A 43648-nucleotide genomic window follows, 5' to 3' on the forward strand; every position below is an offset into this window, starting at 1 on the left:
ATAACAGCAAACCGAGTGAAGTGATAAATCAAGTTTTAGAAAAATAAAAATGCTTTTATGTTCGTCTTAACTTTGAATAAGCCTCCTTTTTGATCAAGAGAGGACTTTTTTATTTTAAACAAATTGTCTCATCCAAGCATTTTAAATGATATGCACTTGAATCCGCTTCCCTCTCGGCTTCTATAATACCTGCTTTTGTATGCAACCATGTAAATGTGAATAGCATCCACCTTACTCATCCGGGTGAAACCATACAACAGGGAGAAGAGTTAGCTTATTTCTCATTTGGGTCTACCGTTATTTTGTTGATAGAAAATGGAAACTTCCAAATCTCCTCCGCATTACGCGAAGGCAAAGAAATAAAATATGGAGAAAAAATCGGATGTATTTCTCAATAGGTGTCATTTTATGAGTGGATTGACCAAAAAAAATTGTCTGAACGGGATTTTAACGCCTATATCAATCTATTTATTGTATGTAGATAATAAAGTCGATTAATTTTACTGTAAAAAACTAAGGGAGATTCTACTTGTGAGTGTAGAATCTCCCTTTAAAGTTGTTTAAATATCCATACTTACTATAAATTGCATTCCTAAAATGGATAATAAAGTTATTTAATTCGTTTGTCGAATATTCAACAAATGCTCCCCTGTGTTTCAAATGAAAAAAATAGATTTTTCATCTGTTTTTCCAATGTGATAAAAGCATGATGTGATATCATTATCACTTCTGCTTAAGTAGCTTTTAAAATGACAAATCTATAAAATTAAAACTCATTATTTTTCGATATACTCATACAAAAATGATTCACCGTTTCGGTAAAACCGAGGATCATAGATGCCTAATCGCTGTTCATCATTGACCACCACCACAAAAGGAGACCATTGCACGAGCGTTTTGGCTTCTGGATTTTGGGCAAACAAAGGAGCCAGGTCCGCTTGGTCATCGGAAGAAAGCGTTGTAACATCGCTCTTTTTTTGCCAGATATCAAACTGAATGATGTCCACGTTCCCGTTGTTTTTCCCGATAGCTTGAAACTGAAACGGAACAAAGCCAGCCGAAAGGGCCACCTGCTCATATTCTTGTTTCACCGTTTGATAAAGATGATAACCGACGACTGACTGCAACAATACATGGAACGCCATCAGCCCCCATACCCACTTGAAAACACAGTGCGAGGGTTTTTTTAACGTTTTCACTGCTAGGAATCCTGCCAACATGATGAGCCAAAAAACCAAATTGACAATCGGGATGACGCCGAACGTCACCCTAGCTTGCGACAGCGGCTCCAAGACCCCCGTTCCCCATGCATTGAAGATGTCACTGGTGTCATGGATGAACACGGAAAGAAGGCCGATGAAAAACAGCTTTTTGTCTTTTGTTTTCCAGATCCATATACAGGCCAAGTAAAGGATCGATGCCCAAATCGGCGCCATGAAGTAGGAATGCGTGATGCCCCGATGCCACATTTGATATAGTCCTTCCGTATCCCACAGCTTGGAGATCACATCGATGTCTGGAATTTGGCTTCCCACGACAGTGGTAAACAGCAGAGCCCGTTTGTATTCTTTTGTTTTTTCCTCTTTTTTGGTTGCACCATATAAGCTCAACCCAAAGAGTGTATGTGTGATGCTATCCATGCAATCCCTCCCCCCACAACCGCATAGCGTTATGTATCTATTTCGATTTCAAACTAAAAAAACCTGTTTATGTTCGGGCATACATAGGGTGGAAAATTCGGAGTTTTATTAAAAACCCTTTCCATCAAAAACAAGCCGTTTAAGCGGCTTGTTATGCCAATCGATATAATTTACTTTTACTGCCTTGTCTTTTAATTCGATAAAAATTCTTACTATTATTGTACCTCAATCAGAAAAACTCAACACCATTTTATTTGGGAGCGTCAAGAATTTTGTGTAAATGACAAGCCCCTCATCTTATAGTCTGTAACTCACCACGCATTTTGAACAGGCGGCGAGTTCTGCGTGCGCCTATTCGAAACCGATATTGCACCATACGGTGAAGTGCTTTTGTATTCTTCAGACTGTGATACGGGAAATCGAATCGATACCATCCCTGAATGCCAGACACTCACAGACATGGAATCAAATCACTTCACCCTCCACTTTTGTGTGCCGACATTTATGCTCGAAACACTAACCCTGCCATCGGAAAAACGATATGCGGTTACATATGTTTCCCGGGTCTTTAATGTGAAAGCAGGCTGAATCAGTGGATGCAGCGCCCACAAACTCGATTAAACTGAATTTACAACCTAAAAACTCCGGTTTGAGCAAACCACAATGAATTGCACCCCAATTGTTAGACACCAACTAACAATTGGAGGTGCTTTTCTTATGACTAGATTTACAGCCGAAGAAAAAATAAATGCGGTAAAACGCTAGTTAAATCGTCCGGACTCAAATCACCTATTGGATTATAAGCAGAATTATCATTAGGCGGCTGCGCTAGTTAAAATCTTTCCTGTAATCATTTTTGTAAAATCATATGCAAAAGTTACAATTATTGGTCCTCTTCTTCTTTTGGCGGTAAAACAGGCTTTTTATTCGGATCGAGGAAAAGAAGTTGAATGCGGCTTTTATAAACCCGGTGCTCATTTGCTAGTCGAGCCCTTTCATCCCACAATTCTTTTTCCGTTTCCAAATGCTTAATGGCTAAAATGACGGTTTTATCTTCAAACGTTATCTCCAGTTCTTTTTCTGAAAGCCCAGGATCTAAAATCTCTCCATCAAGATTTCGAGCCAAAGTACCATCTTCTTTAAAATCCGCGATATACACTGGCCAGACAACATTCAGCAAAAAGGCAACTCGAATCATGTAGCAAACTTCCTCCTTTACTTCTTCAATCGATTTAATGGACTCAATCTAACCATCGGCAAAGAAATAAGAAATTTTTCCCAACAATTCATAGTAAAGTTTCTCACCTAATTTCTCTATGCTCATTCCGAGTTCAAGGTTAATGGAGTGATACTTCATCGGGCCGCTTTGTTCGATTTCACCGCACAATAACTTTTTTAATGCTTTGGCTTTTGAATCCGCTTCTAATTTGTAATTGCGGACATAGGTTTCAAACTGCTCAATTTCAAATGTAGGCATTGTTTTATCCTCCTTTACCGGGCTTGACCCGGCATTGATATAGTACGAACTAATGTATTAAAGTTGGTGTAATGATGATAGAGTCTCCGGTCTGCCAAGATCTGATTCAAATAACTCATCGTAATTAAAGCCACAAGCTGATTGTGTTGCATTACTCTTGTTATTCCTATCCATAGGCTTAGAAGCCTTCACATTACCTTTTCCAGCCTTTGCAGACTTATTCATACCTGTGGTAGCATTTTGGTCTGCTTTAATAGGGACAACGAACGGGTGCCGGTTCCTCTTTTACAGCAGGGATTTCAAAAGGTAAAAAATGCAAAAAAGTAAAAATAAAAACAGCACCGGAGAGTGGTGCTGTTATATCAGATATTCGTTTACTGCTTGCAAGGTTGCTGTAATTTTATCATGCAGTCGGATACTTGCGATCATGTCATATGGTGTTTCGCTTTCAGTTACAATGACAACTCGGGCGGCATTTCCTCCTTGATATGCTTCATCAATTAAGGAGTTGAACGGCCACACTTGAAGAGATGTGCCAAGAACGATAACTAAATCCGCTTTTCTAGCTTCCTGAATCGCTTCAGACCAAGCAAGGTGTGGAAGTTCCTCCCCAAAGAGAGTAACATTCGGGCGAACAGTTCCTTCGCAATCTACACAAGCATCACTGTGTTCAACCGTAAATTTACTTGCATCATAATCGCGTTCACACTCATCACAAGTGAGGTAGCGAAGATGTCCGTGAAGCTCAAGAACTTTTTTACTTCCAGCCGCTTTGTGGTATCCGTCAATATTCTGGGTAAGGAGGGATTTAACCAATCCCTTTTCCTCCCACTCTGCCAAAAGGTGGTGAGCGGCATTAGGTTCATGCTCGGCTACATCATTCAATCGTTTTGTGAAGAATTCGCGGAACTCACCTGTTCCTACTTTAGAAGCGTGGGAAATTTCTTCTGGGCGCTTGCCATCCCAAAGACCGCCTTGCGAACGAAAGTCGGGAAGGCCGCTTTCAGTCGAGATGCCAGCGCCAGTTACGATAACTGCATAGCTTGACTGTTTCAAAAGCTCGGCAATGTTTTTGGTTGTCTCCTTTGTCACACTAAGTCCCTCCTAGCATTTGACGGATATCATTCATAATAAAATACTTTAGTCAAAATAAAAAGCAGCCCTCATGGACCACTCTTTATTAGCTTGCTGCTTGTACAGAATTTTTGCTTTTTAGTTTTTTAGATTGTGTCTTGTCGCAACAATTGAGGGTGCTTGATTATAAAATGTTCCAAAGAAAGCCCATCGGCTTCAGCCGTGGGAGCATCAGCAGGCAGCAATGAGTTATAGCCCTTTTAAATGACAAAAAAAGAGAAATGAAAAATAGCATTATACTTTTTTATTTTCACCTGCATTCTCATATACTTCCTTTGGCTACTGAATGCCATAAATGTAGATATAAACTCTTTTTATGGAACCTACACAGCTATCATTGTTGTGAGAGCTGTGTAGGTTGTAAACATGTGTGCAATTCTTTTTTGGTAGGAATATTAAAGCGGATTTATTAATAGGGAACTTTTGTGATATGATGAGTTTGGGATAATACCCATGTTTTTCAAATCATAAAACGACATAAAAAAAGCCTCTGAGTGGGATCAGAAGCTTGGGAAGTCGCCACCGCTTAATTAGCAGTACAACGACTGTTATCAATGTAAGTGTGTGATAATTATACGGTGAGCCCTCCCCTTTTGTCAAAAGGAGAATGCGCGGCAATGAGTGAAAATGGCAGGAAAAATCAAACCGGATGGCAAATGGAGTTGTTTTACCCTGGTGATGATACTACGCCAAGTTCAAGAGTGGTTATTAATGATCCAGAGAATCATACCTGGGTTAACAAAAAGCAGGCAGAAGTTTATGCTGAAAAGATGAGAAATGAAAGTGAAAGGGTTCAGGATACCAGAGGACGATATGTGATGGGAAAGCATAATTCCATTAAAACATTAGAAATATCGGACTTTTCTATTTCTGATCGCCGTCACTTTATGCAGCTAGTTCTTTACGCCCAGTTTAATGGTGAACCTTTAGCAAAAGATGGTGAAGCGTTAAACAATGAAATGATTGCTCAAATTTGGGGAGTAGCAAGAGAAAACGCCAGTCGGAGATTACGAAAATTTGTGCAGTTTAAGTTGCTTGAAAAGATCCGTGTCGGTAAGCAAAACCATTACGTGTTGAATGAAACGTACTTTCAAATGGGGAAATACTCTGGCTCTGAAAAATTTGTGAAGATCTTTCAAAACAAATTAGCAGATGTTATCGCTAAAGTTGAAAAGATCCAAAACGATTATAATAACCATCCAAAAACGACGAAAAAGGTAGATATTATTGATGTTGTGGGTTTATTACATGCTGTCATTCCCTACTTCCATTATCAAACGTATTATTTAGTAAGTAATTCTGATGAGGATATTAAAAAGGATGGGGAATCAATTCTTGATGTTTTTAAGCGGGAGCGGAAAGAAGCTAAAACTTCTGTTTTAAAGCATTTAAAGAAAGCCCAGATTGGCAGAATTCTTGGTCATAAAAACGTTAATAATGCCACAATTGACAAGTATATGGATTACTTGCAGCAAGCTGGGGCTGTCATGATCTTGAAAACTAATAACAAGACCCGATATTTAATTCACCCGGACCTTATGTTTCGTTTAAACACGAATGGATTAGATGATTATACGGAGTTCGTTAGAGGATTGTTTGGAGAACATGATTAATTAGCTGTTGGGGAAAAAAATTTAAGGTTGTGGATTTGAATCAAAGGGCGGTTTTCCCTTTGATTCAAATCCACAACCTAAAGGACGCCACGGCGGACTTAGACCACTATCTAAGATGATGAGCGGTAAGCAAATCCGCTTATCTTAATAAAGATTAAAATCTAACCCAATTTCAATGATCGACAAATGGGGACAAGATTAAAGAAGGAAATACAAGTTATCTACAATGTTGATAAGTGCCTTTAACCCTTGTTTTTATTGGGCTTGAGGCGCTTATTTATTTATTTATACACATGACGGTGATAGCAGGGTTTTTGTCGAATAGGTGATGCTAATAGCAGGGTTTTACGTGTTATATGTGATGATGATAGCAGGGTTTTACGTGTTATATGTGACGATGATAGCAGGGTTTTGATTTATCCCCATGTGACGATGATAGCAGGGTTTTTTCATTATATGTGACGGTAAGAGCAGGGTTTGTAATAACGTGTGTCGCCTAAAGCACGCTTTTTCCCATATGCTCAATATTATGTTTTTTCTTCTTTTTTTATGGCTCCTAACTACAAAAATCATGAACATGTGACGGTGATAGCATGGTTTTAAATGATGGCACTATAAGAATTCTCTAATATTTGCTAAACTTAAAACCCAATACATGTCGGCTATAGCACGTTTTTTTAAAACACTTGCTGGTGATAGCACGGTTTTCGTTTCATTTGACGGATTATAAAAGCTAAAAAAACCAAAGAAGGAGGTATAAGCTTCCGGCTGCAGACTCCCAACCGTCCTGCTATTGCGACGGTATCATTGTGTATCGTTAGAAAACTGGATGGCAATGGTGCGGCTTAATCAATCACCAGGTTCTAAAGAGCTCACTCTATATGTATTTCCAAGCATCCTTTGCTGGTGGCAGTTTAGAGAAGTCGAAACCAGACCACTTGTCAAGCCCGTGATACGCGCCAACGCTTTTATCTCTGCGGTTCGGACAATTATCATCCGTTTTTCTTGGCTAGAAATAGCGGGAGCATTGAGCACACCCTGGCTAACGCTCGTCGGATAATCTATATTCTTCCAAGTTGAAAGAATCCGTCATAATGCGCACCGCTCTTTTATTGAAACCATATTAACAGAAGCCAGATAATAACATTATGCTTTCCTTTCCATAAAATAATCATGGCAAAAATTAAAAGGAGCAGCCCGCTTTTGGACTGGAGGAATCAAAGTATTTCCTCCTAGTGAGTCATAACGGTCTCAAGGTATTGTCTGCAACTGCATTCTGAAACTAAATAGAGGAAGCATTCCTGTCACTATTTGTGAATCCAAGAATAATCCTGGCATTTTGTATCTTGTAGAGCGGGGATTAGATAAAGCCGTTAATTATGTTACTGGTGAAATTACGTACTATGATAACGTCCGTCTGAAATACGAATTAAAAGCACAAGTATTAAAGTACTTCGAAACACAAATTGGAGCTATCCTTAGATATTCTAATGGGTAGTTTTTTATGTTGAGATAATGGAGGCGGCAGCCGCCGCTCCCCTTTTTTTGTTTTAGGTATTACTTTGATTGGAGAAAGTTTATGTTTGTACAAATATTATCAACGGGGGTTTTACATATGGCTAACCAAGAACTGGCTTACGTCTGCTCTCCTCGTTCTAAATAAAAAAGGCCAGTACGTTTATGTACTGGCTTTTTCTTCAATAACTTTAGGTTTAGCTTCTATCCTATGTTCTTCATTAGTTGCTAACTGATCCAAACGCCCTCTCTCACGTTCCAAATCCTTCTCAATTCTTAATATCTCACTTTTTGCATTAGCTACTTGATCTTCATGACTTTTAATATTTTGTGCAATAAGGTCTTCTTTCTTTTTCTTCAATTCTTCCTCTAGGTCACTTGGCAGCTCTACCTTCAAGCTGTCTGGTTTCTTAAAACCAAAGAAACCCTTCTTTTCAAACGTTTTATTTAATGAGGCAGTTAGTAAACGAGATTGTCTGTCTTCTAAGTATTTGATGTGTTCAGCTGTTTTGATTTTTTCAATCTCATGCGCATTCTCCATGACAATTTGATTGAGTCTTGTTATTTGTTTTTCATATTCAGAAATATTGAGCCGGTGGGTTTGCACAACACTAAAATGCTCTAATATATCTACGCGCTCTGCTAAATCTTCATACCCTGCACTATCAAATGATTGTAATCCACTCTCTTTGTGGCCCTGCTTTTTCCTGATCGTTGGGCTACTGTCCGCAAATGGTTCTGGCTGTTGCAGCCCCGCTTCTATCAAAATATCTGTCGATGTGCTTGACGTATTTTCCATAAGTACGAATACCATATGTAATCTAAAGACAGATTTATAATCTAAGCGATAATACTTTCCGTGCTTTTCAGGCTTTATATACTTGATAATGTCAGTACGAAAATGATTACGTATTGTAGAATCATTTCTTTGGAGGATCTTCCCCGCATCTACCGTACTATAAACTACTTTCTTACTTAAACCTAATATAGCCGGACTAAATAACATATCAAGCTCTAAATCATCTTTATTCAAGCAAAGCTTATATACAGGATCATCCTTAAAATCGTATTCAAGTATCTCCTTCATACTCCGCTCTTCTACTTCATTTTCATCAATAACTCGTTCCACCATCGTTCGCCCTCCAATCCCTGGCATGTTACTAGAAATTTTACCACAAAACCTTTATAAAAACACTTGATTTTAGGCATATTCAACAAAAATAAATTGTTATCGAACGAAGAAACGACTATAAGCCGCCATCGTCAGAGAATCATTTATCATCAATCACGAACGTTTAAACATCTATAAGTCGTTCGTAAATCATTAAATATCATTTTCGAACGATAAGTCGTTTGAAAATGATTAACAATAATAAACGAACGATGAATAATGATTATCAAACGTAATAATAAACGTCGTTCGATAGTCGTTTCTTCGTTCGGTTGCTTCGATTTTAGGTATTTTAGCCGTTTGATAGTCGTTTGATCGTTTGATAACTTGATTTAAAAGAGAAATTCAAAAAATACCCCGGATAACCGGAGTATGGAATGATTTTGCTATTATCTTTTAAATAAGCTGCTTCTGTCTGGTTTTTGAACCGGATCTTGAGATGAAGAAACATCTTTTTTTGTAAATAGGCTGCCAGTTGGAGCAGGTTTTGCTTTTTCCTTTTTGTTTCTAGTGAAGAGAGAAAGGCTTTCGAGAACTTCATCTTTTTGTTCTTCTTGATTAGATTCATCAAATTCGATTACTTTGTACTGGATTTGCGTTATACGTTTAGGTAATCCCAAACCAGCGAATACCATATAAAAATTAATACCGGATAAACCAGGGTTGAGGTACGTTGCAATTGGTTTTTCACTAGCTTTTGGAGCATATGTGTCCATAATAAGCTCCATTTTGTTCGTAAATTTGAGATTAAAAAGCTTTTTCGCTTCATTTTCGTTTGTAATAACACTCACAGCAGCACGCTCAGTCTTGTTAAAATCATATCCATCAGACAAAACACCATCAACAACAGCAGATGAAAGTCTGTTACTAAATGTTGAATCATTATCCAAGTCCGGTGCATTCGTAAGTTTTAGTTTTGATAAAGAAATAAATCCTGGTGTTTTGATTAAGTTTTCAAACTCACTAGCATCAAAATGTTCAGCGCCGAAAGGAGCAAAGCTGTTTGTTACGACGTTTAACTCATGTAGTGTATCTGCTACATATGAATTGCAATATTTTAGGAAATTATCAATGCTGCTGCTTGCATTTTCCTCGAGGTATTCATTATAAAGCTTTTGGTTGTCTACCACTAAGATAGCACCCATATGCTCCATCGCGCTTGCAATTTCCTGGAATCGTTCGATCGCATTTCCAAGAACATTTCCACCTTCACTATTCCGTGGAAGCGTTAAGATTAAGCCGAATCTTCCTTCAAAACCATTTCTGTATAATGTATCAATTGCGGCCAATATCGCGCCAGTCCCAGTTCCGCCGCCTAAGCCAGCTACAACCCAAACGAAATCTCTGTCAGAAAAATTACGCTGAATGCTTTGGATCACAACTTCTTCATTTTCAACAAAAGCTTGCTCACCTTTATCAATATCCCGTCCGGCTCCACCTTCATAACCGCTTAGTCTAACTTCGTGAATCGATTCTCTACCACGAGCTTTGATTTTTTCAAAATCTTTAAGGTTTGTATTAACTAAAATAGCTGTATAAGGGCTTTTATTATCTGGTGTTTTAACCGTCGCACATTCTGCAGCGATTGAGCAGCCGCCCATGCCTAAACCTAGAAATCCAAATTTTAAGCTCACATCTACACTTTTCATTGTTCCGTAAAATTTATCATTTATCGTTGTATTGTTTGGGTTCATCTTTTTATTTCGTCCCTTCCAGTTCTTCTTTTTACTTTTGAGTGTGCGCATATTCTATCATGGTCCTTCCTAAATCAGTTATTGAATACATGCGTGCTCGTCCAACTTCTTTAACATCTACAAGACCTGCACCTTCAAGCCGGGCTGTCCATGTATCAAGCGTGTGCCGTGATTTAATAAGGTCCGTATCAATGTTGTATGTATGTTTGTAAAAATTATTTACCTGATCTTTAAGCTTGTCCTTTAAAAGCGGCTCGTTTGCGTCCTCTAAAGTTACAAGAAACATCAACCCTTCGTCCTTACATCGTTCATACAGGATGTGAAACAACTCCTCAACCCTCATCTAACAATGTTCCTCCTTTCAATCATGAATGTATATATCTATTGCGGATATAAGACGCAACCTTTGATGCTAATAGCGTCAATATTTGCGGCAATAGAAGGAATGTATTCATAATATCACAGGAAAACGATGGCTTTCAATATATTTTATTCCTAGAATAAAAACTTTAGAACTATTGATTTATCAAGTTTTCTCAATTGACGCAAAGGTTGCGGCAATAAGCACTAATAAGACACACGATTGAACCTAAAAAATACTGAAAGGAGGTAGTGAACTTCATTTTACCACTGGATTTTTTCTAAACAAGTGCTTATGTTATCCCTGTAACAAAAAACACAGGTGGATAACACTACGCCAAATATTACGATTTATACAATTAACACAGCTGAAGGCGAAAAAGTTGCTGAGAAATTAGCAAAGTACGATTTACAAGAATACCATCAAGTATATCGTCCGGGACCGGTTTACATATATCGAGTTCAAGGCTTTACTTGCATTAACGGATGATGGACTAGATGACATTCTTACACAAGCGGCAGCACAATCGATTTCTTAGAAGAACAAGGTATCGAGTCAGATAATTTAACGCTGCGTGAAGCAATAACGTAACGTCATCCTTCAAAAACCTAAGTTGCTTAAAACAACAATTTTGAAAGACTGGAACCGCATTGCATTTGGATTAAATAGTGCTCGCATGTTCTTGCCGCGTCATGTCCGTAAAGCAGAGTAAAAAAAAATGTATAAGAAAGCTATCGATCACAGGAAAAAGCCGTTTGATAAAAAATACATCGTTCGATAAACATTAAAACGACGGAAAGAACGCTATAAAGTTAATGAATACATAATCAAACGATGAAACGATCATCGAACGTTTGGCGTTTGAGCGCTGATCGAACGATTATCAAACCATGAGCCATTGCTCAAAACTGTTTTTATTAAAAATCAGTATGAATCTTTTTATCGCTGGGAAGTTAAAAGAAATGAGCTATGAATTAGTAGTGATACCAATGACTTACAAAATTATCTGCATAGGAAGAGCAAGGAATCAACTTGCATTTATTGTTCCGAACGACTTAAATTGATTAATGAATTCATGAATGTGAAAGACCTGACGGATATGGATACAGTTTTGAAAGTCTGTTTTTAATCCGTCCTCAATGTGGTACTGAACATTTAGAATTGCTTTCTAGAGCAGTAGATTTTAAAGGACCAGTCCTAATTAGGTGGGAATAAATTCAATCAAGTAAGGTTCTTTTTTTGTCTGGTTTTCAAATGTTAAGGAAAAAAATAATTGATTTTGCTCTTAGGTATTAAAAAATAAAATTTAAATGGTTGAGATCACGGAGGTTATTTTAATGACTAATACATCATTGGGGATAAATGGAATGGAAAACTTAGTATTGGTTTACGGAGATATAGAACTTGAGGTTCCAGCTAATATAGACCTTAACGCACTGGAAGCAGCAATGGCAGAAAACTTCCCGGAACTAAAAAGCGCAGAAGTTACACAAGAAGGTAACACAGGGAAATTTGCACCGAAGGCAGGAACGAAAGGCAACTACTTAATGAAGACTAATGGGTTCTTAGCTGACTTCCCACTTATAAATCATTTTATACTACTTAAATTAAAGAAGAATTAAAAAATGAACAGACAGAATTCAGCAGAGGGGGGGGGTTTGCTCAACTTAAAAGAAAAAGTACACGAGCCGGAAGGGATATTGTTGCTGCGTGAACCGTTTGTTTTAAACCAGCTCCTAATGAAAAATACGGGTCTGCCCATAGAAGAAATCAAAAACTTAAACGATGGTTCTGATGTACACCAAGCCTATCAGGCATATAGCCGGGTCTGTCGAATTTCCATAGCTGAATAAAAATAAAGCCTGTTGAACAGCCGAGCCGCTAACAAGAAGCGGTGCTGGCTGTTTTTTGTTGACGGGCGTGGCTGATAATTAAAACGGGTATAGCTCAAGTTTTTTCATCAGACTCGAATACCCAACCGGAATCTTGTAAAAAAGAGGGCGGGCGTCGTATGGAGGGCCAAATCGGTGTTACTGGCAAAATACCGATGATGGAAAATTGTATTGAATTATCTGCAGTCAAGAAATTCTAAGAAGAGAATTCACAACAAAAGCTAAAACCTAACTGTTTTTTTACCTGGTCCTAAAAATGTTAGGATTAGAAATTTGAATATCCCAAAAATGTTAGGGTCAAAAATGAAAGTGTATTATCCGTTTTATTTTATTTTTTTAACATTATGTAATAGATGTAGGTCAAATAAACAAACAGGCATCTGTGTTTTAAGTGTTTTAACTATAACTGTTTTTATGTTTTTAGTGTTTTATTGTTTTAGACCTAAAAAAAACTAATGGTACCAAGCGTTGAAGCTTCCTGGACATAACGTAATTGGGATAAAACCTAACAAAATTAGGATAAACCATAACGTTTATGGGATGAACCATAACTTTATTGGGATACCTGTCCTAACAATTTTGGGATGAACTATAACATATTTGGGATAAACCATAACGTTTATGGGATGAACCTAACACTTTTAGGATGCTCCATTTCAAGTTTTATTTTATCTGTTTGGGAGAATAAAAAGGGACTCTTCGAAAAACCCCCTATTATTTTGCATGAAGAAGGTTCGGTTTATACCTATCATTTTTGGGATGACAACGGAAGGATAAGGGAGCAAGCAAATAAGAAAACATAACATTTTCATAAAAGTGTTATGTTTATTGCTTTCTTTTAGAATGGAAATGTGAGATAATTCCATTAATATTAGTCGGAAGGTGCCAAAAGGTGGTAAAGAAATATGGCGAAAAAAAAAGAAAGCAATGGACTGGTTGTTCAATCCAACGACCTCATTGAAGCATATTATGAAGCAGACTTAAAAACGTCTGAACATAAAATTATTCGGTATGCCGCCAGCAAAATTAAGCTTAACGATACACAATTTCCCCATTACAGTTTCGAAGTAAGTGAGTTCCTTGCTGCGGCAGGAGTTAAAGGGAATAATTACCACAAAGAAATAGAGAAAATAGCGGATGGATTATCCAAGCGACGTATTAAAGTCAAATCCAAAGAAAAAATTGGCTGGTTCCCGTGGTTTTCCGGGATTGTTTACGAAAAAGGAACCGTACATATCGTTTTTAATGCTCTTATTAAAGATTTGCTTTTAAAGCTTGAAGAGCGCTTTACCAACTATCCATTTGATGTTATTGCTCCGCTTAAGAGCAGTTATTCTGTCAGGCTTTTCGAATTGCTAAAACAGTACGAGAAAATTGGACATCGAACCATTCCTTTAGAAGAACTTCGCTTAATGCTCGGGGCAGCTGAGAAATACCCCGAGTACGGAAATTTTAAGCAACGGATTTTAAAACATTCTCAAAAGGAATTGAAAGAAAAAACGAAATTGTCTTTTGAATTTGAAGAAATCAAGCAAGGAAAAAAAGTGGAGAAAATCAAGTTTACGATTAACAGTCAGTATAAACAAGAACAGCTTACTTTGTTTGATGACTCCAACCAAGATAAAGAAGGGCCAGAAAAATCTGCCGCTTATGGAGAATTTGTTTGTCTTACCAAACGTCTTTTAAAGGACCAAGGAATTTTTGTGGACGAAGAAACAATTTCAGGCTGGGAAAAATATGGAGATGTATTGATGGTAGAGGTGCTGAATGAAATAAAAGGCCGAAACATCAAGCAACATGTCCGGTATATTGAGAAAGTACTAATGGCCAAGTATAAAGAACAAAACAAGCTGGCCATAATAGAGGATCCCTCCCCAGAAGATGTGTTACAAAATGCACTGGATACAATTATAGCCGAGCATCAAAATAGTGCAGAAATGGTTCCTGACTGGTTCGTTGAAGATAAAGCAGTCAAAATCTTCAACGAACACCTAAACATTTCAGTCAAAGAGGCCCAGGAGCACTGGAAGAAATACAAAGACGAATTAATGAACTCCATTCAAAAGATGATTAAATTGCGGAGAAAAATATCCACCAGAAAGAAAGCATAACGTTGCGCGGCTAATTTAGGCCGCGTCTTTCTTTTATCTAGAAAAACTCAAACATAACATTTCTGGGATGAAAAAAATTAAACCTAGCACTTTTGGGATAAACAAAACATAACCTAACATGTTTAGGATGGGATGATTTGATAAGGTTCCCTAACACCCTATATAGAGGTATTTGCTTGTTACTTTTGAAGGTAAAAGCGAATCAGGCTCCTTTTCCATCCCGAATTTGTTATCTTTTCAAAGAAATCATCCCAAATCTGTTATGTTTTCTAAACTTCAAAAAAATGTGTATCTCTGTAACGTCTTTTTTATAGCGTATTTCTCTGTAGAATGTCTTCGACTGTGTTATGTATGAAATTGTGACTATGTAAAAGCAGAAAAAGGCTTTGCATGGAATTCCCGGTGGTGGCTGGAGTCATTCTTGTAAAAGTATTCCTGCTTTGAAGAAATAACAATTGTTTAACACTCTTCAAAAAACCGAATAAATGGCAGAGGAAAATAGAATCTAAAGAGAAAACAGAGTATTGGTATAAAATTGAAGGAGGCGTAGATCTGTCTTTGGCATATGAACTCTGTATCTAAAACTGGCTTCGTAAGAAAAACTTAATATGGTTCTTGAAGAAATCGAAAACCTAAACGATAACTCTAATATGCACTAGGTTTATCTGATGTACAGGGATTCCCTGCACGGTAGGAATAACTCTCTTAGCCAGTTAATTGCGCACAACGCTCGGACTTTCCACATACTTAGCCGTTTCTTTAACAGTTAAGCGTACTTCCTCAAGGTTTTCAGTTAGGCTTTCAGCACGTGATTTTTTGCTTGAGTCATCATTTCCATCATCCTTTCAAGATAATTTTCAACGTATGTGCCCGATAAAAGGCTTTTCTAAAGATGTGCGGCGGGTTTCAATAAGGTTTCCAAGTATGTTTTTCACGTATGTATTAAGTTTGGTGAATAATGCGAATGTCCTTTGACTAAATTTTTCGTCTGATTATATGTTTTAAAAGGCCTGAAATTTAGAGTGTAAGAAAACACTATTGCATCGAACGTTTTGCTCCGGATGCTGCATTTTCTCCCCGCATATCTTATACATAAGTACACTTTTACGCAAAATTTTGGTTCTTACGAACACTTGGTGAATACTAACAGAACCTTCTGTATGAGGAGTAAGCTGTTTTTTCAATATAATTATCGTTGGCTCAACAGCAGCTTGGTGCGCAAAAAGGAGAAATGTGCACGTCCATACATGCTTCTTTTAATCAGCTTGAGCCGGTTAATATGTCCTTCAGCCAAGCCATTGCTCCATGGCTCCCGAATGCCATTCAGCACTGCCGGCATATCCTGCAGAAGCGATGCAATAAAGGAGCGAATAGGGCCAAACCCTGTTTCCTGATAGTGTGAATCCAGCCAGCCAGGTCTTCATCCCTTTTTTCAGCTATTAGCTGTCTAAATGAACCGATTATTCTATAGAGTTCAAAAATATCAGGGAATGCTTCGGCAAACTGTGGGTGCAGGCAGTCTAGTTTCTCGTTTACCTTTGTTTCTGGTGGTGACCATAGCAAGTGCAGTACTTTTTGCTGGAGATGAAGAGCCGGCGGGGAATGGCTCTTTTCTTTTCTGCGCTCTTCGGAAGCCATGCTGTTTAGGGTGGCCAAGGATCCAGTGAAGCCTTCTTTTCGGCAGGCGTCTTCGATTTGCTTTACGCTTTTTCCTTTACCGATAAGCGAACGTACTAGCGGGCGAAAGTGGTTGAAACGTGAGTTTCTGCGGCCGGATGGTCTATGTTTTGTATCGAGGTAGGCATAGACAGTATTTCGCGTGATGCATAGCTTTCGAGCGATAAAACTGATCGAGCAGCCCGATGCTCTTAGCCGCTTTATTTCCTGGATTTTAAGCCATTTGTTCTCTTCATTCTGCAGGCGCACCTTGTCTGGTTTGCGAATTGGCTTCTCGGTAATAGGTGGATTAAGAACCCTCTCTGATCCCTTGAGAGACGGGATCCATTGGACAGGAATGATACTGAAGAGGATCTTCTTCGACGCATCGAATAGATGCTTTAGCAGATGCCAGCGGTCACTGATTTTCATGATTTCGGGATTTGCAGCTGAAAATGGCTTTTCGGTATGTTTTGGAACCGTCACGACTCACAGACTTGATGTGCGTATGCTGTTTCAGCCACTTTGTGACTTCTTCCTTGCTTCTCGTTGGAAGAATATCAATCATCTTTTTTGTTTTTTGGTCCACAAGGATGGTTCCATACCGCCGGCGCTTTTTAAACGCAAAGTCGTCAATGCCGACAAAAGGGAGAAGGATCGGATAATGGCAGTTCTTTTTGTTTTAGCAGGCGCAGCAGTGTATCATGGCTGACAGGAATATGAAGAGCATCGCAGACTTTTTCAGCAGCCAGGCAGTTCATTTCCAGTGAAAACTGAAGCAATGCCTCTTCCAAGCGTTTTGTCATTTGATGATGTGGGGAGACCCAGGAAAGGCGTTCTGTAAAAATGCAGGTGGCGCATGCTGGATTGATACAGAACCACTTATGAAGATGGACATAAAAGCTGACAGCCCGCTCTCCGAGAGGGAGATCTTTTATTTTCCGTGTATACCAGCTGTGCTTAGAATGCGTTCTTTTCCCACAAGCAGGACAGCCGGCTGTTGAAGATAAAATCCGAATTTCGAAAAGAATAGAAGAGCCGTCAGCCGTTTCACTTAAAATCTCAAACGGCTCTTCAATCGGAAAGAAAGTGTGAACAGCCTGATTCATAATGAACACCTTCCCTGCATTTTTAGTTTTACTATACCCGTAAAATAATAAGAAGAAGCATCACCAAGGGTTCGTAAGAACCCTTTCTGTCGCGCGGTCACACCTTATAGCAACTTTTATATTATGCAACTGGTTATGCGGCTTTTACTGCGTAAATGATGGCGGCAGATACAGAGGAAGTGCGGCACAAGTAGTTGTATTCACTAACTGACACTGGATGGCTACTAATTTTTTAAGCAGGTCAGGGGCTTTTTTTGCTGCTTTATTATAATATGCGATGTTCTCAGGATATATTATTAGTTTTAAGGTGCTTTTTAGCTCTTTTAAGACCGTTTTGCTGGTATTTGAGATGTGAAGTGAAGGGGAAGGGGAGAAAACGCCTAAAACAAGCAGAAAAGGCATTATTTACCCCATAGTCCCTTCGATAATATGTTCATTCATTCACAAATTTATTGCATCTTTTATTTTTTCTTCGGGGACGGACTTCCATCGCTCTAATTCCTCTTTTCCGACCATCACTAGATCCACATGATGGTATCCCTTTAAGATTTTTTCAATGGATTTCTCGGCGGGCAGCCAGCATATCACCTTAACCCGCTTCCCATCTTGGTTGAATTTCTGCGGCGTATAAATTTTTCGCAGCATGAGAATGACATTCCAGTTCATCAGAAGGTGATCAACAACATATGCTTCTTTGCCGTCTTTTTCATGTACATAGGATGCAAAAAGAGATTTATTGGAGTCCGCTACTTCACTTGACTTCTTAACTTTTCCTCCTAAGACAGATTGAAACTGTTCAATCCGCTCGTTTTCTCCATTTGGAAGCGTGATTATATCTACAGCAAAGTCTTTTCCCATCGGAATCAGGCAAAATTCACCTAAATGGCTGCTCATAAACAGAAGAAAGCTTCTCTTTTCACTCTTATGTTCCATCAGCTGCTCATACATGTCCTTCGTTGGTACAAGACAGATGATTTTACCACTCTGTTTATACATTTCAATCTCATTCATCATAATTTCTATCGTTTTATCATTAAGAAGGGGAGTTCGTTTACGCTTATATGCGTTTTCAATGAACATGTAATAGCCAGCCGTATTCGTCCCCATTTTTCAGTTTCACACCTCCGCGAGCCCTGGCCGTTCTATTCATGCCGTGCCGCGCTTTCCATTCTCTTGAATCAATTACACTGATTCCAGCCTTCATTAGCCGGACAAATACATCATTTACACTTACAATATAGTGAAGAAGGGAGCGGTCCGGTTTCAATTCCGTGGTTGTTTTCACTCGTATCCCTTTTACGCCCTCAGAAACAAGCCGCTCCGATCCTAGTTTCGTTAGGTGAAGTACCTTGTTTTGACGTCGACCCTGGACAAAATGGATCGTTGAATCTATATAATGCTTTTCTTCCATCTTTTTGATCTTCTTATAAGCGTTTTCTATCTTTCCGTTGAAGTATAATTGCGCAATTTGGTTTACAGTGAGTGCTTTTAGGCGGTGAATCTCCTTTAAGATTTCAACTTCATTATAAACCATTGGCCTTCCTCTCTTTTTCATCGCTTTCTCTCCTTCCTACATGATGCTCCCGTTTGCGATTTTCCCTCATTTCACTCAAGCAGAGCTTTCGCTTCATTCCCTCAAATCGCTTTATTTGTGGTTCTTTACAGGCATAGCCGCATTCCCATTGAACAAGTCGCTCACCATCCATCTTTTTCGTTATATTATCCCTATCTCCTAAATCCGTTCAGCTTTATACGATAGCTATTCCTTCTCTACTGGTATTTCCCTCACTCCGCTTCCGCTTCATTCCCTCAATCCCTAAACTTTGATGCTCAATTTATTTGCTCTTTCCTCAAATCCATTCATGATATGCGCTAGTTTTTTATCCCTTTTTCTTTAAGAGTCTATTCGTTTTTTTATGCAAAGTTTTCACCCGTGTTAGCCTGACGTAATGGAGTTTCCCTCACTCCACTCAAGCAAAGCTTTCGTTTCATTCCCTCAACTCCTTGGCAGCGTTCTTCCTTAACGCCTCTGAAAAACACTAGTCAGCAAAAGGTAACAAGACACTTCCATGTTTAGCTCTTTCTAGAGGAAAGGACGCTAAACTTCCCTTTTTTAATAACGCTGGATTTTCCCTGCATACATTATTAAAAAACTTAATATACCAAGGGTTTAACAGCTTCTTTACTTCCAGTAGCGTCACAAAATGGCTTTTTCATTCTTAATAACGTTTCCCGCCTAGAAATCAAAGGCTTCGTCGCTGTTCACTGGAAGTAATTAAATTAGTTCCAGTGAATTAGCACCCTTGTAATTTCATACTGGAACTAAATAAATACCATGTTTTAGGAGGAATCCGGACTTTCACTGGAACTAATTCTTTAATAATTTTGATGTAACATTCTGTGTATTGCTGCTTTTGCTTTTTTACCTGATTAGTACAAACCAGCTATCTGATTTACTCTATTCATATCTTGAAATTCGGAAATAAATATTCTTACTTTCGCATATTCATGCGTATATTTTCCGGTATGAAGATATGTAAGAGACTGCCAATTATCATCCTTGATTACCTTTGTAGAGGAAAAACTTTATGATGTTCCATTTGAATTAATTAAATAATGAAAGCGGAGATTGTCTCAATCTATTGGAGACAGTCTCCATTTTATTTTGCTTCGAAGGCTGTATTAGAAGAGAGTTCTTTTCATTTACTAGCTAAGTAGATTATATTGACTATGCAGTTAGTGAATGAAAAATTAACTTTAAAAATTTTCCTACTTTAAAATTTGCGGGAAATAGTCTTTTAATTTCCTTATCAAATTGCATACTATTTTGATCGTTTTTCCCATCATGAAGGTAAAATTTTTCTTGATGTGGGACTAGTCCCACACTTTACAATTATTTTTATAAAAACCTTTTTTCTAGAAAGTGTAAATAGAAAAGGATTTTTTTATACCAAACTTATATATAGGGGTGATTCTATGACAAATATAAGAGATATTGCGAAGCTTGCAGGTGTTTCTAAGTCAACTGTTTCTCGTGTAATTAATAATGAAGGATATGTCAGTGAGGAAAAAAAAGAAGCGGTACAGCAGGCGATAAAAATAAGTAATTATCAAAAAAATATGAATGCTGTTCGATTAAGCGCAGGGAAAACATTTTTGATTGGTGTTGTCATTCCTTTTTCGGATCACCCCTATTTTGCTCAGTTAATTAAAGGCATTTCCAACGAAGCATTAACAACAAAATATCACCTTATCTTAATTCAGTCAGATTACAAAGAAAGTAGGGAAATAGAGGCCCTCGATATGCTAAAACACAAATTAATTGATGCGTTAATTATCTGCTCAAGGATTTGTGATTGGAGCGTAATTGATCAATATGAATCGTATGGACCCATTGTTTTATGCGAAGATACACGGGGGAAGAAGACTCCCTCAACATTTATTGATCATTACAAAAGTTTCATTACAGCGTTGGAGTATTTGTATCAAAAAGGGCATAAAAAAATCGGTTATTGTATTGGACGGAGATCAGGGCCAAATAGTTTACGGAGAGAGTCGGCTTATAAAAATTTCATGAGAAAAATAAACGAACCTTTCCGCCCTCATTATATTTTTGAGCATTGTTTATACTTTGAAGATGGAGAACGAGTACTGAAGCAGATTAGAGAAATAAGTGATCCCCCAACCGCATTACTGGTCACAAGTGATCAAGTGGCAGCCGGTATTTTAACATGCAGCCAAAAAGAAAAAATCGTAATACCAGAAGACCTGGCCATTATTGGATTTGATAATCAGCCGATTGCAGAGATCATGAATATTACCACTATTGAAATGCCGTTAGTCGAAATAGGGAGAAAGCTTTTCCTCCAAGCAGTGAGTGAAGAAGCCGTTTTCCATGAAGAAATAGATATTCGATTAATTGAAAGAAAAACTGTTTAGAATAAAAAATATTTTTTGACTATCGACTTTACGATAGTCTTTTTTTATGTAAAAACGCAGTAATAGCAGTAATCTTTTCTACTTTTTTCAGGATAAAAAATATTTTTTCTTTTTTCAAAAAAAGTCTTGACATGGGACGCGTCCCATAAAATATTCTATTTTTACAAGGTAATAAACATACTTAACAACATATAAGGAGGTTTACGAGATGGAAAAACAAATGGTCTTTCTTGATCTAGATGGAACCTTGTTAAATGAAGAAAAAGCGATACCTGAGTCAAATAAAAAAGCGGTTCGCTTACTTCAGGAAAAAGGGATTCATACAGTGATCGCTACGGGGCGGACACCAGAGCAATTTGCGGAGATTCGTGAGGAGTTAAATATTCACTCTTATGTTTCTATCAACGGCCAGTACGTGGTGTTTGAAGGAGAAGTCATTTACGCGAATCCCATAGACTCATATGTACTGCATGACATTACAAACATGGCGAAAAGTAACGGGCATGCCGTAGCTTATTGTAACCATGAAGCGATAAAAGTGAGCGAGAAAGATCATCCTTTCATTAAAACAAGCTTTGATGAATTAAAAATGGCTTATCCTTCCGTTGACCGAGAGTTTTACAAGACGGCTGAAATTTATCAAGGTCATCTTTACTGTGACAGTCAGGATGTCCAGCTATATAAAGAGCGCTTTGCGGAATTCAATTTTGTAAGATGGGATGAATTTGCGGCAGATATCCTTCCGAAAGGAAGTTCAAAAGCGCTGGGCATTCAAAAGCTATTAGAGGCAGCTGGTGTGAAACAAGAAAACAGTTATGCTTTCGGTGATGGGTTAAATGATTTGGAAATGCTTACTTTGGTTGGAACGGGAATTGCTATGGGGAATGCAGTTCTTGAGGCAAAAGCTGTAGCTGATTTTGTAACAGATTCAAATTTAAGTGGCGGGATTTTAAAAAGTCTGATTCATCTAGGGCTAATCGAACCAGATGAGAGCTGCAAAGCAAAAACTTGTTGCGGGCGCTGCCGAGAAAAATCACGCCAGGACTTATTGAAAGCGGTTCACTTTATCTAAGAGGAGGAAATCATAATGAATGAAAAAAACAATATTTTGGTAATCCAGGAGTCTTTAAACGAACGTCCAAACAATGAGCCATTGCTTGTTTTAAGTGAAGAAGACTGGCGGTTCTGGAAAGAAATCGGCTATGTCGTCATCAAAAATGCGGTTCCAAAAGAACAAATTGAGCGCCTGAAAAACCTGATTTGGGAATTTGAAGAAAAGGATCCCGAGGATTCTTCCACCTGGTACGCGCCGCCTCGTGCAGAAAGCAAAATGAGTGAATTGAAAAACACCGGCATGGTGGAGCTGTACAATCATCAATACTTGTGGGATAACCGCATGTACCCAAAAGTTTACGATGCCTTCGTTGACATTTGGGGCCAAGAAAAATTGTGGGTGAGCATTGACCGTGCCAACCTGAATATGCCAATCAAGCCGGAGCATGAATACAAAGGATTTATTCACTGGGATGTTAATACGTCACTTGACCCGCTGCCGGTGAATGTCCAGGGCGTGCTTTCCTTAGTAGATTCTACCGAAGATATGGGCGGATTCCAATGTATTCCAGAATTATACCGAGACTTTCCGGAATGGGTGAAAACACAGCCGGCTGACCGGAATCCGTATAAACCGGATACAGCAGGCTATACACCGACCAAGGTGGTGGCAGAAGCAGGAGATTTGCTGATTTTTAATGCCGTGCAGCCGCACGGTATCCGTGCCAATAATTCAGATAAGCCGAGAATCGCCCAATACATCTCCATGTTCCCTGCGCAGGAAGACAACGAGGAGCTGAAAGAAACCCGAATCAAATCGTGGAAAGACCGCATACCGCCAGCGGGCGATGCCTTCCCTGGCGATCCACGCAACTGGGAGCAAGAAAAATATGAGCGTGCTGAACTGACTGAACTCGGGGAGAAATTACTTGGATTGAAAAAGTGGTAATCTATTTTACTAAAACGTAAAACCAATTCAATGAAAGTGGAGGGTGACGAACCATGAAAGCCGCTAATAGTAATATGAAACCGCAACCAAAAGAGCATATCGGTGTAATCAAATACTGTTGTCAAAAACATGTGACCGAGGCTGTGAAGGTCGTCTACCTTCCACACGTTGAAAAGATTAAATATAGCTACAAAACCTGCAGTTTCTGTAGCCAAAAAGCCAAGTACCAACTTTTCTAACTTTATTAAAAGCATTTGAAAAGACTTCTTTTTAGAACTTTTGATGATGAAAATATTAGCAAATCACTGCCCACAAAACTGTCGATCCATCAAGATTAAAAACATATTTTAAGGAGGAAATAAAATGAAGAAGACAAAAGTAAATAATATTCTTGAAATTGATATTCCATTGAATGAACGTCCGAATAACGAACCGTTACGAGTGTTAACGGAAGAGGAATTTAAGTTTTGGAAAGAAAATGGGTATGTTGTCGTTCGGAATGTCGTTCCGAAAGAACACATCGACCGCACCGTTAACCTGATTTGGGAGTTTGAAGAAAAAGATCCTAATGATCCTTCTACCTGGTACACGAAACCCCTTCGTGAGCATCAGATGCCAGAGCTTCAAGGAGCTGGCATGGTAGAGCTCTATAACCATCAATACTTCTGGGACAACCGTTCCTATCAAAAAGTATACGATGCTTTTGTGGATATTTGGGGAACGGAAAAATTATGGACAAGTATTGACAGATGTAACATGAGCTTTCCTAATAAACCAGGTTTTGAGTTCGAAGGGTTTATTCATTGGGATGGCAATACTTCTTCAGATCCACTGCCTGTTAATGTTCAGGGGATTCTGTTCTTAACCGATACAGATGTGGAAAGTGGCGGATTGAACGTCATTCCTGAGTTATACCGGGACTTCCCTGAATGGGTGAAAACGCAGCCTGCAGATAGAGATCCTTATCATCCGGATTACACAGGTTATACGCCAACTCAAGTAACCCTGAATGCAGGTGACTTATTAATATTTCATGTGATGCAGCCTCATGGCTTGCGTAAAAACGTTTCGGATACGCCAAATATTCATCAATACATTTCGATGTTCCCGGCACAGGAAAACAATGAAGAATTAAAAGAATGGAGAATTAAGCAGTGGAGTGACAGAGAGATTCCGGAAGGAATTGCATTCCTGGGCGACCCTCGAAATTGGGAAAAAGAAAAATATGAGCGTGCTGAACTTAATGAACTGGGTGAAAAACTGCTTGGATTAAAGAAGTGGTAAGGTAATCAATTCTATTTATTCATTTAAAGGTGAAGATTTTATAAAAGGGTGATGGAGATATTGTCTAAAAAAATGTTTGGCTTGCTACAGCAGATTGGGAAAGCGCTAATGCTTCCAGTAGCTCTTTTGCCTGCAGCAGGGATCTTATTAGGTATCGGCACAGCCATGCAAAATCCTACTTTATTAGAACGTGCATCATTCCTTGAGGCCGGATGGATTCAATTAGTAGCGATTGTTTTAGCGCAGTCTGGAGATATCGTATTCGCCAACTTATCGTTACTATTCGCGGTTGGGGTAGCCGTCGGCTTGGCAAAAGGTGATGGTGTAGCAGGAGTGGCAGCTATTGTTGGTTATCTAATGATGAATAAAACGATCAGTACCATTTTAATTTATACAGGTCAGCTTGACCCAGCTGATGTCGCATCGAATCCAGCCTATACAACCATATTAGGCATTCCTACCTTAGCGACCGGTGTATTTGGCGGTATTATAATCGGTGTATTAGCCGCGATGATGTTTAATCGATACTACAATATTGAACTTCCTCCTTATTTAGGATTTTTCGCAGGCAAACGATTTGTTCCTATTATTACGGCTGTCTTTTCTATCGCGATTGGGGCTATTATGATTGCTGTATGGCCGCCTATTCAAGAAGGATTAAATGCTTTATCCAAAAATATGATTCATGCAAATCCTACCTTATCTGCTTTTGTTTTTGGTTTGATTGAACGCGCACTCATTCCTTTTGGTCTGCATCACATTTTTTATTCTCCTTTCTGGTTTGAATTTGGGGAGTATGTCAATAAAGCAGGCGAAGTCATTCGTGGAGACCAGCGTATCTTCTTTGCGCAGCTAAACGATGGGGTTGAATTAACTTCCGGTACTTTTATGACAGGCAAGTTCCCGTTCATGATGTTTGGTTTACCGGCAGCTGCATTGGCGATGTATCATGCGGCTCGCCCTGAAAAGAAAAAATTGGTTGCAGGGATTATGGGTTCTGCTGCTTTAACGTCATTTTTAACAGGCATTACAGAACCAATCGAATTTACCTTTTTATTTATTGCTCCTGTCTTGTTTGCCATCCACTGTGTCTTTGCCGGCTTGTCATTTATGATCATGGATCTATTAAATGTAAAAATCGGAATGACCTTCTCTGGCGGTATTATTGATTATCTATTGTTTGGAGTTCTACAAAATCGCACAGACTGGTGGTTAGTCATTCCAGTTGGCCTCGTTTTCTCGGTTGTTTATTATTTTGGGTTCCGCTTTATGATCTCAAAATTTAACTTAAAAACCCCAGGGCGTGAAGTAGAAACAGCGGATTCGGCAGTAACAGCAGAGGAATTGAATGAATTACCACGCAGTATTTTGGCGGCTTTAGGCGGGCATGAAAATATTACACATTTAGATGCATGCATTACCCGCTTGCGCGTGTCCGTAAATGATATTGGAAAAGTTGATAAGGACCGGTTAAAAGGTCTTGGAGCTGCTGGTGTTCTGGAGGTAGGAAACAATATCCAGGCTATTTTCGGCCCGAAATCCGATCAGCTAAAAGAACAAATCAAAAAAGTGATTGCTTAAGAAATTTGCTGTTTAGACAAAATATTAGGAATACATGGGGGTATTGTCTTGTTAAAAAAATTATTCGGAAAAAAACCAAAAATTTTGGAAGTAAAATTAGTATCGCCCGTTGAAGGAACAATTTTAAAGCTTGAAGATGTACCAGATCCAGTTTTTTCGCAGAAAATGATGGGAGATGGTATTGCTTTCTTTCCTATAGAAGGCAAGGTAGTGGCCCCGGCTGATGCGATAGTCATCAATGTCTTCCCGACGAAGCATGCCATTGCATTGGAAACGGCAGAAGGGCTGGAAATATTAATTCACATTGGATTGGACACGGTTAACATGAAGGGAGAAGGATTTTCTGTTTTTGTAGCAGAAGGGGATCAAGTTAAAGCCGGGGATCTGTTGATTTCCTACAGTCTTGAGCTGGTAAAAGAAAAAGCATCCAGCATTGTTACACCGATGATTATTACTAACGGCAATATTTTAAAAGAGTTACAGCATCACTACGGTGGACAATCTGTAGCTGGTAAAACGACCGTTCTGACAGCTGTATTCGAATAGGACAATAAGTGAAATGGAGATTTAACATTACTATAAAAACCTCCATTTTTTTGTTTGTTTATTTCCCGTCAAATAGCCGTTTATTAAAAAATTCGTTGAGGAGAGATAAAATGATTCGATTTGGTGTAATAGGCACAAACATCATTACAGAAGAGTTTATTGAAGCTGCAAATAGTGTAAAAGATCTTTTGTTAACAGGTGTCTATTCACGGACAGAAAAACGGGCCGAAGAATTCGCTCGGAAATTTAATATACCAGCTACTTTTACAGATTTAGAAGCAATGGCCAACAGCCAAGATATTGATGCTGTTTATATTGCGAGCCCCAACTCTTTTCATGCCGAGCAGGCCATTTTATTAATGAAACATGGAAAACATGTTTTATGCGAGAAACCAATTGCCTCTAATCTAATGGAACTGCAGGAAATGATTAAAACGGCAAAAGAAAATCAAGTTTTGCTTATGGAAGCACTGAAAACAACCTTTACTCCTAATTTTAAAAGTATCCAAAATAATCTTCACAAAATAGGGAAAGTCCGCCGAAGCGTGGCAAGCTACTGCCAGTATTCTTCTCGTTATGATGCCTATAAATCTGGCCAGGTCCTAAACGCATTTAACCCTATTTTCTCTAACGGTGCTTTAATGGACATTGGTGTTTACTGTATTTACCCAATGATTACTTTGTTTGGAAAACCACAGAGTATAAAAGCAAATGGAATCCTCCTGGAATCCGGAGTGGATGGTGAAGGAAGCCTCATTATGCAATATGAAGAGCAAGAGGCGGTCATTATGTTTTCTAAAATCACAAGTTCTTCTATTCCTTCTGAAATACAAGGTGAGAATGGCAATATAATCATTGATCAAATGAATATCCTCAAAACATAAAGATTCATTACAAAGACGGAACGATTGAAGATATTACACACATCCAAACGGCTCATTCTATGTATTATGAGATCGAAGAATTTATTGGGTTGCTAAAAAAGGGGATTTTTGAATCCTCTATAAATTCTTTTTATAATTCCGTTACTGCAGCAGAAGTAATGGAAGAAGCAAGAAAACAAATAGGTCTTGTTTTTCCTGCTGATAATTATTAAAAATATTAGTATTTATCGGGATTATCCTGTTACTTCTGCGTTAGATGTAAAAACATCGCTATTGATGTTGGTTTGTGTGTTCCAAAACTCGTCCTTTTTTGAACACGACCATCTAGTTCTCAAAAAGGTGTCACTTTTGACGGTATTTTGCGCAGATTTTAAGTATTAATTTGCTCAATAGAGTCATAAGAGGCTCGTGATTTTCTTGTTGGTAATCATGAGCCTCTTTCATACTTATTCAAGTATTTATTGTTCAACAGTAAATGATAACAATTCGTCCTTTATACGGTGTATGTTTGGAGTTCAGTGAATAAAAGCGAGTGTCCTTTAACGAACCTGCCTTTTCTTTTTGGTGTACTTTTTCTTTGCCTATCTTCTACATAAGTACACTTTTACGCAAGGTTCATTATGAGACGCAAATATCTTATTGGCAGATGAATAAAGCTACCAAGGTAGTAGCGTAGAAACCTTTATCGGTGAGTATGAGGTACTCCCGAAGAAACAGGATTCGTTTTCCAACATAGTGATGATGATGTCCTGCATTAAAAGAGGTCAGTTCTGAAAAATGGTGGATATGGACGAGTACGGGCCGGTCATTCCATGTCGTAATATACAAATGATGAGAGTGGCTCAATATTCATGATTTAAGTGTTTTTCGATAAGCAAAATATGCTGATTTTATTAATAGATTAGATTTGGTCAATTCATTTATTGGACATTAAAGGTTCTTTTTTTGATCAAAAAAAGAAAAATATCTTGAATTCAAAATAATTTAATGCTAATATCAACAATGAAGTATCTTGAATTCGAGATATTTAAGAATACAAGTCTTATTAAATACCTATTTAGGAGGTTTAACTAATGTTAAACAATAAAGGAATTGGTGCTTTGATTTTACGGATTACGCTGGGGGTTATTTTCTTGGCTCACGGAACGGCGAAGTTTCAAGGAGGTATAGAAAATACCGTTGGCTGGTTTGAAAGTATTGGGCTGCCAGGTTTTATGGCCTATGCTGTGGCTGCAATTGAAGTAGTAGGCGGCATTGCGCTAATAGCTGGTGTGGGTACAAGAATTGTTTCTGCTTTGTTTGCTCTTTTATTAATCGGCGCTATTATTAAAGTGAAATTTGCAGCTGGATTTTTAAATGGTTATGCATATGACCTCGTTTTGCTTTCAATGTCTGTTTCCCTTTTTGTAGAAGGAAGCAAGCTGTATTCTGTCGGAAACCTTCTTTTCAATCAAGACAAAGAAACTAATCGTTATTCAAAATCAGTTTAAGTATCTCGATTTCAAAAATCTTTAAATCGAGATTTAAGAATAAAAACCGTCTATATGGGTAAAAAACAAACTGTTGGGTTTTATTTGGACCTGTGACGGAGTTTTACTACGAAGCGATAAAAAGGTGCAGGTGATCAAGTAATGGGATTTTTAGAAAAACTATTTGGAAATTCATCGAAAAAGGAGAGAGAAGTTATGACAAAGGTAAAAACAGCGATTATCTATTACAGTTCTGGTGGGACTAATTATCAACTAGCTCAATGGGCTGCAGATGGAGCTAAAGAAGCGGGCGCTGAAGTAAAGGTACTAAAAGTTGCGGAAACTGCTCCACAGGCTGCGATTGATTCGAACCCTGGATGGAAAGCCCATGTAGAAGCAACAAAAGATGTTCCAGAAGTGACACTGGCTGACCTGGAATGGGCAGATGCTATCATCTTCAGTGTTCCAACACGGTTTGGTAATATGCCAGCACAAATGAAAGCATTTATAGATACAACAGGTGGCCTTTGGTTCCACGGCAAACTTGCAAACAAAGTGGTAAGTGCTATGTCTTCTGCTCAAAACCCACATGGGGGTCAGGAAGCAACAATCTTATCCCTTTATACAACTATGTATCATTGGGGTGCCATTGTTGCAGCGCCTGGTTATACAGATCAAGTTACATTTGCGGCTGGCGGAAATCCATACGGAACTAGCGTAACGGTTGGCCAAGATGGAAAAATGATCGAGGATGTTCAGGCAGCTGTTAAACATCAGGCAAAACGTACAGTAACTGTTGCACAAGCAATTGTAAAAGGAAACCAATAATAACACCAGAAGAGCCAATCGGTTATCCGATTGGTCTTTTTTATAGGAAATCATGACACTCTTGAAAATTAGAACAAACGCAGAAGGGTTACGTTTCATATTAGGTTTATATTTCTTCTTTGCAGCAAGAAACATTTTCTATTGTAATTCTGGGGTCCATTTATAGAGGTTTACAGACCGAAAGGTGATCAAATACAGCCATTGGTTATGTAGTGTAAATTATTATATCTTCTAGTATTACTTCGATTGGACCAAGAAGTTATTCCCTTTACATATAGTTAGAAATATAACAGTGCTGAGCCAAAGGAAATGAAACACTTTTAAAAAAATATAAGACCGCTGATCAAATATTAGGTATGGGATCCAACATATATAACAAAAAACAAGTAAGTTGTTGACAAATATAAATTAATATTTTAAAATTATCTCATATTCAAGATATTTTAATTCGAGATAAATATCCTCCTTTGTAGGAAGTGTTTTTAATGGAATCAAACTGTATAAGTTAATCCTTTTTAGTATTTATAAAAGCCTTTAACACGATACTAATGGGATTTATTTCAGATTAAATATCTCGAATTCGAGATATTTAAAAGTAAGGATGATGTGAAAATGGCCGATTTTACACAAATAGTAAAAGAACGGCGGTCTGCAAGTAATTTTCTTGCGGATCACCGAAGAACTAAACGAAATTTTTAAATTGGTTAAACTTGCACCATCCGCTTTTAATCTTCAACATACAAAATATGTAACCATTATTGATCCTGTAATCAAAGAAAAGATAAAGAATGCTGCATATGGACAATATAAAGTAGCCAGTGCTTCAGCAGTTATCCTAGTCCTAGGAGACAAAAACGCATTTCAACAGGCTTCGGAAATTTATGAAGGTTTAATGATGTTAGGGATGGTTAATAAACAGGAATATAGCGATATGTTACATGATACTATTTCATTTTATGAATCGAGAGGCCAGGAATTCCAAAGAGATGAAGCGATAAGAAATGCTTCGCTATCTGCCATGCTGTTCATGATGGCTGCCAAGGATAAGGGCTGGGATACCTGTCCCATGATTGGATTTGATCCTGAAGCTGTTAAAGAGGTTTTAGACATAAGTGACCAAGACGAAGTGGTCATGATGATTACGGTCGGAAAAGAGAACGTAGAAAGCAGAAAACCACGAGGGTATCGCAAACCAGTCAGCGAATTTGTTACCTATTACTAAGCTAGATAAAGACCATAATGCACAAATATATTCTAAGGATTACATGAAAAAAGGAGCGAATGAAAATGAGTAAAAAAACAATGGGTATTCACCATATCACGGCAATTGTAGGGCATCCGCAGGAAAATGTAGATTTCTATGCAGGGGTCTTGGGGTTGCGTCTGGTTAAACAAACGGTCAATTTTGATGATCCAGGTACGTATCACCTTTATTTTGGGGATGAAGGCGGAAAACCAGGAACAATCATTACATTTTTCCCTTGGGTAGGTGCCCGTCAGGGAACAATAGGAGATGGCCAGGTAGGTGTGACTTCGTACGTGGTTCCTAAAGGAGCCATGGAATTTTGGGAAAAAAGACTAGCGAAGTTTGAGGTTCCTGTTACAAAGATGGAACGATTTGGAGAGCAATACTTAGAGTTTGATGATCCCCATGGACTTCATTTAGAAATTGTTGAAAGAGAAGAAGGAGAAAAGAATACGCGGCAGTTTGGTGAGGTTACACCGGATGTAGCCATTAAAGGTTTTGGTGGTGCGACACTATTATCAGCCCGGCCCGAAAAAACAGCTGATTTATTGGAAAATGTGATGGGTCTCGAAAAAATGGGTGAAGAGGGGGATTTTGTTCGTTTCCAATCTTCAGCTGATATCGGAAATATCATTGATTTAAAATTAACTTCTGTTGGGCGCGGACAAATGGGTACAGGTACAGTACACCACATTGCATGGCGTGCTGAAGATGACCAGGATCAGTTAGATTGGCAAAAACATGTAGCCAGTAACGGATATGGCGTAACTCCTGTTCAGGACAGAAACTACTTTAATGCGATTTACTTCAAGGAACACGGAGAAATCCTGTTTGAAATTGCGACGGATCCCCCGGGGTTTGCCCATGATGAGTCAGAGGAAACAATGGGGGAAAACTTGATGCTGCCTGAGCAGTATGAATCTCGTAGAGGGCAAATTGAACGGGTACTGCCTCCTTTTGAAGTAAGAGAGTTAGACTAAATCCGGACTGGAGTGATTTCTTTGCTTTCGATTGATCCATCGGCAAATACGGAAAGAGAAAATTATAAGTTTTTAATAGGAAGTATTATTCCAAGACCTATCGCTTTCGTCACAACGATGTCAAAAGAGGATACTTTGAACGGTGCACCATTTAGTTATTTTAATATTGTTTCGTCTAATCCCCCAATGATTTCATTATCTATTCAGCGTAATAAGGGGCAACAGAAGGATACAGCCCGAAATATCATTGAGTCAAAGGAATTTGTGGTCCATATTGTTGATGAACAAAATGTCAAAAAAGTGAATAGAACAGCTGCAAACCTCCCACCGGATCAAAGCGAAATTGAACTGGCACACTTAACGCCAATAGAGAGCGTAAAAATCTCTGTACCAGGGATAAAGGAAGCAAAAATCCGGATGGAGTGTTTATTGGAGCATTCCTTAGAATTAGGAGGCTTGGATGCTCCTGGATGTGATCACATTATAGGAAAAGTTGTTCAATTTCACATTGATAATGCGATTTATGAAAATGGAAGAATAGATCCAAAGGGATTAGGTGCAGTAAGCCGGTTGGCGGGTAATCATTATGCGACAATTGGTGAGATCTTTTCCGAAGAAAGACCCCAATAGTTACAGCAAAACCCTATTGGTGAAATGGTTTTTCGGGATGTAAAATCCTTTTTCGTGCATGGAAATGAGTCATTCCATACTGAAAGAAGCATGATAGTTGTCCGCTCCCTTAAAAAAGACGTTAAGCCTTTGTGTTTAAACGTTCTTTTTTAAGGGAGTATTTTTATGGACAAAAAGATGATCTGGATGAAAATGAAATGAAAAAGCTCGAAAGATACGATATGATTCTTTCTTGGTCATCATGACCAGACACAGCGAAAGGGATATAGCCTTACTCCTTTAAAAAACTAGGCTGCAACAGCTAATTCAGCTAACAAAAAAGCAAAAAGAGCATTTGACAACGTAAGAAACTTATTTTATAATTATCTCATATTCAAGATACTTTAATTCGAGATAAATTGATAAAATATTCTATAAGGGTGCGATGACCATGAGCCAAGAGTTAACTCTCAAATCCTTTGTCGTCTTTATGCGGGCTGCACAGGCTGTAGAAGAAAAAATCTACCAAGACATTGCGCGTTATGGAATAAATACCAGTGAATTTGCAGTGTTGGAATTGTTGTATCACAAAGGGCGGCAAACGATTCAACAGATTGGAAAAAAAGTGTTGCTTGCCAGTGGAAGCATGACATACGTGCTTGATAAGCTGGAGCAAAAAAACCTTGCAAAGCGGGAAAACTGTCCGGATGACCGGAGAGTCATATATGCGGTTCTTACAAATAAGGGAACCTCCTTTATAGAAGACATTTTTCCTCAGCATCAAAAAGTAATTGAACAGATTTTTGAAGGATTAACGGATCAGGAAAAACACGAATTTATCCATCTTGTTAAAAAAGTAGGATATCAAGCGAAAGACCATTAATTTTTTTGTTAAATATCTCGAATTCGAGATATTAACGAATTAAAGATTACGTTAAAACTGGAGAGATATTTTCAATCGAAAGACCCAAGTAACAGGAAAAGAGGCTGCTCAGCATGCAAAAAACAGCAGGCATTCACCATATTACCGCAATGGTCAACGATCCTCAAAGGACGATTGACTTTTATGCCGGGGTTCTCGGACTAAGGCTAGTGAAAAAAACGATTAATTTTGACCGCCCAGAAGTATACCATCTTTATTTCGGGAATGAATCTGGTGAACCAGGAACTGCGATCACTTTTTTTCCATGGGCTAAACAGTTAAAAGGACGCATCGGAACTGGACAGGTCGGGGTCATCCGTTTTATCATTCCAGCCGATTCGATGGAATTTTGGAAGAATCGGTTAAAGAAGTTTAATGTGAAATTTATTTCGGCCGTCCGTTTTGGTGAAAAGCATGTAGCTTTTCAGGACCCAGACGGCCTTGAAATTGAATTGGTAGAGCGAAGAGAAGGGACTGTAAATCATTGGGCGTTCGGAGGAATTCAGGAGGAAAATGCCATTCAGGGATTTGATGGAGCTCTTTTGATCTCCCCGCAGCCTCATAAAACAGCGGATGTGCTTGAAAATGTATTGGGTCTAGAATGCATTGGACAGGAAGAAGGCTTTCTAAGATTTAAATCGGAAGCATCGCTTGGAAACACTATTGATATTAAGCTGACTCCTTCTGTTCGTGGGCTGATGGGGGCAGGGACGATTCATCATATTGCCTGGAGAGCAAGAGATGAAGAAGAACTGCACAAATGGAGGGCGCTCCTTGTGGAAAAAGAGTACTACCCAACCGAAATACGTGATCGACAGTACTTTAAAGCCCTTTATTTTCATGAAGAGGGCGGCATTTTGTTTGAGATAGCGACCGATCCGCCAGGGTTTTCGATGGATGAACCAATGGAGACACTGGGACAAAAGCTGATGCTGCCGTCCTGGCTGGAGTCAAAACGAGAAGAATTAGAAAAGACCTTACCTCCTATTGAGGTTCGTGTTTTGGAAGGAGACCAAAAATGAAACACATCTTTCAAAAAGGCAAAGACCTTTCTAAACCCACGTTATTACTGCTTCATGGGACTGGAGGCAACGAGCTTAGCCTGATGCCCCTTGCCGGAAAAATTGATGAGGAGGCTTCTATATTAAGCGTAAGAGGAAATGTACTGGAAAATGGCATGCCGCGTTTTTTCCGAAGACTCTCAGAAGGCGTATTTGATGAAGAAGACCTGGTCTCCCGTACACAAGAATTGAATGCGTTTCTTGATGAATCTGCAGAAAAGTATGGGTTTGACCGGAATAATATAATCGCCATCGGTTATTCAAATGGAGCCAATATAGCGGCAAGCTTATTATTCCATTATCAAAATGCCTTGAAGGCGGCAATTCTTCATCATCCAATGGTACCCCGAAAAGGAATAGAGCTTCCTGATTTAACAGGGAAGTCCGTGTTTATTGCTGCGGGGACAAATGATCCAATTTGTTCGCCGATGGAATCTAAGGAACTCCAGTCTTTATTAGAAAAAGCAAATGCAGATATAGAGCTGTACTGGGAACACCATGGCCACCAGTTGACGCAGACAGAAGTAAATACTGCAGCGCAGTGGTATCAAAAACATTTTGCATAACGGTTAACAGTAACACTAAAAACAAAATAAAAAAGGAGGTTCGTTTTATGGCGGACTTAGGTTTATTCATTATTCGGATTATAATTGGAATCGTATTTTTTTACTATGGCACACAAAAATTATTTGGGTGGTTTGGTGGCTATGGCATTAAAGGAACAGGTGGATGGTTCGAGTCCATCGGCGTAAAACCGGGAAATGCAGCAGCTGCTTTTAGCGGCTTAGCAGAACTTACAGCGGGTATCTTATTTATCGCCGGTTTCTTTCTCCCTCTCGGTGCTGTGCTTATTACACTAGTTATGATCGGAGCGATTGCAAAAGTACACGGCGCTAAAGGCTTTGCTAACGCGGCCGGCGGATTTGAATACAACGTGGTGCTGATTGTCGTCGCCATTGGGCTTGCGCTCATTGGGCCAGGAGCTTATTCTATTAAAGAATTTTTAGGAGTGTAAACTCTTCTGTCGATTGAATAGCGAGAAAGAGAAGACATAATTCTGTAAATAAAAAGAGCCAACACGGAATTACACCCCAATTGTTAGACTGTGTCTAACAATTGGGGTGCTTTTTTATTGTTTTTGATGGGTATTCAGCTTTGTACTTTATATGTGTTCCAAAACTCGTGTTTTTTGTTCAATTGACAAATTATTCAACAGTAAAAACAAATTTATATTTTCAAAAAGAAAGCGTTGACATTGGTTTTTATCCATGATAATGTTTAACTATCAACTGAATAACAACTCCATTTTAGGATTGTTACTGGTTAAGCAGGCAAAACCTAAATCATAGAACGTATCAGAAGCCTATTTATGTCTTTCTGTCGTTGCATGATTTAGGTTTTTTTAATTTCATATGAAAAACAGGATTGTGACTGTTCGGCAGGCAAGACCTGGATTGATCTGAAGGCAGAAGTGTGCGCACCCTTTCTGTGTTGAGATCAGTCCGGGTCTTTTCTTTTAGCAAAACCAAAATGAAGGAGTGAAGAGATGATGAGTTACACTAAACTTGCAAGCGATATCATTAAGAATGTCGGAGGTGAACAAAACATCTCCAGTCTTGTACACTGTGCCACAAGACTACGGTTTAAATTAAAAGACCGGAAAAAAGCGAATAAAGATGTTTTGCAAGACATGAACGGTATTCTTAGTGTCGTAGAAAGCGGCGGGCAATTTCAAGTCGTCATCGGAAACCATGTTAACGATGTCCATAAAGAAATTATGAATCAAGTAAATCTGGGTGACACGTCAGATTCTTCAAATGAAAGCAGCGAAAAAGTAGGCATCCTTTCCAAAGTGTTTGAAGTTGTTTCAGGAAGTTTTTCTCCATTGCTTGGCGCACTTGCAGGCGCTGGTATGTTAAAAGCGTTGCTAACCGTTTTAACAATGCTTGGCTGGATGTCGGCAGAAAGCGGCACGTATTTCGTTCTTTCAGCAGCTGGAAACGCTGTTTTCTACTTCCTGCCAATTTTCCTTGGCATTACAGTAGCTATTAAACTTGGCGCAAATCCATATATCGGAGGCACGATCGGGGCGGCTTTGCTGGAACCGAATCTAACGTCGTTAGCAACAGCTGAAGGTACACAGTCATTTTTAGGTATTCCGCTTGTTTTAATGAACTATTCTTCTACTGTTTTCCCAGTTTTTATCGCTGTATTGATTTATTCAATGTTAGAAAGATTTTTGAAAAAAGTCATTTACAAAGATGTTCAAATGTTTTTAGTTCCAATGATTTCATTAATGGTCATTGTGCCATTAACCGTTCTCGCTTTTGGTCCATTCGGTGTTTATGTTGGTAATGCAATTGGCGACTCTGTTCTTTTCCTTGGCGAGAAAAGCGGTATTTTAACAGGAGCTGTTATGGGAGCCGGATGGACATTCTTAACGATTTTCGGCCTGCACTGGGGACTAGTCCCAATTATCATAGGGAATCTTGCGAACGGCGGAGATCCGCTAGCGCCGATGTTGGCGGCAGCTCCTTTTGCCCAAATCGGTGTAGCGCTGGCTATTTTCCTTAAGGCAAAAGACAAGCAGCTAAAAGCGCTTGCTGGTTCAACCTTCCTGCCAGGCGCTTTAGCGGGTGTAACGGAGCCGATTATTTACGGATTAATGATGCGCTTTAAACGAACAATTCCATTTATCGCAATTTCGGGTGCGATTGGTGGGGCTATCAATGGAGCATTTGGTGTAAAAGGAATGGTTTTCGCATTCCCTAGCTTCCTGTCTATTCCAGCATTTTCACCGATGGCTCTTTATATGATCGGCATTTTCACAGCGTTTGTTCTTGCTTTTGGCTTAACATATCTCTTCGGATTTGAAGATAAAAAGCAAAAAGAAGCGGCTGAAGAGTCATCTCCAACAAAAGAAGCGGCGCCGATGGTCCGCAAAACAATGATTTCAAGCCCGCTAAACGGTGAAGTAAAACCGCTTAACTCTGTAAATGACCAAGTGTTTGCATCCGGTGCTCTTGGCAAAGGGGTAGCCATTGAACCTGTATCCGGGCAGGTGTATTCACCGATAAGCGGCAAAGTAATGACGCTGTTTCCCACAGGTCATGCAATCGGCCTTTTATCAGATGACGGCGTAGAGATGCTTATTCATATTGGCATTGACACGGTTCAGTTAAATGGTGAGTACTTTTCTCCAAAAGTAAAGCAAGGCGATCAAGTAAGTAAAGGTGATCTGCTTATTGAGTTTGATGTTAAAAAAATTCAAGAAGCAGGCTACCAAACAATAACACCTGTAATTATCACAAATACCAACGATTATCTTGATGTACTTGAAACCGAAAAACCGACAATTAACCAAAATGATGACCTTCTGACGATCATTGCGTAAAAACAATTAAAACGAAAAGCGTAACAAGGAATTTTTCTGGGACGCTTTTCGTTTATACCATTTAAAGGAGTCATGTTGAAATGACAAAACAAGTATTTCCTGAAGATTTTTTATGGGGCGGCGCAGTAGCGGCCAATCAAGTAGAAGGAGCTTATTTAGAAGGCGGCAAAGGATTATCTACCGTAGACCTTCTCCCTTTCGGCCCAAATCGAATGTCTTTAATGAAAGGGCGTGTTGATTCACTCGTTCCTGATCCAAATGAGTTTTATCCTTCCCATGAAGCCATTGATTTTTATCATCGATACAAAGAAGATACTGCCTTATTTGCAGAAATGGGCTTTAAAGCGCTTCGGGTATCGATCGCCTGGGCACGGATTTTCCCCAATGGAAATGACGAAACACCGAATGAAGAAGGTCTTCAGTTTTACGATGACCTATTCGATGAGTTATTGAAAAACAGCATTCAGCCCGTTGTTACAATTGCCCATTTCGATGTGCCCGTTCATTTGGTTGAACAATACGGAAGCTGGAGAAGCCGTGAACTTGTCAGCTTTTTCGAAACATATGCCAAGACGCTTTTTGTTCGCTACAAAAACAAAGTGAAATACTGGATGACATTCAACGAAATTAATATGCTGTTGCATTTGCCGTTTATCGGAGCCGGCCTCGTGTTTAAAGAAGGCGAAAATAAAAAGCAGATCCAATATCAGGCTGCCCATCATCAACTGGTCGCAAGCGCGCTTGCCGTAAAAGCCTGTCACGAAATAATTCCTGACGCGAAAATCGGCTGTATGCTCGCTGCCGGCTCCACCTATCCATATACATGCAACCCGGATGATGTTTTAAAAGGAATGGAGATGGACCGTGAATCATTTTTCTTTATTGATGTCCAGTCACGGGGCGAGTATCCAGGGTATGCAAAGCGGTTTTTCAAGGATCATAATCTGACTGTTCAAATGGAAGATGAAGATGAATCTCTTTTAAAAGAACATACCGTTGATTATATCGGATTCAGTTATTACGCAAGTCGGGCCATGAGTACAGATCAAGAGATCCTAAATAATATGACAGATGGAAATGTTTTTGCTTCTGTAGAAAATCCTTATTTGGAAAAGTCCGAATGGGGCTGGACAATTGATCCAAAGGGCTTCCGGATTACAGCAAATCAGCTGCATGACCGTTATCAAAAACCATTGTTTGTCGTTGAAAATGGACTGGGTGCTGTCGATGAGGTAAATGAACATGGTGAAATCAATGACCATTACCGGATTGATTATTTAAAGAAACATATTGAACAAATGGCAGAAGCCATTAAAGATGGTGTAGAGCTGATCGGCTATACAAGCTGGGGTCCAATCGATCTTGTCAGTGCTTCTTCTGGCGAAATGAAAAAACGGTACGGCTATATCTATGTTGAAAAAGATAACGAAGGCGGCGGCTCTATGAAGAGAATAAAAAAGAAAAGTTTTGACTGGTACAAAAAAGTCATTGAAACAAATGGCCAGGTACTTTAAGTATGAAATTCTTTTGATGAAACATACCTTTAGACAAGAATGAAAATAGAGGATTTTCGATCAGTACAAATACAAATGATTATCTGGATGTAATGGAAACAGAACAGCCGACTGCCCATCCAAATGAACATTTGTTAACTGTTATGACATAAAAAATCAAAATGAAGGAGTATTGACGATGACATTATTCAAAGCAGCATTTCCAGAGAACTTTTATTGGGGTGGCGCAACAGCTGCCAACCAGATTGAAGGCGCATTTGACAAGGAAGGCAAAGGGCTTTCTGCGGCTGACTTTGTCGCATACATTCCTAAATCAGAACGGTTAAAAGATAACGAAATGGAAGTCACATCTGAAGCTATTCAAAAAGCTTTAAACGGTGAGTCCACAACCCGCTATCCAAAGCGAGAAGGAATTGATTTTTACCACCATTACAAAGAAGACATTGCTCTATTTGCTGAGATGGGTTTTAAAGCATTCCGCCTTTCTATTCACTGGTCACGTATTTTTCCGAACGGATGGGACGAAACACCAAACGAAGCGGGCCTTCAATTTTATGATAATGTGTTCGATGAGCTCTTAAAACATGGTATTGAACCTGTTGTTACTCTATCTCACTATGAAACTCCGTACGGCCTGACAGAAAAATATAACGGCTGGGCCGGGCGTGAGACGGTCGACCACTTTGTCCGCTATGCAGAAACCGTTTTTAAGCGTTATAAAGAAAAGGTGAAATATTGGATTTCATTTAATGAAATCAATGTGATGACTCTCAGTCCCTACACAGGCGGCGGCATTTTATCAGACCGAGAAGAAGACCCTGTACAGGCAAAATATCAAGGACTCCATCATCAATTTGTAGCGAGTGCGCTTGCGACAAAAGCGCTTCATGAAATCATTCCGGGTGCTATGATGGGCTGTATGCTAGCTAAAATGACGCATTACCCACATACACCAAATCCAGAAGATGTGCTAAAAGCGCAGCAGGATAATCAACACAATCTCTTTTTTACTGATGTGCATGCACGAGGCGAATATCCAACATATATGAATCGATTCTTTAAAGAAAAAGGCATCTCGATTCGAAAAGAAGACGGTGATGAAGCGTTATTAAAACAATATACAGTTGATTACATTACATTTAGCTACTATATGTCTATGCTTTCTTCTGTGTCGCCCGAAGGTGAAGTGACCGCAGGTAATTTGTTTAACAGCTTAAAAAATCCATATTTGAAAGCATCAGATTGGGGCTGGCAGATTGATCCTATTGGACTTCGAGTAACTTTGAATGAGCTTTATGATCGCTATCGCCTGCCACTGTTTATCGTCGAAAACGGCCTCGGTGCTTATGATAAAGTTGAAGAAGACGGTTCGATTCACGATACGTATCGGATAGATTATTTAAAACAGCATGTTGAGCAAATGAAAGAAGCCATTGGAGACGGTGTCGACTTGATCGGCTACCTTGCCTGGGGTCCAATTGACTTGATTTCCATGTCGACCAGTGAAATGTCCAAGCGCTATGGTTTCATTTACGTAGATAAAGATGACGATGGAAATGGTACACTGGCTCGCAGCCGGAAAGATTCTTTTTTCTGGTACAAAACAGTAATCGAGAGCAACGGGGAAGAGCTTTAAAATAAAAACATTCCTTACAAAATAACTCAGCTTGCAGACAGCATTTTTACTTTAAAAACATTGTCTGCAAGCTTTTTTTATATGGTCATCCTCCTTAATAATCTCACTTTCATTATCACTTTCTTGCTCAAAAGTATCGATTTATGCATTGTTAGAAAGATTTTTGAAAAAAGTCATATACAAAGATGTTCAAATGTTCTTAGTTCCAATGATGTCATTAATGATTATTGTGCTATTAACCGTTCTCGTTTTTGGTCCATTCGGTGTTTATGTTGGTAATATGCTTCTCACTTGCCTTTTATAAGTGCCGGTCTTATTTTCAACGAATATGATAACAAGGAACAAATTCAATATCAAGCAGCGCATCATCAACTGGGTCACAAGCGTGCTTGCCGTAAAAGTATGTCACGAAAGGATTCCTGACGCGAAAATCGGCTGTATGCTCGCTGCCGGCTCCACCTATCCATATACGTGCAACCCGGATGATGTTTTAAAAGGAATGGAGATGGACCGTAAATCATCTTTCTTTACTGATGTTCAGTCGCGTGGAGAATACCCGAGTTACGCAAAACGTTTTTTTTAGGATCATAATTTGACTATTCAAATGGAAGATGGAGAGGAGTCTCTTTTAAAAGAACATACCGTTGATTATATCGAATTTAGTTATTATGCAAGCCGGGCAATGAGTACAGATCCTTCATTCTTTTATTTTACTATAACGTTCGTAAAGTGATTTCTTGCTTAAACGAACGCAAAAACCGGTGTTTTTTTGCATAAAGAAGAACCGTTCGTAAAGATCTACTTTTACCAACGGAAGTATTAATAGTAAATTGGAATCTATAAAGTTTTTCGCATAATTTCGAATACACAGAATCGATCAAAATTAATTGTTATTACTATCCATTTTTTCTTTCTCTATTTGTAACCCGGTGTATATGGATCATAAAATAAGCTATTTCATCTTTGGTAAGTGTAGTATCATAAGAATTCTCTAAATAGGCATTCACTTTCTGGCTGCATCGATAGGCTTCGGTATACTTATTCTTTAGCTGTTCATACAATGTATCATCATCTTCTTCCAAAATAAGCTCACGATTTTGTAAGCGATAAGCAAAATACCTTAGATGGGTTAGAAAACGGTTATAATTCATCGAGTTTTCATCTAACTCTATGCTATAATGATATTTAACAATATTTAGTATGTCATTTGCAATTTGTGTCATCATCATGGTTTGGTCCATGCCAGATCCACTTTCTTGAGCATTTATAAAATGCAAGGCAATAGACCCTGCCTCATCTTCTGGAAGCTTTATTTCGGTTTCTTTTTCAATTATCTGTAGGGCCTTAACGGCAACCTCAAATTCCTTTTTATAGAGTTTCTTTATTTCCCACAATAATGCATTCTTTATAGTCAAACCCTGTTGATATCGGGCTATAGCAAAACTAATGTGATCCGTTAAAGCCAAATAGACACTATCCTTAAAATTAACATCTAATTCTTTTTTTGCATACTGAATAATTTCATTTGAAATTTCCAAGTGTTCGACTGGAATATCCTGTATCAGCTCAGCTAGCTTTTCAGATAATCCTTTTGTTTCTAAAATGAAGGTTTTTTCCACCTTGGATAGGTCTACTTCGTCCCCTACTCTTTTCTGGAAAGCTAAGCCCTTTCCCATCATAACAATTTCAGTTTTTTCTTCTTTCCCAGCCAAAAGAACATTATTGTTGAACACTTTTTTGATTTTCACCTGTAAGCCACCTACTTTCTATTAAAAAACAAAAGACCTAAACAAACACAAAAATTTCGAGAAGGAAAATTTTTGTGTTTGTTTAGGTCATGCCTGCCGAACAGTAACATTCCTTTTATAATATCAATTATACTCCATATAGAAAACGGTTTCAACAAGAACCTTCTTAATTTAAATTTGTTTGATGGGATTTGTATGACAACTCGCTTCAACCGAGTCCCTTCAGCAATTAGATGAAATATCAACATTAACCTTTAACAGAGAATCTTTGACCGATTTTCTGGTATTGCACTAATTTATTTAGGAATAAAGTTAGCACTTGAAAAAAATTAATTTTAGATTATTGTTTCAATCTTAGTTATAGGTAAGGACGATATTGGTACTTTGCACTAACTGGGGACATGAATCTAAAATGAAGAATATGTGAATTTTTTCACTTAAACTATAGGGGGCTTTAGTTTAATATCCAAAGTTATCATAAGCCGAAAATATGCAAATTTTTATTCATTCCTTGTATGTTTTCGGCTTTCTTACATTCAAAAACATACTGCCGTAAACAGCATTTTTTAGGTTCTTACGTGAAGCTGGTGAACGGTTTTTTTATTGTTAGGCTGATATAATAAAGGAAAAGG

35 protein-coding genes and 5 pseudogenes are annotated in these 43648 nt (G+C 38.7%); 25 read left to right on the forward strand and 15 right to left on the reverse strand.

What is annotated here, in order from left to right; translation table 11 throughout:
- Positions 1–215: 215 nt before the first annotated feature.
- Positions 216–398, forward strand: a complete 183-nt coding sequence (locus tag NLX67_RS23325; protein ID WP_375143423.1) for a phosphatidylserine decarboxylase — start codon at positions 216–218, stop codon at positions 396–398.
- 378 nt (positions 399–776) lie between these two features.
- Here the strand turns inward: NLX67_RS23325 and NLX67_RS19470 are convergent, their stop codons facing one another.
- A complete protein-coding gene (locus NLX67_RS19470; protein WP_254313059.1) occupies positions 777–1640 on the reverse strand; it encodes a metal-dependent hydrolase in 864 nt (287 codons plus the stop codon).
- Between the two features lie 345 nt (positions 1641–1985).
- On the opposite strand from NLX67_RS19470, the gene NLX67_RS19475 reads away from it, so the two are divergent.
- Positions 1986–2228: a hypothetical protein gene (locus tag NLX67_RS19475; protein ID WP_254313061.1), complete on the forward strand. Its 243-nt coding sequence runs from the start codon at positions 1986–1988 to the stop codon at positions 2226–2228.
- A 295-nt stretch (positions 2229–2523) separates the two neighbouring features.
- On the opposite strand, the gene NLX67_RS19480 is transcribed toward NLX67_RS19475, so the two are convergent.
- The 3 genes from NLX67_RS19480 to NLX67_RS19490 all read right to left on the reverse strand — a co-directional run bounded on the left by NLX67_RS19480 (position 2524) and on the right by NLX67_RS19490 (position 4209).
- A complete protein-coding gene (locus tag NLX67_RS19480; protein ID WP_254313062.1) occupies positions 2524–2838 on the reverse strand; it encodes a hypothetical protein in 315 nt (104 codons plus the stop codon).
- Positions 2839–2886: 48 nt separating this feature from the next.
- Positions 2887–3117: a hypothetical protein gene (locus tag NLX67_RS19485; RefSeq protein WP_254313063.1), complete on the reverse strand. Its 231-nt coding sequence runs from the start codon at positions 3115–3117 to the stop codon at positions 2887–2889.
- Between the two features lie 357 nt (positions 3118–3474).
- Positions 3475–4209, reverse strand: a complete 735-nt coding sequence (locus NLX67_RS19490; protein WP_254313065.1) for an SIR2 family NAD-dependent protein deacylase — start codon at positions 4207–4209, stop codon at positions 3475–3477.
- A gap of 659 nt (positions 4210–4868) precedes the next feature.
- Here NLX67_RS19490 and NLX67_RS19495 point away from each other — a divergent pair.
- On the forward strand, positions 4869–5864 hold the full coding sequence (locus NLX67_RS19495) for a hypothetical protein (protein ID WP_254313066.1): 996 nt from the start codon (positions 4869–4871) through the stop codon (positions 5862–5864).
- A 1678-nt stretch (positions 5865–7542) separates the two neighbouring features.
- Here the strand turns inward: NLX67_RS19495 and NLX67_RS19500 are convergent.
- From NLX67_RS19500 to NLX67_RS19510, 3 genes are all read right to left on the reverse strand, one after another.
- A complete protein-coding gene (locus tag NLX67_RS19500) occupies positions 7543–8511 on the reverse strand; it encodes a hypothetical protein (RefSeq protein WP_254313067.1) in 969 nt (322 codons plus the stop codon).
- 428 nt (positions 8512–8939) lie between these two features.
- Complete coding sequence (locus tag NLX67_RS19505) at positions 8940–10244, reverse strand: FtsZ/tubulin family protein (protein ID WP_254313069.1); 1305 nt, start codon at positions 10242–10244, stop codon at positions 8940–8942.
- A gap of 31 nt (positions 10245–10275) precedes the next feature.
- On the reverse strand, positions 10276–10530 hold the full coding sequence (locus NLX67_RS19510) for a hypothetical protein (protein ID WP_254313070.1): 255 nt from the start codon (positions 10528–10530) through the stop codon (positions 10276–10278).
- 1412 nt (positions 10531–11942) lie between these two features.
- Between NLX67_RS19510 and NLX67_RS19515 the strand changes: the two genes are divergently transcribed.
- The 3 genes from NLX67_RS19515 to NLX67_RS19525 all read left to right on the forward strand — a co-directional run bounded on the left by NLX67_RS19515 (position 11943) and on the right by NLX67_RS19525 (position 14608).
- On the forward strand, positions 11943–12227 hold the full coding sequence (locus NLX67_RS19515; RefSeq protein WP_254313072.1) for a hypothetical protein: 285 nt from the start codon (positions 11943–11945) through the stop codon (positions 12225–12227).
- A gap of 3 nt (positions 12228–12230) precedes the next feature.
- Positions 12231–12458 carry a hypothetical protein gene (locus NLX67_RS19520; RefSeq protein ID WP_254313073.1) on the forward strand — a complete coding sequence of 76 codons (228 nt, stop codon included), beginning with the start codon at positions 12231–12233 and terminating at the stop codon, positions 12456–12458.
- A 944-nt stretch (positions 12459–13402) separates the two neighbouring features.
- On the forward strand, positions 13403–14608 hold the full coding sequence (locus NLX67_RS19525; protein WP_254313074.1) for a replication initiation protein: 1206 nt from the start codon (positions 13403–13405) through the stop codon (positions 14606–14608).
- A gap of 1189 nt (positions 14609–15797) precedes the next feature.
- On the opposite strand, the pseudogene NLX67_RS23330 reads toward NLX67_RS19525, so the two are convergent.
- The 7 genes and pseudogenes from NLX67_RS23330 to NLX67_RS19550 all read right to left on the reverse strand — a co-directional run.
- Positions 15798–15971, reverse strand: a pseudogene (locus NLX67_RS23330) (transposase); the annotation flags it as partial.
- Positions 15932–16696, reverse strand: coding sequence for a helix-turn-helix domain-containing protein (locus NLX67_RS19530; protein ID WP_256520025.1), 765 nt, complete (start codon positions 16694–16696; stop codon positions 15932–15934). The pseudogene NLX67_RS23330 and the gene NLX67_RS19530, both read right to left, overlap by 40 nt.
- On the reverse strand, positions 16683–16853 hold the full coding sequence (locus tag NLX67_RS23335) for a transposase (RefSeq protein WP_375143425.1): 171 nt from the start codon (positions 16851–16853) through the stop codon (positions 16683–16685). Before NLX67_RS23335 ends, NLX67_RS19530 begins: the two co-directional genes overlap by 14 nt.
- A 43-nt stretch (positions 16854–16896) precedes the next feature.
- Positions 16897–17373, reverse strand: coding sequence for a transposase family protein (locus tag NLX67_RS19535; RefSeq protein WP_254313077.1), 477 nt, complete (start codon positions 17371–17373; stop codon positions 16897–16899).
- Positions 17374–17517: 144 nt separating this feature from the next.
- The gene (locus tag NLX67_RS19540; RefSeq protein ID WP_254313079.1) at positions 17518–17775 is read right to left on the reverse strand and encodes a hypothetical protein; all 258 of its coding nucleotides are present in this window, start codon (positions 17773–17775) and stop codon (positions 17518–17520) included.
- Positions 17776–17814: 39 nt separating this feature from the next.
- Positions 17815–18480: a hypothetical protein gene (locus NLX67_RS19545; protein ID WP_254313080.1), complete on the reverse strand. Its 666-nt coding sequence runs from the start codon at positions 18478–18480 to the stop codon at positions 17815–17817.
- Positions 18443–18928 carry a replication-relaxation family protein gene (locus tag NLX67_RS19550; protein ID WP_254313082.1) on the reverse strand — a complete coding sequence of 162 codons (486 nt, stop codon included), beginning with the start codon at positions 18926–18928 and terminating at the stop codon, positions 18443–18445. Before NLX67_RS19550 ends, NLX67_RS19545 begins: the two co-directional genes overlap by 38 nt.
- A gap of 1421 nt (positions 18929–20349) precedes the next feature.
- Here NLX67_RS19550 and NLX67_RS19555 point away from each other — a divergent pair.
- The 19 genes and pseudogenes from NLX67_RS19555 to NLX67_RS19650 form a co-directional block, all read left to right on the forward strand.
- Complete coding sequence (locus NLX67_RS19555) at positions 20350–21312, forward strand: LacI family DNA-binding transcriptional regulator (RefSeq protein WP_254313084.1); 963 nt, start codon at positions 20350–20352, stop codon at positions 21310–21312.
- A gap of 208 nt (positions 21313–21520) precedes the next feature.
- Entirely contained in the window at positions 21521–22384 is an 864-nt protein-coding gene (locus tag NLX67_RS19560; protein ID WP_254313086.1) for a Cof-type HAD-IIB family hydrolase, read from the forward strand.
- A gap of 15 nt (positions 22385–22399) precedes the next feature.
- Positions 22400–23314, forward strand: a complete 915-nt coding sequence (locus NLX67_RS19565; RefSeq protein ID WP_254313088.1) for a phytanoyl-CoA dioxygenase family protein — start codon at positions 22400–22402, stop codon at positions 23312–23314.
- Positions 23315–23677: 363 nt separating this feature from the next.
- Positions 23678–24598, forward strand: coding sequence for a phytanoyl-CoA dioxygenase family protein (locus NLX67_RS19570; RefSeq protein WP_254313090.1), 921 nt, complete (start codon positions 23678–23680; stop codon positions 24596–24598).
- Positions 24599–24649: 51 nt separating this feature from the next.
- A pseudogene (gene ptsG / locus NLX67_RS19575) lies at positions 24650–26725 on the forward strand (glucose-specific PTS transporter subunit IIBC).
- A gap of 110 nt (positions 26726–26835) precedes the next feature.
- Positions 26836–27821: pseudogene (locus NLX67_RS19585) on the forward strand (Gfo/Idh/MocA family protein).
- 861 nt (positions 27822–28682) lie between these two features.
- A complete protein-coding gene (locus tag NLX67_RS19590) occupies positions 28683–29099 on the forward strand; it encodes a DoxX family protein (RefSeq protein WP_254313096.1) in 417 nt (138 codons plus the stop codon).
- Between the two features lie 141 nt (positions 29100–29240).
- A complete protein-coding gene (gene wrbA, locus NLX67_RS19595) occupies positions 29241–29906 on the forward strand; it encodes an NAD(P)H:quinone oxidoreductase (protein ID WP_254313097.1) in 666 nt (221 codons plus the stop codon).
- A gap of 612 nt (positions 29907–30518) precedes the next feature.
- Positions 30519–31128 (forward strand): annotated as a pseudogene (locus NLX67_RS19600) (nitroreductase family protein).
- Positions 31129–31193: 65 nt separating this feature from the next.
- On the forward strand, positions 31194–32132 hold the full coding sequence (locus tag NLX67_RS19605; protein ID WP_254313098.1) for a ring-cleaving dioxygenase: 939 nt from the start codon (positions 31194–31196) through the stop codon (positions 32130–32132).
- A gap of 21 nt (positions 32133–32153) precedes the next feature.
- The gene (locus NLX67_RS19610) at positions 32154–32762 is read left to right on the forward strand and encodes a flavin reductase family protein (RefSeq protein ID WP_254313100.1); all 609 of its coding nucleotides are present in this window, start codon (positions 32154–32156) and stop codon (positions 32760–32762) included.
- A 424-nt stretch (positions 32763–33186) separates the two neighbouring features.
- A complete protein-coding gene (locus NLX67_RS19615; RefSeq protein WP_375143426.1) occupies positions 33187–33624 on the forward strand; it encodes a MarR family winged helix-turn-helix transcriptional regulator in 438 nt (145 codons plus the stop codon).
- A 113-nt stretch (positions 33625–33737) separates the two neighbouring features.
- Positions 33738–34685 carry a ring-cleaving dioxygenase gene (locus tag NLX67_RS19620; RefSeq protein ID WP_254313103.1) on the forward strand — a complete coding sequence of 316 codons (948 nt, stop codon included), beginning with the start codon at positions 33738–33740 and terminating at the stop codon, positions 34683–34685.
- The gene (locus NLX67_RS19625) at positions 34682–35290 is read left to right on the forward strand and encodes an alpha/beta hydrolase (protein WP_254313104.1); all 609 of its coding nucleotides are present in this window, start codon (positions 34682–34684) and stop codon (positions 35288–35290) included. Before NLX67_RS19620 ends, NLX67_RS19625 begins: the two co-directional genes overlap by 4 nt.
- Positions 35291–35337: 47 nt before the next feature.
- The gene (locus NLX67_RS19630; protein ID WP_254313105.1) at positions 35338–35739 is read left to right on the forward strand and encodes a DoxX family protein; all 402 of its coding nucleotides are present in this window, start codon (positions 35338–35340) and stop codon (positions 35737–35739) included.
- A gap of 534 nt (positions 35740–36273) precedes the next feature.
- Positions 36274–38118 (forward strand): beta-glucoside-specific PTS transporter subunit IIABC, encoded by a 1845-nt coding sequence (locus NLX67_RS19635; RefSeq protein ID WP_254313110.1) that lies wholly within the window; start codon positions 36274–36276, stop codon positions 38116–38118.
- Positions 38119–38198: 80 nt separating this feature from the next.
- Positions 38199–39632 carry a 6-phospho-beta-glucosidase gene (locus NLX67_RS19640; RefSeq protein ID WP_254313106.1) on the forward strand — a complete coding sequence of 478 codons (1434 nt, stop codon included), beginning with the start codon at positions 38199–38201 and terminating at the stop codon, positions 39630–39632.
- Between the two features lie 178 nt (positions 39633–39810).
- Positions 39811–41268 carry a glycoside hydrolase family 1 protein gene (locus tag NLX67_RS19645; RefSeq protein ID WP_254313107.1) on the forward strand — a complete coding sequence of 486 codons (1458 nt, stop codon included), beginning with the start codon at positions 39811–39813 and terminating at the stop codon, positions 41266–41268.
- A gap of 288 nt (positions 41269–41556) precedes the next feature.
- Positions 41557–41965: pseudogene (locus tag NLX67_RS19650) on the forward strand (family 1 glycosylhydrolase); the annotation flags it as partial.
- Between the two features lie 199 nt (positions 41966–42164).
- Here the strand turns inward: NLX67_RS19650 and licT are convergent.
- Positions 42165–43016 (reverse strand): BglG family transcription antiterminator LicT, encoded by an 852-nt coding sequence (licT, locus tag NLX67_RS19655; RefSeq protein ID WP_254313109.1) that lies wholly within the window; start codon positions 43014–43016, stop codon positions 42165–42167.
- Positions 43017–43648 lie beyond the last annotated feature (632 nt).

The organism is Domibacillus sp. A3M-37, assembly GCF_024213455.1.
In the GTDB taxonomy this organism is placed as follows: domain Bacteria; phylum Bacillota; class Bacilli; order Bacillales; family Domibacillaceae; genus Domibacillus; species Domibacillus tundrae.

Coding starts and splice junctions, on each gene's coding strand:
- NLX67_RS19640 (WP_254313106.1), top strand. CDS start 38,199: ATGACAAAACAAGTATTTCCTGAAGATTTTTTATGGGGCGGCGCAGTA.
- NLX67_RS19535 (WP_254313077.1), bottom strand. CDS start 17,373: ATGAATCAGGCTGTTCACACTTTCTTTCCGATTGAAGAGCCGTTTGAG.
- NLX67_RS19555 (WP_254313084.1), top strand. CDS start 20,350: ATGACAAATATAAGAGATATTGCGAAGCTTGCAGGTGTTTCTAAGTCA.
- NLX67_RS19605 (WP_254313098.1), top strand. CDS start 31,194: ATGAGTAAAAAAACAATGGGTATTCACCATATCACGGCAATTGTAGGG.
- NLX67_RS19500 (WP_254313067.1), bottom strand. CDS start 8,511: ATGGTGGAACGAGTTATTGATGAAAATGAAGTAGAAGAGCGGAGTATG.
- NLX67_RS19525 (WP_254313074.1), top strand. CDS start 13,403: ATGGCGAAAAAAAAAGAAAGCAATGGACTGGTTGTTCAATCCAACGAC.
- NLX67_RS19560 (WP_254313086.1), top strand. CDS start 21,521: ATGGAAAAACAAATGGTCTTTCTTGATCTAGATGGAACCTTGTTAAAT.
- wrbA (WP_254313097.1), top strand. CDS start 29,241: ATGGGATTTTTAGAAAAACTATTTGGAAATTCATCGAAAAAGGAGAGA.
- NLX67_RS19510 (WP_254313070.1), bottom strand. CDS start 10,530: ATGTTTCTTGTAACTTTAGAGGACGCAAACGAGCCGCTTTTAAAGGAC.
- NLX67_RS19470 (WP_254313059.1), bottom strand. CDS start 1,640: ATGGATAGCATCACACATACACTCTTTGGGTTGAGCTTATATGGTGCA.
- NLX67_RS19495 (WP_254313066.1), top strand. CDS start 4,869: ATGAGTGAAAATGGCAGGAAAAATCAAACCGGATGGCAAATGGAGTTG.
- NLX67_RS19530 (WP_256520025.1), bottom strand. CDS start 16,696: ATGAAAATCAGTGACCGCTGGCATCTGCTAAAGCATCTATTCGATGCG.
- NLX67_RS19550 (WP_254313082.1), bottom strand. CDS start 18,928: ATGAAAAAGAGAGGAAGGCCAATGGTTTATAATGAAGTTGAAATCTTA.
- NLX67_RS19540 (WP_254313079.1), bottom strand. CDS start 17,775: ATGCCTTTTCTGCTTGTTTTAGGCGTTTTCTCCCCTTCCCCTTCACTT.
- NLX67_RS19480 (WP_254313062.1), bottom strand. CDS start 2,838: ATGATTCGAGTTGCCTTTTTGCTGAATGTTGTCTGGCCAGTGTATATC.
- NLX67_RS19545 (WP_254313080.1), bottom strand. CDS start 18,480: ATGGGGACGAATACGGCTGGCTATTACATGTTCATTGAAAACGCATAT.
- NLX67_RS19645 (WP_254313107.1), top strand. CDS start 39,811: ATGACATTATTCAAAGCAGCATTTCCAGAGAACTTTTATTGGGGTGGC.
- NLX67_RS19625 (WP_254313104.1), top strand. CDS start 34,682: ATGAAACACATCTTTCAAAAAGGCAAAGACCTTTCTAAACCCACGTTA.
- NLX67_RS19485 (WP_254313063.1), bottom strand. CDS start 3,117: ATGCCTACATTTGAAATTGAGCAGTTTGAAACCTATGTCCGCAATTAC.
- NLX67_RS19620 (WP_254313103.1), top strand. CDS start 33,738: ATGCAAAAAACAGCAGGCATTCACCATATTACCGCAATGGTCAACGAT.
- NLX67_RS19615 (WP_375143426.1), top strand. CDS start 33,187: ATGACCATGAGCCAAGAGTTAACTCTCAAATCCTTTGTCGTCTTTATG.
- NLX67_RS19630 (WP_254313105.1), top strand. CDS start 35,338: ATGGCGGACTTAGGTTTATTCATTATTCGGATTATAATTGGAATCGTA.
- NLX67_RS19515 (WP_254313072.1), top strand. CDS start 11,943: ATGACTAATACATCATTGGGGATAAATGGAATGGAAAACTTAGTATTG.
- NLX67_RS19590 (WP_254313096.1), top strand. CDS start 28,683: ATGTTAAACAATAAAGGAATTGGTGCTTTGATTTTACGGATTACGCTG.
- NLX67_RS19520 (WP_254313073.1), top strand. CDS start 12,231: ATGAACAGACAGAATTCAGCAGAGGGGGGGGGTTTGCTCAACTTAAAA.
- NLX67_RS19505 (WP_254313069.1), bottom strand. CDS start 10,244: ATGAACCCAAACAATACAACGATAAATGATAAATTTTACGGAACAATG.
- NLX67_RS19570 (WP_254313090.1), top strand. CDS start 23,678: ATGAAGAAGACAAAAGTAAATAATATTCTTGAAATTGATATTCCATTG.
- NLX67_RS19635 (WP_254313110.1), top strand. CDS start 36,274: ATGAGTTACACTAAACTTGCAAGCGATATCATTAAGAATGTCGGAGGT.
- NLX67_RS19565 (WP_254313088.1), top strand. CDS start 22,400: ATGAATGAAAAAAACAATATTTTGGTAATCCAGGAGTCTTTAAACGAA.